The organism is Streptomyces sp. CNX435, assembly GCF_059570575.1.
The window spans coordinates 115,343-160,034 of sequence record NZ_JCANTA010000018.1; the positions used below are offsets into that span (position 1 = coordinate 115,343).

The 44,692-nt window shown below is 73.0% G+C and carries 48 protein-coding genes and 1 pseudogene (1 of these 49 only partly in view); 25 read left to right on the forward strand and 24 right to left on the reverse strand.

The window, feature by feature from the left end; genetic code table 11:
- The 6 genes from trpC to hisI all read right to left on the reverse strand — a co-directional run.
- A protein-coding gene (trpC, locus tag T328_RS25990) for an indole-3-glycerol phosphate synthase TrpC (RefSeq protein ID WP_496498598.1) crosses the window boundary here: on the reverse strand, positions 1–41 show its 5' portion. The gene continues 769 nt to the left of window position 1, outside the view; 41 of the gene's 810 nt are visible here — the first part of the coding sequence; it begins with the start codon at positions 39–41; the stop codon falls past the left edge of the window.
- A 154-nt stretch (positions 42–195) separates the two neighbouring features.
- Positions 196–723, reverse strand: a complete 528-nt coding sequence (locus T328_RS25995) for a DUF2752 domain-containing protein (protein ID WP_496498599.1) — start codon at positions 721–723, stop codon at positions 196–198.
- A gap of 305 nt (positions 724–1,028) precedes the next feature.
- A complete protein-coding gene (locus tag T328_RS26000; RefSeq protein ID WP_496498600.1) occupies positions 1,029–1,253 on the reverse strand; it encodes an HGxxPAAW family protein in 225 nt (74 codons plus the stop codon).
- Between the two features lie 91 nt (positions 1,254–1,344).
- Positions 1,345–1,977 (reverse strand): TIGR02234 family membrane protein, encoded by a 633-nt coding sequence (locus T328_RS26005; protein ID WP_496498601.1) that lies wholly within the window; start codon positions 1,975–1,977, stop codon positions 1,345–1,347.
- A gap of 135 nt (positions 1,978–2,112) precedes the next feature.
- Positions 2,113–3,657, reverse strand: a complete 1,545-nt coding sequence (locus tag T328_RS26010) for an anthranilate synthase component I (protein WP_496498602.1) — start codon at positions 3,655–3,657, stop codon at positions 2,113–2,115.
- Positions 3,654–4,031, reverse strand: coding sequence for a phosphoribosyl-AMP cyclohydrolase (gene hisI / locus T328_RS26015; protein WP_496498603.1), 378 nt, complete (start codon positions 4,029–4,031; stop codon positions 3,654–3,656). The genes T328_RS26010 and hisI overlap by 4 nt, the downstream gene beginning before the upstream one ends.
- A 115-nt stretch (positions 4,032–4,146) precedes the next feature.
- Here hisI and T328_RS26020 point away from each other — a divergent pair, with 115 nt between their 5' ends.
- Together T328_RS26020 and T328_RS26025 are read left to right on the forward strand one after the other, a co-directional pair.
- A complete protein-coding gene (locus tag T328_RS26020; RefSeq protein WP_496498604.1) occupies positions 4,147–4,803 on the forward strand; it encodes a hypothetical protein in 657 nt (218 codons plus the stop codon).
- Positions 4,804–4,893: 90 nt separating this feature from the next.
- The gene (locus tag T328_RS26025; protein WP_496498605.1) at positions 4,894–5,526 is read left to right on the forward strand and encodes a TIGR03085 family metal-binding protein; all 633 of its coding nucleotides are present in this window, start codon (positions 4,894–4,896) and stop codon (positions 5,524–5,526) included.
- A gap of 60 nt (positions 5,527–5,586) precedes the next feature.
- On the opposite strand, the gene T328_RS26030 is transcribed toward T328_RS26025, so the two are convergent.
- The 3 genes from T328_RS26030 to T328_RS26040 all read right to left on the reverse strand — a co-directional run bounded on the left by T328_RS26030 (position 5,587) and on the right by T328_RS26040 (position 8,298).
- Positions 5,587–6,888, reverse strand: a complete 1,302-nt coding sequence (locus T328_RS26030) for an MFS transporter (protein ID WP_496498606.1) — start codon at positions 6,886–6,888, stop codon at positions 5,587–5,589.
- A 17-nt stretch (positions 6,889–6,905) separates the two neighbouring features.
- Positions 6,906–7,511: an ArsR/SmtB family transcription factor gene (locus T328_RS26035; protein WP_496498607.1), complete on the reverse strand. Its 606-nt coding sequence runs from the start codon at positions 7,509–7,511 to the stop codon at positions 6,906–6,908.
- A gap of 82 nt (positions 7,512–7,593) precedes the next feature.
- A complete protein-coding gene (locus T328_RS26040; RefSeq protein WP_496498608.1) occupies positions 7,594–8,298 on the reverse strand; it encodes a response regulator transcription factor in 705 nt (234 codons plus the stop codon).
- Between the two features lie 86 nt (positions 8,299–8,384).
- Here T328_RS26040 and T328_RS26045 point away from each other — a divergent pair, with 86 nt between their 5' ends.
- Together T328_RS26045 and T328_RS26050 are read left to right on the forward strand one after the other, a co-directional pair.
- Positions 8,385–9,074, forward strand: coding sequence for a M15 family metallopeptidase (locus T328_RS26045; protein ID WP_496498609.1), 690 nt, complete (start codon positions 8,385–8,387; stop codon positions 9,072–9,074).
- A 131-nt stretch (positions 9,075–9,205) separates the two neighbouring features.
- Positions 9,206–10,153, forward strand: a complete 948-nt coding sequence (locus T328_RS26050) for an endonuclease/exonuclease/phosphatase family protein (protein ID WP_496498646.1) — start codon at positions 9,206–9,208, stop codon at positions 10,151–10,153.
- A gap of 204 nt (positions 10,154–10,357) precedes the next feature.
- Here T328_RS26050 and T328_RS26055 read toward each other — a convergent pair whose 3' ends face one another.
- A complete protein-coding gene (locus T328_RS26055; protein WP_496498610.1) occupies positions 10,358–11,272 on the reverse strand; it encodes a LysR family transcriptional regulator in 915 nt (304 codons plus the stop codon).
- Between the two features lie 96 nt (positions 11,273–11,368).
- Between T328_RS26055 and T328_RS26060 the strand changes: the two genes are divergently transcribed.
- Genes T328_RS26060 through T328_RS26070 form a run of 3 tightly spaced genes read left to right on the forward strand, consistent with a single transcriptional unit; the run spans position 11,369 to position 14,825 of the window.
- Entirely contained in the window at positions 11,369–12,130 is a 762-nt protein-coding gene (locus T328_RS26060; protein WP_496498611.1) for a succinate dehydrogenase, read from the forward strand.
- Between the two features lie 2 nt (positions 12,131–12,132).
- Positions 12,133–14,085 (forward strand): fumarate reductase/succinate dehydrogenase flavoprotein subunit, encoded by a 1,953-nt coding sequence (locus T328_RS26065; protein ID WP_496498612.1) that lies wholly within the window; start codon positions 12,133–12,135, stop codon positions 14,083–14,085.
- Positions 14,082–14,825: a succinate dehydrogenase/fumarate reductase iron-sulfur subunit gene (locus T328_RS26070; protein ID WP_496498613.1), complete on the forward strand. Its 744-nt coding sequence runs from the start codon at positions 14,082–14,084 to the stop codon at positions 14,823–14,825. Before T328_RS26065 ends, T328_RS26070 begins: the two co-directional genes overlap by 4 nt.
- Before the next feature lie 65 nt (positions 14,826–14,890).
- On the opposite strand, the gene tmk is transcribed toward T328_RS26070, so the two are convergent.
- Both tmk and T328_RS26080 read right to left on the reverse strand, forming a co-directional pair.
- A complete protein-coding gene (gene tmk, locus T328_RS26075; protein ID WP_496498614.1) occupies positions 14,891–15,532 on the reverse strand; it encodes a dTMP kinase in 642 nt (213 codons plus the stop codon).
- On the reverse strand, positions 15,510–16,091 hold the full coding sequence (locus tag T328_RS26080) for a 3'-5' exonuclease (protein ID WP_496498615.1): 582 nt from the start codon (positions 16,089–16,091) through the stop codon (positions 15,510–15,512). Before T328_RS26080 ends, tmk begins: the two co-directional genes overlap by 23 nt.
- 172 nt (positions 16,092–16,263) lie before the next feature.
- Here T328_RS26080 and T328_RS26085 point away from each other — a divergent pair, with 172 nt between their 5' ends.
- The 4 genes from T328_RS26085 to T328_RS26100 all read left to right on the forward strand — a co-directional run bounded on the left by T328_RS26085 (position 16,264) and on the right by T328_RS26100 (position 18,973).
- Complete coding sequence (locus T328_RS26085) at positions 16,264–16,728, forward strand: NUDIX hydrolase (protein ID WP_496498616.1); 465 nt, start codon at positions 16,264–16,266, stop codon at positions 16,726–16,728.
- Positions 16,729–16,805: 77 nt separating this feature from the next.
- Positions 16,806–17,648: a helix-turn-helix domain-containing protein gene (locus tag T328_RS26090; protein ID WP_496498617.1), complete on the forward strand. Its 843-nt coding sequence runs from the start codon at positions 16,806–16,808 to the stop codon at positions 17,646–17,648.
- Positions 17,632–17,850 (forward strand): DUF397 domain-containing protein, encoded by a 219-nt coding sequence (locus T328_RS26095; RefSeq protein WP_496498618.1) that lies wholly within the window; start codon positions 17,632–17,634, stop codon positions 17,848–17,850. The genes T328_RS26090 and T328_RS26095 overlap by 17 nt, the downstream gene beginning before the upstream one ends.
- A 373-nt stretch (positions 17,851–18,223) precedes the next feature.
- Positions 18,224–18,973, forward strand: coding sequence for a hypothetical protein (locus tag T328_RS26100; protein ID WP_496498619.1), 750 nt, complete (start codon positions 18,224–18,226; stop codon positions 18,971–18,973).
- A gap of 11 nt (positions 18,974–18,984) precedes the next feature.
- Here the strand turns inward: T328_RS26100 and T328_RS26105 are convergent, their stop codons facing one another.
- Both T328_RS26105 and T328_RS26110 read right to left on the reverse strand, forming a co-directional pair.
- Positions 18,985–19,143, reverse strand: a complete 159-nt coding sequence (locus T328_RS26105; RefSeq protein ID WP_496498620.1) for a hypothetical protein — start codon at positions 19,141–19,143, stop codon at positions 18,985–18,987.
- A 22-nt stretch (positions 19,144–19,165) separates the two neighbouring features.
- Entirely contained in the window at positions 19,166–20,965 is a 1,800-nt protein-coding gene (locus tag T328_RS26110) for a hypothetical protein (RefSeq protein ID WP_496498649.1), read from the reverse strand.
- Between T328_RS26110 and T328_RS26115 the strand changes: the two are divergent.
- Positions 20,869–21,171 (forward strand): annotated as a pseudogene (locus T328_RS26115) (hypothetical protein); the annotation flags it as partial. The gene T328_RS26110 and the pseudogene T328_RS26115 overlap by 97 nt on opposite strands.
- 16 nt (positions 21,172–21,187) lie before the next feature.
- Here the strand turns inward: T328_RS26115 and T328_RS26120 are convergent.
- Entirely contained in the window at positions 21,188–22,075 is an 888-nt protein-coding gene (locus tag T328_RS26120; protein WP_496498621.1) for a helix-turn-helix transcriptional regulator, read from the reverse strand.
- Between the two features lie 103 nt (positions 22,076–22,178).
- Between T328_RS26120 and T328_RS26125 the strand changes: the two genes are divergently transcribed.
- The 7 genes from T328_RS26125 to T328_RS26155 all read left to right on the forward strand — a co-directional run bounded on the left by T328_RS26125 (position 22,179) and on the right by T328_RS26155 (position 30,465).
- Positions 22,179–22,886 (forward strand): SDR family NAD(P)-dependent oxidoreductase, encoded by a 708-nt coding sequence (locus T328_RS26125; RefSeq protein WP_496498622.1) that lies wholly within the window; start codon positions 22,179–22,181, stop codon positions 22,884–22,886.
- Positions 22,887–23,004: 118 nt separating this feature from the next.
- Positions 23,005–23,895: a ketopantoate reductase family protein gene (locus tag T328_RS26130; protein ID WP_496498647.1), complete on the forward strand. Its 891-nt coding sequence runs from the start codon at positions 23,005–23,007 to the stop codon at positions 23,893–23,895.
- 468 nt (positions 23,896–24,363) lie between these two features.
- Complete coding sequence (locus T328_RS26135; RefSeq protein WP_496498623.1) at positions 24,364–25,734, forward strand: glycoside hydrolase family 6 protein; 1,371 nt, start codon at positions 24,364–24,366, stop codon at positions 25,732–25,734.
- 246 nt (positions 25,735–25,980) lie between these two features.
- Positions 25,981–28,011: a glycoside hydrolase family 48 protein gene (locus T328_RS26140; protein ID WP_496498624.1), complete on the forward strand. Its 2,031-nt coding sequence runs from the start codon at positions 25,981–25,983 to the stop codon at positions 28,009–28,011.
- Between the two features lie 279 nt (positions 28,012–28,290).
- Positions 28,291–29,406, forward strand: a complete 1,116-nt coding sequence (locus tag T328_RS26145; RefSeq protein WP_496498625.1) for an LLM class flavin-dependent oxidoreductase — start codon at positions 28,291–28,293, stop codon at positions 29,404–29,406.
- Positions 29,403–30,053, forward strand: coding sequence for an FMN reductase (locus T328_RS26150; protein ID WP_496498626.1), 651 nt, complete (start codon positions 29,403–29,405; stop codon positions 30,051–30,053). The genes T328_RS26145 and T328_RS26150 overlap by 4 nt, the downstream gene beginning before the upstream one ends.
- Position 30,054: 1 nt before the next feature.
- Positions 30,055–30,465 carry a tetratricopeptide repeat protein gene (locus T328_RS26155; RefSeq protein WP_496498627.1) on the forward strand — a complete coding sequence of 137 codons (411 nt, stop codon included), beginning with the start codon at positions 30,055–30,057 and terminating at the stop codon, positions 30,463–30,465.
- Positions 30,466–30,889: 424 nt separating this feature from the next.
- Here T328_RS26155 and T328_RS26160 read toward each other — a convergent pair whose 3' ends face one another.
- Positions 30,890–32,062 (reverse strand): thiolase family protein, encoded by a 1,173-nt coding sequence (locus T328_RS26160; RefSeq protein ID WP_496498628.1) that lies wholly within the window; start codon positions 32,060–32,062, stop codon positions 30,890–30,892.
- Positions 32,063–32,176: 114 nt separating this feature from the next.
- On the opposite strand from T328_RS26160, the gene T328_RS26165 reads away from it, so the two are divergent.
- Together T328_RS26165 and T328_RS26170 are read left to right on the forward strand one after the other, a co-directional pair.
- Positions 32,177–32,872 carry a TetR/AcrR family transcriptional regulator gene (locus T328_RS26165; protein WP_496498629.1) on the forward strand — a complete coding sequence of 232 codons (696 nt, stop codon included), beginning with the start codon at positions 32,177–32,179 and terminating at the stop codon, positions 32,870–32,872.
- Positions 32,873–32,911: 39 nt separating this feature from the next.
- Positions 32,912–34,024, forward strand: coding sequence for an ABC transporter substrate-binding protein (locus tag T328_RS26170; RefSeq protein ID WP_496498630.1), 1,113 nt, complete (start codon positions 32,912–32,914; stop codon positions 34,022–34,024).
- Between the two features lie 36 nt (positions 34,025–34,060).
- On the opposite strand, the gene hisF is transcribed toward T328_RS26170, so the two are convergent.
- From hisF to hisD, 8 genes are all read right to left on the reverse strand, one after another.
- Entirely contained in the window at positions 34,061–34,849 is a 789-nt protein-coding gene (gene hisF / locus T328_RS26175) for an imidazole glycerol phosphate synthase subunit HisF (protein ID WP_496498631.1), read from the reverse strand.
- Complete coding sequence (locus tag T328_RS26180) at positions 34,846–35,274, reverse strand: RidA family protein (protein WP_496498632.1); 429 nt, start codon at positions 35,272–35,274, stop codon at positions 34,846–34,848. Before T328_RS26180 ends, hisF begins: the two co-directional genes overlap by 4 nt.
- Complete coding sequence (priA, locus tag T328_RS26185; protein ID WP_496498633.1) at positions 35,274–36,014, reverse strand: bifunctional 1-(5-phosphoribosyl)-5-((5-phosphoribosylamino)methylideneamino)imidazole-4-carboxamide isomerase/phosphoribosylanthranilate isomerase PriA; 741 nt, start codon at positions 36,012–36,014, stop codon at positions 35,274–35,276. The genes T328_RS26180 and priA overlap by 1 nt, the downstream gene beginning before the upstream one ends.
- Positions 36,014–36,682 carry an imidazole glycerol phosphate synthase subunit HisH gene (gene hisH, locus T328_RS26190; RefSeq protein WP_496498648.1) on the reverse strand — a complete coding sequence of 223 codons (669 nt, stop codon included), beginning with the start codon at positions 36,680–36,682 and terminating at the stop codon, positions 36,014–36,016. The genes priA and hisH overlap by 1 nt, the downstream gene beginning before the upstream one ends.
- A gap of 74 nt (positions 36,683–36,756) precedes the next feature.
- Positions 36,757–36,921, reverse strand: coding sequence for a CG2302 family histidine operon protein (locus tag T328_RS26195; RefSeq protein WP_496498634.1), 165 nt, complete (start codon positions 36,919–36,921; stop codon positions 36,757–36,759).
- Entirely contained in the window at positions 36,918–37,514 is a 597-nt protein-coding gene (gene hisB, locus T328_RS26200) for an imidazoleglycerol-phosphate dehydratase HisB (RefSeq protein ID WP_496498635.1), read from the reverse strand. Before hisB ends, T328_RS26195 begins: the two co-directional genes overlap by 4 nt.
- Positions 37,511–38,659, reverse strand: a complete 1,149-nt coding sequence (locus T328_RS26205) for a histidinol-phosphate transaminase (RefSeq protein ID WP_496498636.1) — start codon at positions 38,657–38,659, stop codon at positions 37,511–37,513. The genes hisB and T328_RS26205 overlap by 4 nt, the downstream gene beginning before the upstream one ends.
- Entirely contained in the window at positions 38,656–39,999 is a 1,344-nt protein-coding gene (hisD, locus tag T328_RS26210) for a histidinol dehydrogenase (RefSeq protein WP_496498637.1), read from the reverse strand. Before hisD ends, T328_RS26205 begins: the two co-directional genes overlap by 4 nt.
- 160 nt (positions 40,000–40,159) lie before the next feature.
- Here hisD and T328_RS26215 point away from each other — a divergent pair, with 160 nt between their 5' ends.
- From T328_RS26215 to T328_RS26230, 4 genes are all read left to right on the forward strand, one after another.
- The gene (locus tag T328_RS26215) at positions 40,160–41,761 is read left to right on the forward strand and encodes an oxidoreductase (RefSeq protein WP_496498638.1); all 1,602 of its coding nucleotides are present in this window, start codon (positions 40,160–40,162) and stop codon (positions 41,759–41,761) included.
- 30 nt (positions 41,762–41,791) lie between these two features.
- Complete coding sequence (locus T328_RS26220) at positions 41,792–42,529, forward strand: LON peptidase substrate-binding domain-containing protein (RefSeq protein WP_496498639.1); 738 nt, start codon at positions 41,792–41,794, stop codon at positions 42,527–42,529.
- A gap of 17 nt (positions 42,530–42,546) precedes the next feature.
- Positions 42,547–43,044 (forward strand): Cys-tRNA(Pro) deacylase, encoded by a 498-nt coding sequence (ybaK, locus tag T328_RS26225; protein WP_496498640.1) that lies wholly within the window; start codon positions 42,547–42,549, stop codon positions 43,042–43,044.
- Between the two features lie 218 nt (positions 43,045–43,262).
- Positions 43,263–44,495, forward strand: a complete 1,233-nt coding sequence (locus tag T328_RS26230; protein ID WP_496496366.1) for an IS4 family transposase — start codon at positions 43,263–43,265, stop codon at positions 44,493–44,495.
- Positions 44,496–44,692: the final 197 nt, after the last annotated feature.

A 44,692-nucleotide genomic window follows, 5' to 3' on the forward strand; every position in this document is an offset into this window, starting at 1 on the left:
TCCTCGCGCACGCCGTCAATGATCTCGTCGAGCACACTCACGCGAGCGGACCCCTTTCTGCTGGCGCCGGTCCGGCGCCGGCGCCGTGCGCCGGGCGCCGACGGGCGGCTGTTCGGGTATCTGCGATGGTATCCGGCACCCGGCGGAAGCCCCGAATCCGGACCTTCTCCGTCCCACCCGTCGGACGCCGTTCCGCTACGGGATGAGGACCGCGCCGAACGGCAGGTTCCGCAGCAGCGTAAACGCTGCGACCAGGGCGAACAGCGCCGGCCCCGGCGGCACGCGGACCGCGGGCCGGCGGCCGGGCGACCGGCCCGCGGCGCCCGCGGGCCGGGGCTCCGCCCCCGGCGCGGGCGCCGGCCGCGGCGGGCGGGGCGGGCGGGGCCGAGCCCCGGGCGCAGCCCGCTGCGGTCCGGGCCGGAACGCCGCGAGCACCCAGCGCAGCAGCGCCACCGCGAGGACGGCGGCGCCGGCGACCAGGAGGGCGTTGTCGCCCAGCGCGGCGGTCACGTCGCCGTGGGCGAGTGCGTGCGCGGCCCGCAGGCTGCCGCAGCCCGGGCAGGCCAGCCCCGTGTACGCCGGGACGGGGCACGGCGGGTAGCGGCCGGGCTCGTTCGGGTCGACGGCGCCGACCGCCGCGAAGCCGGCGGCGGCGCAGGCCAGCGCGGCGAGCGGGGCCGCGAGGCGCCGTACGGGGACGGCCGCGGCGATACGGGCGGGCACACCCGGATTGTCCCGGCGGCGGCGCGGCGGCGCATCCGGTGGCGGGGTGAGCACCAACGGGAAGCCGGGGCGGGGCAGGAGCAGGTGCAGGGCACGGACGGGGGCACGGCAGGGCGAGCGGCTCCACTCGCCTGCCGGCGCCGCGCCTCGCCGCGCCGCCGGACCCGGGCTTCCGGGCCGGAGGCCCAGGGCACGGCACGGACGGGGGCGCGGCAGGGCGGGCGGCTCCACTCCCCCTGCCGGCGCTGCACCGCGCAGCCGGACCCGGGCTTCCGGGCCGGAGGCCGGACGTGGTCCGTACGGCGTCAGTCGCCGACGACGCGCACCGGCGGCGTCGGCCTCTTGCCCATGCCCATGCCGCGCATGACCGCGCCGACCACGCCGCCGACGGGAATGATGATCAGGCTCAGCCAGAAGGCCAGGGGCTGGTCCATCACCATGAGGGCGCCCGATACGCAGAACCCGATGAAGATTATGGTCACCGCGGTCCATGCGGCCGGCGTGTGTCCGTGGTCGTGGCCTTCCGCCATCACTGCACTCCTCGAAAAAACGTGCTATCGGTCATATCGCCAGACGCCGCCATTCTCCCCGATCGGTCCGGGCCGCCGGCCCGGGGGCCGGTCAGCTCTCGCGGGTGGGGTCCTCGCCGCGGTCGAGGGCCTTCCACAGCTCCTCCGGCCGCTCCGGGTCCGCGGGGGCGGCCCGCCGCGGGCGCGCGGCGGCGGTCCTGCCGGCGCGCTCGTAGCGCCCGGACATCGCGGGCCAGCCGGGACCGTAGCGCACCGCGAGCAGCCCGGCGACCAGCAGCAGCACGCCGCCGGCGAGGCTCACCCAGGGCCAGGCGGTGTGGCTGACCGCGCCCACCGCGGCGTCCGCGAGGCCGGCGGCCTCGGCGGCCCGGTCGTCGAGCGCGTCGGTGTCGGAGGCGCCGGCCGCCGAGGCGGCGACCACGCCGGCGCCGCAGAGCGTGAGCAGCGCGGCGACGACGGTGCGGCCCGCGCGGCGTACGGCGAAGACGGCGACCAGCGCGGCGAGCCCGACGATCGCCAGCGCGGCCGGCAGGCCGGTGACGTCCCGGCCGCCGGCGGTGACGGGCAGCACGGCGTCCGCGACGGGGGTGGCGGCCTCGCCCTCGGCCCAGGTGCGGCCGGCGGAGACGAGGACGACAGCGGCTCCGAGCGCGCCGGAGAGCAGGGCGGCGGCGAGGGGTGCGCGGGAGCCGGGCTGAGCTGTCACCCGGCAAGTGTCTCGCATCCGCTTCGCCCCGGACCGGCAGGGGGGCGCGGGCGCCCGGGAGTACGCGCCGGAGCCCCGGTCCGCGGGCGCGCCCGCCGCCGTACGCCCGGCTGACCAGCCGCGTCCCGCCCCGCGCGCGCCCCCGCGCTCCCCCTACCCGCGCTCCCGCCCCGCGTCCGACAGGTGCTCCGCCGCCGCCACCGCCCGCAGCACCGCCGCCGCCTTGTTGCGGCACTCCGCGTCCTCCGCCGCCGGGTCGGAGTCCGCCACGATGCCCGCGCCCGCCTGCACGTACGCCGTGCCGTCGCGCAGCAGCGCGGTGCGGATCGCGATCGCGGTGTCCGCGTCGCCGGCGAAGTCCAGATACCCGACGCAGCCGCCGTAGAGCCCGCGCCGCGTGGGCTCCAGCTCCTCGATGATCTGCAGCGCGCGGGGCTTGGGCGCCCCCGACAGCGTCCCGGCGGGGAAGCAGGCGGTGAGCACGTCGAACGCGGTACGGCCGGGGGCGAGCCGACCGGTGACGGTGGAGACGATGTGCATCACGTGGCTGTAGCGCTCGACCGACATGAAGTCCACGACCTCCACGCTGCCGGGCTCGCAGACCCGGCCGAGGTCGTTGCGCCCGAGGTCGACGAGCATCAGGTGCTCGGCGCGCTCCTTCTCGTCCGCGAGCAGTTCCTCGGCCAGCGCCGCGTCCTGCTGCGGCGTGGCGCCGCGCGGGCGCGTGCCCGCGATGGGGTGCAGCAGGGCGCGCCCGTCCTCGACCTTGACCAGCGCCTCGGGGCTGGAGCCGACGATGTCGAATTCGCCGGCGCCGGTGTCGGGCAGCCGGATCAGGTACATGTACGGGCTGGGGTTGGTGGCCCGCAGCACCCGGTAGACGTCGAGGGCGCTCGCGGCGCACGGCGTCTCGAACCGCTGCGAGGGCACGACCTGGAACGCCTCCCCCGCCCTGATCCGCTCCTTGATGTCCTCGACGGCCGCCCGGAACTCCGCGCCGCCCCACAGCTCCCCGTACTCCGGCAGCGCGGACGGCGGCAGCGGCGCCGCGCTCGCGGCGGCGGGGCGGGCGAGGTCGGCGGTCATCGCGTCGAGGCGGGCGACGGCGTCCGCGTACGCCTCGTCGACACCCGTGTCGAGGTCGTTGTGGTTGATGGCGTTGGCGATCAGCAGCACGCTGCCGTCCCAGTGGTCGAGGACGGCGAGGTCGGAGGTGAGCAGCATGGTCGTCTCGGGCAGCCGCAGGTCGTCACGAGCGCTGTCGCCGATACGCTCCAGCCGCCGCACGGCGTCGTAGCCGAGGTAGCCGACCATGCCGCCGGTGAAGGGCGGCAGCGCGTCCCGGCCGTCGGTGCTCTCGTGCAGGTCGCGCGGGGTGTGCAGGGCCTCGACGGTGGCGCGCAGCGCGGCCAGCGGATCGCCCCCGGTGGGTAGGCCCACGGGCGGGGTGCCGAGCCAGTGGGCCCGGCCGTCGCGCTCGGTGAGCGTCGCGGCGCTGCGCACGCCCACGAACGAGTACCGCGACCAGGTACGGCCGTTCTCCGCGGACTCCAGCAGGAACGTGCCGGGGCGCTCGCCGGCGAGCTTGCGGTACAGCCCGACCGGGGTGTCGCCGTCGGCGAGCAGCCGGCGCACGACGGGGATGACGCGGCGGTCCTTGGCCAGCGTGCGGAACGTCTCCGGATCGGGGCTGGTCACTCGGCACCGCCCAGGGGCAGCTCACGGCCGTCGAAGCAGGTGCGGCTGCCGGTGTGGCAGGCCGGGCCGACCTGGTCGACCCGGACGAGCACGGTGTCGGCGTCGCAGTCGAGCGCGACGGACTTCACGTGCTGCACGTGCCCGGACGTGTCCCCCTTGACCCAGTACTCCTTTCGGCTGCGGCTGTAGTACGTGCCGCGGCCGGTGGTCAGCGTGCGGTGCAGCGCCTCGTCGTCCATCCACGCCAGCATGAGCACTTCGCCGCTGTCGTGCTGCTGCACGACCGCGGGCAGCAGGCCGTCGGCGGTCCGCTTCAGGCGCGCCGCGACGGCGGGATCGAGGTCGGAGGGGCGCGGGGGCCGGTTGCCGGTCATGGGGGCCATTGTGCCAACCCGGACGGACACACGACGGTGCCGGACGGTGCGACGCGCGCGGCCGGGGATGCCCCTTCCCGTACACCGGAACGTGTCGATAGGGCATGCTTCGCCCATGACCAACGTTCCTCCGGAACCGCCCGCAAGACCCCGCGGGCCGAATACCGCCGTCACCGTCGCGATGGCGACGGCGCTGCTCGTCGCCGTGGCCGTGGCCGCCTTCCTCGCCCTGCGCGGGGCCGACGACGGCGGAGGGCAGGCGGGCGGGCCGCTGCCGCAGGGCAGCGCGGAGCGGCCGGCGGCAGCGGACGGGAAGGACGGCGCGGGGGGCGCCGCGGAGACGACGAGCGCCGGCGCGGGGGTGGCGGGCGCCGCGGCCACGCCGGGGGGCCAGGAGCCGAGCGAGTCGCACATCCCGTACGTGGTGCTGCGGACGGGCGAGTGCTTCGACCACCCGTCGCTGGACACCAGCGTGGAGTCGGTCGAGAAGCGCTCCTGCGGCGACCCGCACGACGGCGAGGTCATCGGCAACCGCACGCTCAGCGGCGACTTCGCCGACGGCGACGCGCTCGACCAGCGGGCGCTGGGGCTCTGCCGGCGGGCCGCGGAGGAGAAGCTGGACACGATGCCCGCCGACGGCCGGCACTACTTCTACTACGCCCTCTACCCGACGCTGACGACGTACGAGTACCAGAGCCAGGACGAGGTCTCCTGCGCGCTGACGCTGAGCACCGAGCCCGACGGCCCGAAGCTGACCGGGCCGCTCCCGTGAACTCCCGCTGACGCACGCGCCGCCAGGCGGACGCGACTCCCGGCGCGGCCTTGCGTGCCCCGGCGCCTTACGCCGCCGTAGGGTGGCCGCATGACGACCCATGCGAAGCGGGAACGGCTGCTTCTCGCCGATCTGCTGGAGAGCGCCGGCCCCGAGGCGCCGACGCTGTGCGCGGGCTGGACGGCGTACGACCTGGCCGCGCACGTGGTAGTGCGTGAGCGCCGGCAGGACGCGTGGAGCGGCACCCTGTTCAAGCCGCTGCAGAACCGGTTGGAGCGCGTGCAGGCGGAGTTCCGGCGGAAGCCGTACGAGGAACTGGTGCAGCTCATCCGCAGCGGGCCGCCGCGGTTCTCGGCGTTCGCGCTGAAGCAGGTCGACGAGGCGGCGAACATCGTGGAGTTCTACGTCCACGCCGAGGACGTCCGCCGCGCGCAGCCCGACTACGCGCCGCGCGAGCTGGACCCGGTCTTCTCCGACGCGCTGTGGCAGCGGCTGGAGCGCGGCGCCCGGGTGCTGGGCCGCAAGTCGCCCGTGGGCCTGGTGCTGCGCCGGCCGGACGGGCAGACGGCGGTGGCCCACCGGGGCGCGCCGGTCGTCACGGTGACCGGGGAGCCGGCGGAGCTGCTGCTGTTCGGCACCGGGCGGCAGGAGGCGGCGAAGGTGGAGCTGGCGGGCGACGAGGACGCCGTGGCGCAGGCGCAGGCGGCGCAGCTCGGCATCTGACGCCGCGCGGCGGCGAGTTGCGCCGGGCGGCGCCAGCCGGTCGGGGCCACGCCTGATCCGCTACGGAGCCGGGGCGGCCGGCGGGTCCGGCAGCGGGCCCGTACCGGCGGACCGGTTCCGGCGCGGCAGGCTGCGGGCGCGGGGCAGTTCGGCGCGGCGTACGGCGGGCGCGGCGAGGCAGACGACGGCGCCGAGGCAGCTGAACGCGCCGCAGGCGAGGAAGACCGGGGCGCTGCCCCAGAACCCGATGGCCGCGCCGACGAGCGGGTAGCACAGCGGCGCCAGCCCCAGGCCGGTCAGGCTCGTGGCGGCGGTGACCCGGCCGAGGTAGGCGGGCGCGGCGGAGGTCTGGATCAGCGCTTGCGCGAGTCCGCCGCAGACGCCGCCGGCGAGGCCGCCGAGCCCGCAGGCGGCGACCGCGAGCCCGAGGGAGGGCGCGAGCGCGACGCAGCCGAGCGCGGCGCCGGCGGCGACGAGCGTGGCGACGTGGACGGGGCCGGGGCGCGGCAGCCGCCCCGCGACGGCGAGGAGCAGCGCCCCGGCGCCGGCACCGAGGCCGAACGCGCCGACCAGCCAGCCGAGTCCGGCGGCGCCCCAGCCGCGCTCCGCGGCGAGGAGGACGACGCCGACGTTGAGCGGGCCGTTCAGGCCGAACTCGCAGAGGGCGCCGGAGAGGACGAGCGGCCCGATGAGCCGGTGCCCGCGCACGTAGCGCAGCCCTTCCCGCAACTCCCGCCCGGCGCCCGCGGGTTGCCCCGCCGCCTCCCCGGCGGGGGCGGCGCGCGCGGCGGGCAGAGGTCGTACGCGCAGCGTCACCAGCAGCGGCACCGACACGGCGAACAGCAGCCCGGCCGCCGCGAACGCCGCCCCCGGCCCGCCCAGCGCCAGGGCGTACCCCCCGACCGGCGCAGCCGCGGCGCCGCCGAGGCGCAGGGCCAGCGCCCGCAGCCCGGCGACACGGGCCAGCTCCTCCGGCGGCGCGATCCGCGCCGGCAGCGCGCCGACCGCGGGCAGGAACAGCGCGTCGACCACGCCGAACGCCAGCGCCACCGCGACCAGCAGCCACAGCCCGGGCGCGGCGATCCCCACGGCCGCGGCGGCGCCCAGGACGAGGACGCAGCGCGCCACGTCGGCGCCGATGACGACCCGGCGCGGCCCGAAGCGGTCGGCGACCACTCCCCCGCCGAGCAGCAGCACCGCGCGCGGCACCGAGCCCGCCGCCATCACCACCCCGGTCTCCGCGGGGCCCGCGACCCGCTGTGCGGCCCAGCCGAGGGCGAGGAAGCAGACCCCGTCGCCGAGCACGGAGACGGCGTACGCGACGAGCCACCGCAGGACGCCGGCGTCGCGGCGGGCGGGCACGGGCGCGGGCCCCCGGCTCAGGGGCGGAAGGGGAAGCCGTAGAGGTGCAGGGCGACGGTCTCGCGCCCGGCGCGGGCGTCACCGCCGTCCTCCGCGGCCGCGGCCTCCGCCTCCTCGGCCCGCTCCCGCCACCTGCGTACGAACGCGCCCATCTCCTCCGCCAGCTCCTGCAGTTCGTCCGCCGTCAGCCGGACGGTGTACTCCGAGCTGAACGCCGCACGCGTCCACTCCTGCCCCCACCCCGCCTGCTGGTCCAGGTAGTTGAGGTAGGTACGGGTCCGGGTCGCCAGCAGCTCACGGGTGACGCCGGTCAGCGCCGCCGTGCCCTCGGGGGTGTCGTCGAAGTCCGCGGACCGGAAGGAGAAGGACCGCTCCGCGGACACCCGCCACCAGCGCTCCCGCCCGTCCCTGCCCTGCTCCGCCGCCTCCTCGATGAAGCCGTGCTCGGCGAGCTTGCGCAGGTGGTAGCTGACCAGCGACACCGCCGCGTCGACCTGCTCCGCGAGGTGCGAGGCGGTGGCGCTGCGGGCCGCGGTGAGCAGCCGGTACAGCTCGATGCGCAGCGGGTGGGTGAACGCCTTCAGCTGCTCCAGCTCGGTGATCCGCTCAGGTTCTCGCCTCATACCGGCACCGTAGGTACAAAAGAATCATTGCGCAATACTTCTTTCGCAATCCCCGGGCTCCAGGGCGCGGGGTCCGGGCGGCCTACGCACGGTCTGCTCCCCCGCTTCCTTCGTCGTCGGCGCCGGACGCCGTGTCGATGCGGTAGCCGACGCCGGGCACCGTGGCGATCAGCCAGGGTCGGCCGAGCCGCTTGCGGAGCGCCGAGACGGTGATGCGTACGGCGTTGGTGAACGGGTCGGCGTTGGCGTCCCACGCGCGTTCCAGCAGCTCTTCGGCGCTGATCACGCCGCCTTCGGCGGCGACGAGGACGTCGAGCACCGCGAACTGCTTCCGGGTCAGCGCGACGTAGCGGCCGTCCCGGTAGACCTCGCGGCGGAACGGGTCGAGCCGAAGCCCTGCGATCTCCCGCACGGGGGGCCTGATGTGGGCGCGCCGGCGGTCGAGGGCGCGGAGCCGGAGCGCGAGTTCGCGGATGTCGAAGGGCTTGGTGAGGTAGTCGTCGGCGCCGAGGCCGAAGCCGGTGGCCTTGTCGTCGAGCCGGTCGGCCGCGGTGAGCATGAGGATCGGCATGCCGCTGCCGGAGTCGACGATGCGCTGGGCGATCTCGTCGCCGGAAGGGCCGGGGATGTCGCGGTCGAGGACGGCGATGTCGTACGTGTTGACGCCCAGCAGTTCCAGGGCGGTGTCCCCGTCGCCCGCGAGGTCGCACGCGATCGCCTCCAGCCGGAGGCCGTCGCGGATGGCCTCCGCCATAAAGGGCTCGTCTTCGACTATCAGCACGCGCATGTGCCGATGTTACGAGCGGACGTATATCGGCGGCGTATGGAAAACCGGATACGTGCCGGCAACGCCCCGTTGCCTTGACTGGCGGAATGACTCGTACCCGACGATCGGTGCGGAGAACAGGCCACCGGATTCGCACGCTCCTGGGCATCGGCGCGATCGCCCTCGTCGTGGCGGTGGTCGCACCTCTCGGCTACCGCTCGATGCAGACCCCGTCCGACTCCGCCGCCTCGGCCACCCCGGCCGGCTCGGCGTCCCCGGCCGCACCGGGGATCTCGGCCCCCGCGCCGTCGAAATCCGCACAGCGTGGGCGCGGCGGTGCGGTCGGCGAAGCCGACGGTGTCGTCCCCGACGGCACGACGGTTTTCGACGACACGATTCCGGCGGTTGCCGAACTCGACACCGGTTTACTTACGGCGCTGCGCGCGGCGGCGAAGGATGCCGCAGCCTACGGAGTCGATTTCCAGGTCAATAGCGGCTGGCGTTCTCCGGCGTACCAGGATCGGCTTCTCCGCGAGGCGGTCGGGAAATACGGGTCGGAAGAAGAGGCCGCCCGGTGGGTGGCAACTCCGGAGACCTCTCCGCACGTGTCGGGCGACGCGGTCGACATCGGGGAATCCGACGCGCAGATGTGGCTCTTCGAGCACGGCGCCGCCTACGGGCTGTGCCCGGTGTACCGGAACGAGCCCTGGCACTACGAGCTGCGCACCGAGGCGATCGGCAGCCGCTGCCCGCCCATGTACGCCGACCCCACCGAGGACCCGAGGATGCAGAGTTGAGCGAGCAGGTGGCGCAGTCGCAGGAGGACACGCTGGAGACCGGGCGGGTCGACGACGACCGCCGGGAAGACGATCGCCGAAAGGACGATCGCCGGAATGCGGACCCCGGCACCCGGCTCACGGGCCTGCACCTGGCTGCCCGCGCCCTGCGCCGCCCCGCGCCCTGGCGGCGCGGCCGGGTGCTCGCGGCGCTGGCGCTGCTGCTCGGTCTGCTCATGGCGCTGCACGCGCAGATCCCGAGCGGGGCGAAGAACCTGGGCAGCCTGGTGGAGACCTTCCTGCCGTGGTTCGGGCTGTTCGTCGTCCCGCTGTTCGCCGGTGCGCTGTGGCGCCGCTCCGCGTCCGCGGTGGTCGCGCTGGTGCTGCCGGTCACGGTGTGGCTGAGCCTCTTCGGCGGGCTGCTCACCGACAAGTCCCGGCCGGGCAGCGACCTCACGGTGGCCGGCCACAACGTCGGCGCCGCCAACCCCCACCCGGCCGGCACCGCCCGCGACCTGGCCGGCTCCGGTGCGGACGTGCTGGCGCTCCAGGAGATCACCCCGGCGGCGAAGCCGCTGTACGAGGCAGCGCTGGCGGACACGTACCCGTACCACGTCACGCGGGGCACGGTGGGGCTGTGGAGCAAGCTGCCGCTGTCGGGCACCCGGTCCGTCGACATCGCGATGTACCCGACCCGCGGGCTGCGCACCACCGTGGCCACCGACCGGGGGCCGCTGGCGGTGTACGTGGCCCACCTGGGGTCCGTACGCGTGAACCCCAGCGCCGGCCTGTCCACGCACCAGCGCGACCAGGGCGCGCGGGCGCTCGCCGCGGCGGTCGCCGCCGAGCCGAACGAGCGGGTCGTGGTCCTCGGCGACCTCAACGGCACCGTGGACGACCGCGCGTTCGACGATCTCACCGAGCAGGTGCGCTCGGTGCAGGAGGAGGCGGGGAACGGCTTCGGCTTCAGCTGGCCGGCGAGCTTCCCGGTGGCGCGGATCGACCAGATCCTCGTACGGGGTGTGGAGCCGCGGAGTTCGTGGGTGCTGCCGGCGACGGACAGCGACCATCTGCCGGTGGCGGCCGGTATCTCCTGGTGACCACCGCGGCGCGGGCCCGCACGCGGTCTACGGCGGCCTGCGCCCGACGGGGCGGCTGCCGGTGGCGATCCAGGAGCCGGGGGCGACGGGCTCGGACCTGTACCCACTGGGGCACGGCCTGACGTGCTGATGCGGCACGGCGCCGCGGGCGTACGGGAGAGCCGTCCCCGTACGCCCGCGGCACTCCCCGCAGGCCCGCGGCCCTCAGCCGCCCGCCGCGCTGATCAGCAGCCGGCGCAGCTCCCGCGCCGCCCGGGGCGGCGACACGTCGCCCCGGTGCGCCACGGAGATCGTCCGGTGCAGCCCCGGCGCCGCGAACGCCGTCGTCACGAGCCCCGAGCGCTCCGCGACCATGCTCGGCACCACCGCCACCCCCAGCCCCGCGCGCACGAACCCCAGCACCGCGTCCATCTCCCCGCCCTCCACCCCGAATTCCGGCTCGAACCCCGCCTCCCGGCACGCCGCGACCGTCAGCTCCCGCAGGTCGTACCCGTGCCGGAACATCGCCAGCGGACGCCCGCGCAGATCCCCGATCCGGATCCCCCGGCCGCCGGCTCCGGCTCCGGCCCCGGCCCCAGCTCCCGTGACCGGCGGCGCGTCCGGCGACGAGACCACGACCAGCTCCTCCCGCAGCAGCTCCGTCGTCGTCAGCGCCGGCGCCTGCCCCGCCAGCGGCGTGATCACCAGCGCGAGGTCCAGCTCGCCGGCCGCCAGCGTCCGTACCAGGTCCTGCGAGCCGTCCTCGTGTACGTGCAACTCGATGCCCGGGTAGCGGGCGTGGAACGCGCGCAGCGCGTCCGGCACCAGGCTCGCGCACAGGCTCGGCGTGGCCCCCAGCCGCACCCGCCCCCGGCGCAGCTGCGCGACCTCCTGGACCTCCCGCCGCGCCGTCTCGGTGTCGGCCAGGATGCGCCGCGCCAGCGGCAGCAGCGCTTCGCCGGCGTCGGTGAGGGTGATGTGCCCGCGGGCCCGGTGGAACAGCTCGGCGCCCAGCTCCCGCTCCAGCGCCCTTACGGACTGCGACAGCGACGGCTGGGCCACGTGCTCGCGCTCCGCGGCCCGGGTGAAGTGGCGGTTCTCGGCGACGGCGGCGAAGTAGCGGAGCTGCTGCAGGTGCATGGAGTCAGCGTAGGGCCCGACGATAGCCATCACCTATCGAAAGCAGCGAATTCATGTCTTGGACGGATGCCTACTGACCTCCCTACCGTCACAGTCATGGCCCTGACCACGAAGTCGGCGTCGAAGCCACCCGCCGGAAAGCGACCCGCCGGAAAGCCATCCGCCGGAAAGCCGCCCTACCCGCCGTCGCTCCTCGCACTGCTCTGGCGCTCCACCGTCGGCAAGAAGACGGTGCTGGCCGTCACCGGCCTGATCATGCTCGGCTACCTCGTGGCCCACCTGGTCGGCAACCTCAAGGTCTTCTACGGCGCGGAGGAGTTCAACGACTACGGCCACTGGCTGCGCACCCTCGGCGGCCCGGTGCTCCACTACGAGTGGGCCCTGTGGATGATCCGCGTCGTGCTGGTGGCCGCCGTCGTGCTGCACGGCGTGGCCGCGTACCAGCTCAGCCGCCGCGACATCGCCGCCCGCCCGGTCGCGTACGTGCACAAGCGCCGCCGCGCCAGCTACGCCACCCGCACCATGCGCTGGGGCGGGGTGATCCTCGGCCTCTTCGTCGTCTGGCACATCCTCGACCTCACGACGCTCACCGTGAACGAGAACGCCCAGACCGGCCGCCCGTACGAGAACACCGTCGCCACCTTCTCCACCTGGTACGGCAACGTCATCTACATCACCGCGATGCTCGCCCTGGGCCTGCACCTGCGGCACGGCCTCTGGAGCGCCGTGCAGACCCTCGGCGCCGCGAGCCCGGCCCGCGAGCGGGCCCTCAAGGCCGTCACCAACACCCTTGCGCTGGTGCTGACCTGCGGCTTCATCTCCGTCCCCGTGGCCGTCATGACGGGAGTCGTGAACTGACGATGCCTCCGACGACATACCCGCACTACACCGAGGGCGAGCCCGTCGCCGACGCCGCCGCCCCGCCCGGCGACATCGCCGAACGCTGGGACCGCCGCCGCTTCACCGCCCGGCTGGTGAACCCCGCCAACCGCCGCCGCTACACCGTCATCGTCGTGGGCACCGGCCTCGCCGGCGGCGCGGCCGGCGCCACGCTCGCCGAACAGGGCTACCACGTCGCCCAGTTCTGCTACCAGGACTCCCCGCGCCGCGCCCACTCCATCGCCGCCCAGGGCGGCATCAACGCCGCCAAGAACTACCGCAACGACGGCGACTCCGTGCACCGGCTCTTCTACGACACCGTCAAGGGCGGCGACTTCCGCGCCCGCGAGTCCAACGTGCGCCGCCTCGCGCAGGTCTCGGTCGAGATCATCGACCAGTGCGTCGCGCAGGGCGTGCCGTTCGCCCGTGAGTACGGCGGCCTGCTCGACACCCGCTCCTTCGGCGGCGTTCAGGTCTCGCGCACCTTCTACGCCCGCGGGCAGACCGGCCAGCAGCTCCTCCTCGGCGCGTACCAGGCGCTGTCCCGGCAGATCGAAGCCGGCAACGTCGAGATGCACGCCCGCACCGAGATGCTCGACCTGATCGTGATCGACGGCCGGGCCCGCGGCATCGTCGCCCGCGACCTGGTCACCGGCCGGATCGAGACCCACCTCGCCGACGCCGTCGTGCTCGCCACCGGCGGCTACGGCAACGTCTTCTACCTCTCCACCAACGCCAAGAACTCCAACGCCACCGCCATCTGGCGGGCCCACCGCCGCGGCGCGTACTTCGCCAACCCCTGCTTCACCCAGATCCACCCCACCTGCATCCCGCGCTCCGGCGACCACCAGTCGAAGCTGACGCTGATGAGCGAGTCGCTGCGCAACGACGGCCGCATCTGGGTGCCCAAGGCGCACGGCGACACCCGCCCGCCGAACGCGATCCCGGAGGACGAGCGGGACTACTACCTGGAGCGCCTCTACCCCTCCTTCGGCAACCTCGTCCCCCGCGACATCGCCTCGCGGGCCGCGAAGAACGTCTGCGACGAGGGCCGCGGCGTCGGCCCCGGCGGGCAGGGCGTGTACCTCGACTTCGCCGACGCCGTCCGGCGGCTGGGGCGCGCCGCGGTCGAGGAGCGCTACGGCAACCTCTTCGAGATGTACGAGCGGATCACGGCGGAGGATCCGTACGAGGTGCCCATGCGCATCTACCCGGCGATCCACTACACGATGGGCGGACTGTGGGTCGACTACGACCTGCAGACCACCGTCCCCGGCCTCTTCGCGATCGGCGAGGCCAACTTCTCCGACCACGGCGCCAACCGCCTCGGCGCCTCCGCGCTCATGCAGGGCCTGGCCGACGGCTACTTCATCCTCCCCGCCACCCTCGGCGACTTCCTCGCCCGCCACCGCCCGGAGCAGGTCTCCCCCGACCACCCGGCCGTCGCCGAGGCCGTCGCGGACACCGAGGACCGGCTGAACCTGCTCCTCGCCGTCGACGGCGACCGCACCCCCGACTCCTTCCACCGCGAGCTGGGCCGGCTGCTGTGGGACGAGTGCGGCATGGCCCGTACGGAGGCAGGGCTGCGCAAGGCGCTGGAGCGGATTCCGGCGCTGCGCGAGGAGTTCTGGCGCCGCATCAAGGTGCCGGGCAGCGGGGCGGAGCTGAACCAGTCGCTGGAGAAGGCCAACCGCATCGCGGACTACCTGGAGCTGGCCGAGCTGATGTGCCTCGACGCGCTGCACCGCGCCGAGTCGTGCGGCGGCCACTTCCGGGAGGAGAGCCAGACCCCGGACGGCGAGGCGGCGCGCGACGACGAGCACTTCTCGTACGCGGCGGCCTGGGAGTTCGCCGGCACCGGGGCCGCACCGGTCCTCCACCGCGAGGACCTGGAGTTCGAGTACGTCATTCCCACCCAACGGAGCTACCAATGAACCTGACCCTGCGGGTCTGGCGGCAGCCGGGCCCCGACGCGGCCGGCGAGATGGTCTCGTACGAGGTAGCGGACGTCATGCCGCAGATGTCGTTCCTGGAGGTGCTGGACACCCTCAACGAGCGGCTGATCCTCGCCGGCGACGAGCCCGTCGCCTTCGACCACGACTGCCGCGAGGGCATCTGCGGCGCGTGCGGCGTGGTCATCAACGGCCGGGCGCACGGGCCGGAGCGTACGACGGCCTGCCAGCTGCACATGCGGTCGTTCGCGGACGGCGACGTCATCGACGTGGAGCCGTGGCGGGCGGCGGCGTTCCCGGTGGTGAAGGACCTGGTCGTGGACCGCTCGGCCTTCGACCGCATCATCGGCGCCGGCGGCTACATCACCGCCCCCACCGGCAGCGCCCCCGACGCCCACGCCACCCCGGTCCCCAAGCCGGCGGCGGAGACCGCCTTCGAGCACGCGGAGTGCATCGGCTGCGGCGCCTGCGTGGCGGCCTGCCCGAACGGCTCGGCGATGCTGTTCACGGCGGCGAAGGTCGTCCACCTGAACACCCTGCCGCAGGGCGCGCCGGAGCGGGAGTCGCGGGTGCTGGACATGGTCGGCCGGATGGACGACGAGGGCTTCGGCGGCTGCACGAACACCGGCGAGTGCGCGGTGGCCTGCCCGAAGGGCATCCCGCTGCAGGCGATCTCGTCCCTGAACCGCGAGTTCCTGCGCGCGGCCCGGAAGTCGGCGTAGGGCCGATTTGACCAGTTCGGAAGTACGCTTGAAGCGCGAGGTCGTGCTCAGCTCGACCGTGCCGTTCACTCCTGGCAGGGGGAGAAGAAGCTCATAAGCCGGTCGCGGATGAAGGCTGCGGACTTCTCGGGTAGTCCCTGGTTGCAGTCCACGCGCAGGACGTCGAAACCTCTTTGTATCAAGCGGTCGGTGGCCTGCCGGTAGAAATGAACTTCGGCGTGACTGCTGCCTGGCGAGAGCTGGAAGCGGTTATGCGCTCCGCGCTCGTGCAGTCGTTCCGAGATGACCTCGGGGTCAGCTTCGAGAATCACCGCGAGATCCGGCCGTTCAACCTCGGCGTTGAGCTGCCAGAGGAACGACGGATAAATGCCGTCGAATCGCTGCATGACCAGCCCCGACGGGATGTAGCGGTCGGTGATGACCGTCTGCCCGGCTCCGGTGGCTTGGCGGATCTCGGTCTCGACGTGGTGGTAGCGGTCGGCCGCGTACAAGCAGGCCAGCGCGTGACCGGTGACCGTCTCAGTCAACTCGCGGCAGAGCTTCCCGATAGAACCGCTGGACGGCTCGGCCGTAACGTGCACCTCTTCACCGGCTGCTACGAGCAACTGCGCGAGGTGGTGAACGATGGTGGATTTCCCTGCGCCGCTCGGGCCATCCACACTGATGAACACTCCACGCTTGCGGCTAGAAAAGGGCCGGAGCTTCATCCTCGCCCCCTCCCGGTGGTGTGCCGCGCAGTTCTTCCAGCGACCCCGCCTTGGTGGCAAGTCGCACGAACAAGCGGGCCGTCACCAACGCGTCATAAGTGGCGCGGTGCGGCACGAGACCATCGGGCACCCCCTCAGCCAGCTTGAACGCCTCGACCAACGCGCTCAGGCGGTGGGTCGTCTGGTCCGGGCAGAGACGGCGCGAGAGCTTGAGGGTGTCGAACACCTCGGGGACAGACCAGTCGCCCAACTCACGCCGAAGAACGTCGATGTCCACGTGCGCGTTGTGGGCGACGATGGCGGCACCCTGCAAGGTTGCCGTCACCGTGTCCTTGATGTACGCCATCTTCGGCGCGGCGACCACGTCATTGTTGGTCAGGCCGTGAATCCGGGTGGCGAAGGGCTTGATGGGCCGTGCCGGGTGGACGAGCCAGCTTGACGGCTCCCCGACGACCCCGCCCACGATCGGGACGGCCGCCAGCTCCACCAGGTCGGGCGGGTGCTGCCCGTTGCCTTCAACGTCTACGACCGCGTAAGTGAGGTCCGTCCAGTCAGCCATCTTGCGTGCCGTCCTTCCATTCGATCTCGGCCCGGCCGTGCCGCCGCTCCCGATGAGGGTGACGTACCGGTACGCTCAAGCTGCCGGTCTGGCACGTCCCCGAACACTCCGCCCTCGCCGACGCCTACGCCGCGGCCCTGGCCAAGGTCACCCGCCACCACGAGGATCTGCTGTGAACGCACCAGCCGCACCCGTCGACCACGCCCTGCTCCAGGCGCTCACCATCGCCGCCGACGCCGACGGCATCACCAAGCACGTCGTCGGCGCCGTCATTACTGACGACACCGGCCGGATCCTGCTCCTGCACCGGCCCGCCGCCGACTTCCTGGGCGACCTGTGGGAGCTACCCTCGGGCGGCGTCGAACCCGGTGAAACCCTCATCGGCGCGGTGCACCGGGAAGTGACCGAGGAGACCGGCCTGACCATCACCGACATCCGCTGCTACCTGGGGCATTTCGACTACACCTCCGGCTCCGGTCGACCCACCCGCCAGTTCAACTTCGCCGCCGCAACCACGGGCTCCGAGGTACGGCTCACCGAGCATGATGACTACAAATGGGCCGACGCCACGGGACAGCACAAGACCTCTGAAGCCGTCCAGGAAGTGCTGGGTACGTGGAACCAGCAGAGGACGTAGTCACTTTTTGTGACCACTCGATGACGGTCTGACGCTACACTCGGGATCACGTTGGCGTCCCATGGGGGTGTGCGCACATGGTCGCAAAAGAGCGCGAGTTGAAGCCGGACCGTTCCGCCCGCGATCTGTACGAAGCAGAGGTCCGCCGGTACCGGAAGAACGCCGGGATGTCGCTGGAAGCCCTCTCCGACATCGTGAATTACAGCAGGGCCCACCTGGCGCGGATCGAGACGGCGGAGGCGATCCCGCCGCCGGACCTGAGCGAGAAGCTGGACGCCTGCTTCGGCACGGACGGGCACTTCGGGCGCCTGTACGCCCTCGCCAAGCGGGAGATCCATCCGGACCAGTACCGGCGCCGGATGGAGCTGGAGGCGCAGGCGATCGGCATCATCCAGTACGCACCGTTCGTGATCCCCGGCCTCCTGCAGACCAAGCGCTACGCCCGGGCGATCTTCAGTGTGGGTAACCCGCTGGCGCCCACCGAGTCGGTCGACGACCTCGTGACTGCCCGCCTCAGCCGTCAGGCCATCCTCAAGAGGGAGAGGCCTGCTTGGCTCTCCGTGATCCTCGAAGAGTCCGCGATCACGCGAACCATCGGCGGTCCAGAGGTGATGCACGAGCAACTTCGGTCGCTGCTCCAGTGGGTCGAGAGCCCGACGAGTCTCCTCCAGGTTCTTCCGCACTCGCACGGTGCACACCCGCTGATGGGCGGCACACTGGCGCTGTGGAACCTGGACAACGGCACCGCGGTGGCGTACGAAGAGAGCATCACGACCGGCCGCTTGATCGAAGATCCCGAAACCATTCGCAGGTGCACCCAAGCATGCGATGTACTACGGGCCTACGCACGATCGCCTGCCGAGACTGCGGAGTTCATTCGGTCCGTTATGGAGGAACTTCCCGATGAGCATCACCCCTGACCTGTCCCACGCCCACTGGGCCAAGTCCAGCTACAGCAACAGCAACGGCGGGGACTGCGTCGAGTGGGCACCCGGCTTCGCCGCGTCCGGCGTCGTGCCCGTCCGGGACTCCAAGAACCCGGACGGGCCCGCCCTCACCTTCTCGACCGACGCCTGGGCCGCATTCATCGCCGACGTGAAGACCGGCGCCTACCGTTCCTGAGGACTGAGCAGGAGTGGGTCCCGTTCAGCCGCGCGCCCCGAACGGTCTTGGGCGAGCTGGTCCCCGGCGTGCTCGACCCCGGGGCGGCGACACGCATCCTGTGCGTGGTCCGTGCCCGGGAGTCCGGTTCCCTGCGCGACCTGGCCATGTGGGTACGGCCAGAGGCGACGGGGAGGCCCCGGACCATCTCTCCGGTGGAGCGGGGGCCCCGCACACTGGCGCCGTACCCGGCGTCCCAGATCGCACGATCACGCTAACCCGGTCGGCCCACAGCGCCGCAAGCCCACGGGCCGACCATCACACGATCGAGCTAACTCGACCTCGTGTACACACACCCGCGAGCAGCTACCAACCCCAACGCTTAGGGACTCTGGTGCGCCACCCGCTGAATCCGGTCACTGCGACACGCCTCCTCCAGGCATGCGGGCCGGCGGATCCGGGTCCCGGCGCGCTCGGGGATCCCACCCGCGAACTCATCACCGCGCTGGAGGCGAGCCTGGCCGACGGGTGCGGCGAGTCGGCGCGCGTTCCGTCCGACCGCGGGCTGCGCCTGCTCACCCGCGCACGGGACGCCGGGGAGTTGCTCGGCGACCTCGCGATGGTGACCAACAACGACCCGACGCAGATCAACGTCTACGTCGAGACCCACGGCCTGGACCTCTCCGCGGAGTCGGACGCGGTCGACGCCGCGGTCCGCCGGTGGTGGGAGTCCTTCGTCCACAGCGACGAGCTTGAGGACGAAGAATGGTGGAACACGGAGGACCCCGCGCCGCATCGTCTCGACGCCGCGGCCTTCGCCGGGTTCCTTGCCGACTTCGAGAACGACACCGTGCGCATGGCCAGGTCCACGGCATGGGTCTACGGCGACATTGACGACGACGAAGTCTCCGACGACGACCCGCAGTGCGAGCACGACTGGGAACGCCTGGCGAGGCTGCTCGGGCGCGACCTGTTCGCCACCGTCGCGGCGGCGGTGACGGCCGGCAACGCGGCCGCCGCCCCGCACGCGTACGGCGTCGGCATCCCGTTCGAGGTGTCAGACGACGACTACGGCCCCCGCGGCGTACTCCTCCTGATCGGGCCGGAGTCCGCGGGCGTCGTCACCATCGACGCAGCGGCCTAGATAGTGCGCCTTCACCGCTCGTACGCGGTGTAGGAGTGGACGGCGGAGGCCGTGTCGATCAACCAGCAGCCCTGGCTTATCCGATGCTCGTCCATCATGGTCTGCAGCAACAGCCCGGCGCCGTCTCCGAAGGTCCCGAGCTGATGGGTGAGCCGCGGTGTGGACGGCACCGGCCACGGCGCCTTCCGCCGGCTACGCTCCCTGCTCGCTGATCTTCAGCATCAGGGCCCGTGCCCGCTGTTCGTCTCCCGTGGCCGCCAGCCACTGCGCGTACAGGGACGCGGCACGGGAGTCCCCGTCGGGCCGGGGGCCGTGCAGCCGCACCAGCTCGCCTTCGAGGACGTCGAGTTCGGCAGACGTCCCTTCCTCGTCGCGGATCCGCGAGAGGGCGGAGGTCACGCGGGCGTCGGTGCGGCCGGCCGCTCCCCCGCCCGCCTCGTGCGCCGCCCCGACGTGGTCGGCCACCGCTTCGTACGCCTCGGCGGCCTCCTCGTCCGCACCGGTCTCGTCGAGCAGCCGGGCCAGCCCCACGGTGGCCCGGCTCTCCGCCCCGGCACGACCCAGCTCGCGGACGCACACGTACGCCGCGCGCGCCGCCCCGGTGTCGCCGATCTCGTGGAGCAGGCGGCCGAGCCTGAGGACGGCCGCGTCCGCCGCCTCGGTGCCGCCCAGCTCGCCGACGCATATCCAGTACGCCTCGTGGCACCGGGTGTACGGCCGGGTGCCGTACACCTCGTAGTCGGATGGGGGAAGCGCCGCGGTCAGCCTCCGCCCGATGGCGACGACGGCCTCAAGGGGGTGCGCAGAGCCGTTGCCCAGGGCATAGTGCCATGCCCAGGCGGCGAACTCGTTCCGGGTCAGCAGCTCCATCACGGCTTCCGTCGCCGCGTCGTCTCCCTCGCGGGCGTGTACGAAGGCCAGGTCGACGGCCACCTCGCCGAGCCACGTTTCTTCGAGGTCGCCGCCGATCCGCCGCAGGGCCGATTCCGCGGCGCCGAAGTCCCCGGTGAACAGTGCCAGGCCGAATTCGACCACGAGGGAAGAGGGTTCGTAGACCCGCCGCAACTCCGCCGCCGCAGCAGCACGGTTGCCTTCCCGCACGAGGCGGTAACCGCGTTCGGCGGGCGTCTCCATGCCGGCTCGCTGCCGGGCCTCCGCGAGAAGGGCGGGGTCTCTGGCCTCAAGGGCGATCAGGTACGCCGCCCGCGCTTCGTCCTGCCGCCCGTCCGACCGCAGCCGGACGCAGAGTTCCAGAGCGGCCCGTGCATGCCGCCTCACCTCATTGGCGAACCCGGCCACCTCGCGGCCAGCGTGCAGTTCGTCAAGGTACAGCAGTGCCTCCACCGTCGTGTGTACGTCGCCCAGGTCGGCCGCCCGCCGGTAACAAGCCGCCGCGCCGTCGAGGTCACCCCGCTCTGCGCGGAGCCAGCCCAGGCGTGCGTAGGCACTCCCCGTCGCCGCCGCCGACAGCCCGGCGGGGTCGGGCCGGCTCTGGTACGCCGAGGTGACGAAGCCCTGCCCGTGGCGGAGGGGTGCCAGCCAGCGGGGGTCGGTGACCCACACGTCGTAGTCGGCCTGGACGAGGTCGTCTTCGTGTGTCCAGCGGCTGTCCCACTCGTGGTAGTGGGCGTCGAGGCTGTCGAAGTGGTCCGTGTAGAAGACGGCGAGACGGTCCGCATGCGCGTCGTCGACGGGGGTGTTGCGGGTGGCCAGCCGCTCCGCCGCCCGTACGAAACGGTGACTGTGGGCATCAACCCACTCCGGGTCGATGCACTCCTCGATGCCCACGAGGTCGTGGAGTGGGCCGTGACGCCTGTTCGCCATACCGTCGGCGGCGTCCCAGAGCACGCGGAGGAAGAAACCCGCGTCGTCCGGCACCAAGTCCTCACGGCCCCATGACCGGTCGTACCGGGCGAGGAAGACCCGGAACCTCACGCGTCGCTCGGCGGTGTCCAGCTGAAGGACGCGAGCGCTGTAGAGAGAGATGGACATGCGTACAGATCCCGTTCACCAGGGGAATTCACGTCACCACGGCCGCGGTTCCGGCAACGCTACAAGCCACCTGTGACATCTCCGCGGCCCGGCCGCACCTCCGTCGATCCCCCCCCCGGGGGGCTACTTTTTGTAACCGTACGAGCCCGACGAGTCTCCGTCCGGGCTCCAAGGACCCGGACGGGCCCGCCCTCACCTTCACGGCCGACGTATGGGCGGCGTTCATCGCCGACGTGAAGACCGGGGCAGATCCTGAGCCTGTGCGTCCGCGGGATCGGCGAGTGTCTGGGTGCCGAGCACGGTCAGCAGGGCGAGGCGTTCGGCGTCCTCGGTGCCGGGTTCGGCCGTGTAGACCATGATCCGGAGGTCGCTGCCCGCCACGGTGAGTACGTCGCAGTCCAATGTCAGCGGTCCCGCATGCGGGTGGTCGATGGTCTTGCGTGCGGCCTCGTGGTGGCCGACGGTGCCGGCGTCCCACAGGGCGGCGAACCGGTCGCTGTTCGCGCGCAGTTCCGCAATCAGCCGCCGCAGTCGCCGGTCGGCCGGGTAGCGGCCGGCCGCCTCGCGCAGGTCGGCGACCAGCGCGGTCTCGAAGTCGCGCAGGGATTGTGGCGTGTGGCGGGCCCGGGTGCCCGGTCCGAGGAAGTGGCGCCAGACAGCGTTGCGCTCGTTGCCACGCCAGCCGGACGGATCCCCCATCAGGGCCGCGTACGGCGCATTGGCGATGAGGAGGGTCCAGGACGCGTCATAGACCGCCACGGGTGTCCCGGTCATTCTGTCGAGCAGCCGCTGGACACTCGGGGTGATGTACGACGGAACGGTCTGCGGACCCGGCGGCGCGAGCCCGGCCAGCCGGAACAGGTGGGCGCGCTCGTCCCCCGACAGCCGCAGGGCCCTGGCCAGTGCCTCGACGATCTGAGACGAGGGACGGGTCGCGCGGCCCTGTTCGAGCCGGGTGACGTAGTCGACGGAGATCCCGGCGAGCATGGCCAGTTCCTCGCGGCGCAGCCCGGCCGTGCGCCGAACCGCGCCGGCGGACAGCCCGGCCGCCTCGGGCGGGGTCCGGTCGCGCCAGCGACGTACCGCCTGCCCGAATTCCGTCGTCGCCATATCTGCCAGTGTGCACCGCCCACCGTCTGGTCCGCCTGGTACGGCCGGTCCCAGGAAGACCGGACGCCTGGCTGACCGAACGGTCCCGGCGCACCGTGGAGACATGACGACCACACTGATCACCGGAGCGAACAAGGGTCTCGGCTTCGAGACCGCCCGCCGCCTCGTCGCCGCAGGCCACACCGTTTACATCGGCAGCCGGGACCCCGAGCGAGGCCGCCGGGCCGCCCGGCAGCTGGGTGCGCGGACCGTACAGCTCGATGTCACCGACGACGCCTCCGTCGTGGCCGCGGCCAAGACCGTCGAGGCCGACGGCGGACTGGACGTGCTGGTCAACAACGCCGGCATCGAAGGAAGAGCCGAGGACAACAGCGTGATCGGCGCCGCGGACGTCACCGCCGGGATGATGCGGCAGGTGTTCGAGACCAACGTCTTCGGCACGGTGCGGGTCACCCACGCGTTCCTGCCGCTGCTCCAGCGGTCGGCTTCCCCGGTCGTGGTCAACCTCAGCAGCGGCCTGGCCTCCCTCACCCGGGTCACCACCGCCGGCACCCCGATCCACGCCTACCCCGGCATCGCGTATCCGGCGTCGAAGACCGCGATCAACATGATCACCGTGCAGTACGCGAAGGCGTTCCCGAACATGCGGATCAACGCGGTGGAGCCCGGTTACACCAAGACGGATCTCAACGGGAACACCGGCGTCCAGACCGTCGAACAGGGCGCCGAGATCATCGTCCGCATGGCCCAGGCGGCCCCCGACGGCCCCACCGGGGGCTACTTCGACGCCGAGGGACCCCTGCCCTGGTAAGCCCCGGCCCCGGAGTACTGGCCCCGGTCCCCTCCCCCTTCGCGGAGGCGCCGCGGTCGTAGCCGCGAGCGGGTGGACGACATCGCTCACGTGGCCTTTACTGCTCGACATGGACACGTTGAACGCTGCTGTACTCGGCCCCGGCGGGGTCGGCGGGCTGGTCGCCGGGCTGCTGGCCCGGGCCGGGCACCGGGTGACCGCGCTGGCCGGCGCCGAGACCGCGAGCGCCCTGCAGGCGGGCGGGATCACCGTCAACAGCAGGCAGTTCGGGGACTTCGCCACGAACGTGGCCGGCGACACCGAGCTGCGCGAGCCCGTGGACCTGTGCGTCGTCGCCGTCAAGGCCACCGCCTTCGCCGCCGCGCTGGAGCGGGTGCCGCCCGCGGCGCTCGGCGGCGGGCTCGTGGTGCCGCTGCTCAACGGCGTCGACCACATGGCCGCGCTGCGCGCCCGCTACCGGCCGGAGCAGGTCGCCGCCGGCACGATCACCGTGGAGTCCACCCGGGTCGCGCCCGGGCTCATCGAGCACGGCAGCCCGTTCACCAAGCTCTCGCTCGCCTCCGCCACGGCGCCGCGCGAGCGGCTGGAGTGGGCGGCACGGGCGCTGGCAGACGCCGGCGTGGAGGCGCAGGTGCTCGGCGACGAGGCGAGTGTCCTGTGGACGAAGATGGCCTTCCTCGCACCCATGGCGCTGCTCACCACCCGCCACGGCCTGCCCGTCGGCGGCGTGCGCGGCGAGCACCGGGACGAGATGCTGGCGCTGCTGGCGGAGACCGCCGCGGTCGCGGGCGCATGCGGGGCGCGGGTGGACGCGGCGGCGGTCGCGTCGATGTACGACACGTTCCCGGCCCGTACGAAGTCGTCCATGCTCCGCGACGCCGAGGCGGGCCGCCCCCTCGAACTCGACGCCATCGGCGGCGCCCTGCTGCGCGGCGCGCGGGCGCACGGCATCGCGGTGCCGGTGGCGGAGCGGCTGGTCGCGGAGATCGGGGCGCGGGCGGACGCGTAGCCCCGGTGAACCCCGGGCACACACCGAGCTGGTACGCCCGACGAACCACCGGCACCCGGCGGGCGCGTACGCCCGGTGAATCCCCCGGCACCCGGCGGGCACGTGGCGCACGGCGAGGCCGCCGCGCCGAAGTACCCTTTCCCACCTGCCCGTTCCACGCCTACGAACAGTGAAGAAGACTGTCCTCGTGGGCGGACCCTTCACAACACTTCTTTGAGCTGTTAGCCTCGCAGCGCGATGTGGGAGCGCTCCCACGATCGCGACCTTCAACGCACAGCCGCCGCCGGACGGGACGCCGGCGGGGGCCGGTGACATTCACGCACCATCGCTCGGGACGCGCGGAAGGAAGGTCAAGTATTGACATGTACTCGTCAGTAACCTCCCGTGCGCTCCGGCATCCGCCCCCACGCACACCCCCCGCACCCCCCCACATCCAGCGCCCCGCTGACGGGCGTGGAAGGAGAGCCGATGAGAAAGTCACGTCTACGTGTCGTCGGCGTCAGCGCGGCGGCGCTGGCCGCGACCGGCACCCTGCTGACCTACTCGCTGTCCGCACCCCCAGCCTCGGCAGAGGTCGCGGCCCCCGGCGATAATCCGTACGAGGGCAGCCAGCTGTACGTGAACCCCGACTGGAAGGCCGCGGCCACCGAGGGCGGCGGCGCGGCCATCGCCGACACCCCCACCGCCGTGTGGCTCGACAGCATCGAGGCGATCACGGGCGGCTCCGCGGGTTCCAACACCATGGGCCTGAAGGAGCACATGGACGAGGCGCTGGCGCAGGGCGCCGACGCCATCCAGATCGTCACGTACAACCTGCCCGGCCGCGACTGCGCCGCGCTCGCCTCCCGAGGCGAGCTGGGCCCGGAGGAGATCGACCGGTACAAGACCGAGTTCATCGACCCGATCGACGCGATCATCGACGACCCGGCGTACGAGAGCCTCAAGATCATCAACATCGTCGAGATCGACTCGCTGCCCAACCTCATCACCAACGTGGGCAGCCGGGAGACCGCCACGCCCGAGTGCGACGTGATGCTGGCGAACGGCAACTACGTCAAGGGCGTGGGCTACAACCTGGCCACGACCGGCGACAACGGCAACGTCTACAACTACATCGACATCGGCCACCACGGCTGGATCGGCTGGGACGACAACTTCCAGCCGACCGCCGACCTGCTCTACGAGGCCGCCAACGCCGAGGGCGCCTCGCCCGATGACGTCACCGGCTTCGCCGCCAACACCGCGAACTACGGCGCCACCGAGGAGCCGTACTTCTCCATCGACGACGTGGCCGGCGACGGGCCCATCCGCGAGGGGCACAGCTCGTGGGTGGACTGGAACCGCTACGTCGACGAGCAGTCCTTCGCGCAGGCCTTCGTGACCGAGGCGGTCCCGGCCGCCGGGTTCCCGTCCGGCATGGGCGCGATCATCGACACCTCGCGCAACGGCTGGGGCGGCGCGGACCGGCCGTCCGGTCCCGGCGACATCTCCGGCCCCAGTGAGGACTACGTCAACGCCAGCCGCACCGACCGCCGGATCCACCTCGGCAACTGGTGCAACCAGTCCGGTGCCGGCATCGGTGAGCGGCCGACCGCCTCGCCCGCGCCCAACATCCACGCCTACACCTGGGTCAAGCCCCCGGGTGAGTCGGACGGCGCCAGCGAGGAGATCCCGGACGACGACAAGGGCTTCGACCGGATGTGCGACCCGACCTATGAGGGCAACGCGCGCAACCAGTACAACATGTCGGGCGCCCTCGACGGCGCGCCGATCTCCGGTCACTGGTTCCAGGCCCAGTTCGAGGAGCTGCTGGCCAACGCCAACCCGCCGGTGAGCTAGCGCACGGCGAGTTCCCCCCACCCTCCGCCGCCGGCCGCCGGATCCCGGCGGCGGAGCGGCCCGGTGGCGGCCCCCGGGACGGCCGCCACCGGGCATCCACCGGACCCGCACGGTTCATTGCGGTCCGCCGGGGTTCCCGGATCCACCGGCCCGCGCCCCGCAGTCACCCCCCGCAGCCGCGCACCCCCACCCTCCACCCTCTCCCGCCGGGCCGCGCGCCCGCGGGCTCCCCGAGGAGACCCCACCATGTCCAAGTCACTGTCCCGTCGGCGGTTCGCCGCCGCGGCCGGCGGCGCCGCCGTCGCGACGGCCGTCGGAGCGCACGCAGCCGCCCGGGCCGGCACGGCCCCCGAGGCAGCGGCGCCGGCGGCCCCGCAGGGTCCGTACGACGACCTCTTTCTCGCCCAGTACGAGAAGATCAAGGACCCGGCCAACGGGTACTTCAGCCCCGACGGCATTCCGTACCACAGCGTCGAGACACTGATCGTCGAGGCGCCCGACCACGGGCACGAGACGACGTCCGAGGCGTTCAGCTACTGGATGTGGCTGGAGGCCGCGTACGGCAGGGTCACCGGCGAGTGGGGCCCGTTCAACACCGCCTGGGAGGCGGCCGAGCAGTACATCATCCCGACCCAGGCCGACCAGCCCGCCAACGACTCGTACAACCCCAGCTCGCCCGCCACCTATGCGCCCGAGCATCCGGACCCGTCGGACTACCCCTCCCAGCTCGACCCGTCCGTCTCCGTCGGCCAGGACCCGCTCGCCGCCGAACTGGCCTCCGCCCACGGGACGATGGACATCTACGGCATGCACTGGCTGATGGATGTCGACAACACGTACGGCTACGGCAACACCCCCGGCACCGGCGGCCAGAACGGCCCCGGCGCCGGCCCTTCGTACATCAACAGCTACCAGCGCGGCTCCCAGGAGTCGGTCTGGGAGACCATTCCCCAGCCGACGACCGACCTCTTCGAGTTCGGTGGCCCGAACGGCTACCTCGACCTCTTCGTCGGCGACGCCTCCTACGCCCAGCAGTGGAAGTACACCAACGCCCCCGACGCCGACGCGCGCGCCGTGCAGGCCGCGTACTGGGCGCTGACGTGGGCCACGGAGCAGGGCAACGAGGGCCAGATCTCCGCGTCGGTGGAGCGGGCCGCGAAGATGGGCGACTACCTTCGCTACGCCATGTTCGACAAGTACTTCAAGAAGATCGGCGACTGCACCAGCCCCACGGGCTGCGCCGCGGGCAGCGGCCGCGACTCCCAGCACTACCTGCTGTCCTGGTACTACGCCTGGGGCGGGGCCGCGGGCAGCGGCGGCTGGGCGTGGCGTATCGGCGACGGCGCCTCCCACCAGGGCTACCAGAACCCCTTCGCCGCCTGGGCGCTGTCCACCGTCCCCGAGCTGACCCCCAAGTCCCCCACCGCGAAGGACGACTGGTCGACGAGCCTGAGCATGCAGATGGAGTTCCTGCGCTGGCTGCAGTCCGCCGAGGGCGGGATCGCCGGCGGCTGCACCAACAGCTGGGAGGGCCAGTACGGCGCCCCGCCCGCGGGCACACCCACCTTCTACGGCATGGCCTACGACTGGCAGCCCGTCTACCACGACCCGCCCAGCAACAACTGGTTCGGCATGCAGTGCTGGGGCATGGAGCGGGTCGCGGAGCTGTACTACGCCTCGGACAACGCGACGGCGCAGGAACTGCTGGAGAAGTGGGTCGCCTGGGTCACGCCGGAGATCACCGCGGAGGCCGACGGCACGTTCCAGATCCCGGCGACGCTGTCCTGGGACGGCGCCCCGGACACCTGGGACCCGGACAGCCCCGGGGACAACGCCGGGCTGCACGTGTCGGTCGCGGAGTACGGCTCGGACGTGGGCGTCGCCTCGGCGCTCGCCAAGACGCTCACGTACTACGCGGCCAAGTCCGGCGACACCGCGACGGCCGAGCTGGCCAAGCAGCTGCTGGACTCGCTGGCCGCGAACACCGACGACCTGGGCATCGCGGTGCCCGAGACGCGCGCCGACTACTCGCGCTTCACCGACGAGGTGTACGTCCCGGACGGCTGGTCCGGCACGATGCCGGGCGGCGAGACCGTCGAGCCTGGCGTGACGTTCATCGAGCTGCGCTCGTGGTACCGCGACGACCCGCAGTGGGAGAAGGTGCAGGCCCACCTGGACGGCGGGCCGGCGCCGGAGTTCACGTACCACCGCTTCTGGGCCCAGGCGGGGCTGGCGATCGCCTTCGCGGTGTACGCCGAGCTCTTCCCCTCCGCCTGACCCGGAGCCGGCCGGAGCCCGTCCCGCGGGCCCCGGCCCGGCTCCCCCGGGCCGCTCGCCCGCGTCCGGCGGGCGAGCGGCCCCGACGCCGGCCGGGCCCGGTGCGGGAGGCCGGGTCCGGCCGGCGTTCGACTCCCCGGTGCGGGTCCGCCTGTCTCTGGCCCCTGTGCGGACCCGTACCGGGGCTCCGACCTGCGGGGACACGGCCTGGGAATAGGGTTGCACGGACACACGTTCTCCGGTGTGATTGAGCTTTCAACAACGGAGAGGGTGAGACCGGTGCAGTTCGGGATCTTCAGTGTCGGCGACGTCACCCAGGACCCCACCACGGGCCGGGTGCCGAGCGAGCACGAGCGGATCAAGTCGATGACCGCGGTCGCGCTCAAGGCCGAGGAGGTCGGTCTCGACGTCTTCGCCACCGGCGAACACCACAACCCGCCGTTCGTCCCCTCGTCCCCCACCACCATGCTGGGCTGGATCGCGGCGCGTACGGAGCGGCTGATCCTGTCCACCGCCACCACGCTCATCACCACCAACGACCCGGTGAAGATCGCCGAGGACTTCGCGATGCTGCAGCACCTGGCCGACGGCCGGGTGGACGTGATGCTGGGCCGGGGCAACACGGGGCCGGTCTACCCCTGGTTCGGCCAGGACATCCGGCAGGGCATCCCGCTGGCCGTCGAGAACTACGCGCTGCTGCACCGGCTGTGGCGCGAGGACGTCGTCGACTGGGAAGGCCGCTTCCGCACCCCGCTGCAGGGCTTCACCTCCACCCCGCGCCCGCTGGACGGCGTGCCGCCGTTCGTCTGGCACGGCTCCATCCGCTCGCCGGAGATCGCCGAGCAGGCCGCGTACTACGGTGACGGCTTCTTCGCCAACAACATCTTCTGGCCGAAGGAGCACTTCCAGCGGCTGATCGAGCTGTACCGCACGCGCTACGGCCACTACGGGCACGGCACCCCCGAGCAGGCGGTCGTCGGCCTCGGCGGTCAGGTCTTCATGCGGAAGAACTCGCAGGACGCGGTGGCCGAGTTCCGGCCGTACTTCGACAACGCGCCGGTGTACGGGCACGGGCCGTCGATGGAGGAGTTCACCGAGCGGACGCCGCTGACCGTGGGCAGCCCGCAGGAGGTCGTGGAGAAGACGCTGACGTTCCGCGAGTCCTTCGGGGACTACCAGCGGCAGCTGTTCGTCCTCGACCACGCGGGCCTGCCGCTGAAGACCGTGCTGGAGCAGCTGGACCTGCTCGGCGAGGAGGTCGTGCCGGTGCTGCGCGAGGAGTTCGCGAAGGGCCGCCCGGCCGAGGTGCCGGAGGCCCCGACGCACGCGGCCCGCGTGGCGGTGGCCGCCGCCGAGGAGAGCGAGCAGGCGGCGCTGGAAGGGGTGGCGAAGTGAACGCGCTGAAGCTGACCGTGGTCTCGGCCGGGCTGAGCGTGCCCTCGTCCACCCGGCTGCTCGCCGACCGACTGGCAGAGGCGGTACGGCGGCAGCCGGCCGACGACGGCCGGCAGGTCGAGGTCGAGGTGGTCGAGCTGCGTGACCTGGCGGCCGACATCGCCCACAACCTGGTCACCGGCTTCCCGTCCGCGACCCTCGCCAAGGCGATCGACGCGGTGGCGGGCGCCGACGGGCTGATCGCCGTGACGCCGGTCTTCTCCGGTTCGTACAGCGGACTGTTCAAGTCATTCTTCGACGTGATCGGCGCGGCGGACGACGGGGCGCTGACCGGGAAGCCGGTGCTGGTCGCGGCGACCGGCGGTACCGCGCGGCACTCGCTCGTGCTGGACCACGCGCTGCGCCCGCTCTTCGCCTACCTGCGGTCCGTCGTCGCGCCGACGGCGGTGTACGCGGCGGCCGAGGACTGGGGCGGCAGCGGCGACCCGCTGACCGACACCCTGCCCACCCGCATCGCCCGGGCGGCGGGCGAACTGGCCGAGCTGATGCACGGCCGGCAGCCGCGCCCGGCGGGCGGCGGGCCGGAGCAGGTCGTCCCGTTCGAGCAGCAACTGGCCGCGCTGCGGCCGGAGAACCGGAAGGAGTGACATGACCGGGGAGTTCCGGGGCTTCAACGCCTACGGTCCGCACGGCGAGCCGGCCGCGAGCCGCTGGAGCGACGCGCTGACCATCTTCTCGGCGCCGGAGGGGACGGACGCGACGTCCCGCTGGGAGCGGGCGGGCGTGCTCTTCGCCGCGAAGGACTACGCCGGGGCGGCAAAGGTGCTGGCCACGGTGGTCGAGGAGTACCCCGAGCAGGTCGCGCCGCGGCTGCTGCTGGCCCGCGCGTACTACCACTCCGCGCAGCTGCGCCGCGCCGAGACGGAGCTGCGCGCGGTGCTCGACCGCGACCCGGTCGAGCACTACGCCCACCTGATGCTGGGCCGAACGCTCCAGCGCCAGGGCCGCGACGAGGAGGCCGCGGGGGCGCTGCGCACGGCGGCGGCACTGGGCGCCTAGCGGCGGGCACCGGACGGCATTGCGCCGGGCCGGTACCGTGACCGGGCACGCGTGGCGTGGGATTCGCCGCACGGTGAAACCCGCCCGGCGGCCGGGCGGCCCGGCCGCCGGGCGGCGACGCACCGAGAACGCCGGCGCGCGGCCTTCGGGCGCCTGCCTGTCGGACAGGCCGGCGCCCGACGGCACGGCGGGACCGCGACGCGGCCGGCCCGCCGCCGCAGCCGGACGTTTTGCGTACCGGCCGGTCGCGGGTCCGCCTGCGAGGGCTCCGCCGGGCGTCGCAGGCGCCCCACGCGGCCGGGCGTCTGCGGCGTGACGGTCCGCGCGGCCACTCACCGCCGCACCCGGCAGCACCGCGTCGCATCCGGCCCGCTACTCCACCGCCCCACCGCGCCCCGCGGCACCGCCGCGCCCCGCGCAGCGGCTACCGCAGGCGCTCCACTATCGTCGCGTTCGCCAGGCCGCCCGCCTCGCACATCACCTGCAACCCGAAGCGCCCGTCCACCGCGTCCAGCGCGCCGAGCAGCGTCCCCAGCAGCCGCGTCCCCGACGCGCCCAGCGCGTGGCCCAGCGCGATCGCACCGCCGTGGACGTTGACCCGCTCGGGGTCGGCGCCCACGTCGCGCTGCCACGCCAACGGCACCGGCGCGAACGCCTCGTTCACCTCGAAGGCGTCGATGTCGGCCACCGTGAGCCCCGCCTTCGCCAGCACCTTCCGCGTCGCCGGTACGACGCCCATCAGCATCAGCACCGGGTCGTCGCCCGTCACGGCGAAGGAGTGGAACCGGGCCCGCGGCGCGAGGCCCAGCTCCGCCGCCCGCTCCTCGCTCATGATCAGCACGGCGGAGGCGCCGTCCGTGAGCGGCGAGGAGTTGCCGGGCGTGATGTGCCAGCCGATCTCGGGGAAGCGCTCGGCCATGGCCGGGTCGTAGAAGGACGGCTTGAGCGCGGCCAGCCCGTCGAGGGAGGTCGACGGCCGTACGGTCTCGTCCCTGCGGTGCTCCCCCACGGGCACGACGTCCGCGTCGAAGACGCCCTGCTCCCAGGCCCGTACCGCCAGCCGGTGCGAGCGCTCCGAGAACGCGTCCAGCTCCGTACGCCCCAGCCCCCACCGCGCCGCGATCAGCTCCGCGGAGTGGCCCTGGGCGATCAGCCCGCCGGGGTAGCGGGCGGCGAGGCGGTCGCCGAACGGGTCCCGGCCCACGGCGGCCGTCCCCATCGGCACCCGGCTCATCGACTCGACGCCGGCGGCCACGGCGATGTCGTACGCCCCCGCCATGACCCCCTGAGCCGCGAAGTGGGCGGCCTGCTGCGAGGAGCCGCACTGCCGGTCGACGGTGGTGGCGGGCACGGACTCGGGGAGGCCGGCGGCGAGCACGGCGTTGCGGGCGACGTTGAACGACTGGTCGGCGGCCTGGGTGACGCAGCCGGCGATCACGTCGTCGATCAGCTCGGGGTCGAGGCCACTGCGGTCGACGAGCGCGCGCAGCACCTCGGCCAGCAGGTCGACGGAGTGGACGCCGGACAGCGCGCCGCCGGGCTTGCCCTTGCCGGAGGCCGCGCGGACGGCGTCGACGACGACTGCGGTGGTGGTCATGGGCGGTACGCCCCTCTCTCGCTGAGCTCGTCACGGTTCTCGTCATGGCCGGCTACTGGCAGAGTTACATACCGGGAGTACGTACGTACAGGGTAACCCGCCTACAATGCGCGCATGAAGACCCGCAGAACGCAGCAGGAGCGCACGGCGACGACGACGAAGGGCCTGGTCGGCGCCGCCCGCGTGCACTTCGCCCGGGACGGCTACGCCACCGCTTCGCTCGACGCGATCTGCGCTCAGGCGGGCATCACGAAGGGCGCGCTGTACCACCACTTCCGCAACAAGCAGACCCTCTTCCGCGCCGTCTACGAGGCCGAACAGCACCGGCTGCGCGACGCCATCGCCGACGCCTTCCGCGCCTGCGCGGACCCGTGGGACGGCCTGCGCGCGGGCCAGCGCGCGTTCCTCACCGGCTCCATCGAGCCGGGCACCCAGCGGATCACGCTCCTCGACGCTCCGGGGGCGCTGGGCTGGGCGGTGATGCGCGAGGTGCAGGCGGACTGCCGGGCGATGACGCGGCGCGGGCTGGCGCAGGCCGTCGGCGCGGGCGGGGCTGACGGCGCGGGCGGGGCTGTCGGCGCGGGCGGGGCTGTCGGCGCGGGCGGGGCCGACGGCGAAAGCGCCGTATCCGCGGTGGAGTTGGACGCGATGGCGTCGGTGGTCTTCGGGGCGCTGTGCGAGTGCGCCATGGCGGTCGTCCACGCGCGGGACCCGGACGCGGTGCTGGCGGCGTCGCTGCGGCAGGTGGACGGGCTGGTGGGGGCGCTGGCCCAGGCGCACGCCGCACGGGCCGGCGCTCCGGGTGCGTAGGCCGATATCCGGTTGCCGCGGGCCGCGCCGGCCGATGCAATGACCGGCATGGTCACCCAGGCGCGCCCGCACGGGCGAGACGAGCCCGTACGCATCGGCGCCCTCGCCCCGCTCACCCCGCCCGGCTGGACCGGGGCGGGCCGGCACCTGGTCGCCGGGCTCGACCTGGCGGTAGCCGAGGTCAACGACGCCGGCGGGATCGCCGGAGTCCCTCTTGAGCTGGTCGTACGCGACACCGCCGCCGATCCGCGGCGGGCCGCGGCGGCGGTGGACGAGCTGGCCGGTCTGGGCGTCGCCGCGCTGGCCGGCGAATACCACAGCGTCGTCGCCCGCACCGCCGCGACCCGGGCCGACGCCCTGGGCGTGCCGTACCTGTGCTCGTCGGCGGTCCTCGACGCGCTCACCGAGCGGCCGGCGGACGGCGTCGCGCGGCTCGCCCCGGCGCAGTCCCACGGCTGGCGGCTCTACGCGGACTTCCTCCTCGGCGCCGGCCACAGCCGCATCGCCGTGGCGACCCAACCCAGCGTGTACTGGTCGTCCGGGACCGGCATCCTGCGCGACCGCCTCGCCCCGCGCGGCGGCACGGTCACCGAACTCGACGCGGGCGCCCTCACCCCCGAGACGCTGTGCGACGCGCTCGCCGAAAGCGGGGCGACCGCCCTGCTGCTGCTGGTCGGCCACCCGGAGCCGGCGGTCCAACTCGTCACGTCCGTACGCCGCGACCCGCGCCTCGCCGGGATCCTCGTCGGCGCCCCGGCCGGACAGCCGGAGTTCGCCGAGTGGGCAACGCTGCTGGGCGACGAGGGCGCGGCGATACCGTTCCTGCGCTACCTGCCCGAGCGCCTCACGCCCCTCGGCGTACGCGTCGGGACCGCCCTGCGCGCCCGGCTGGGCGCAGCGCCCTCCTTCGTCGCCTTCGAGGGCTACGACACGGTGGCCGTCCTCGCCGACGTGCTGCGGCGCGGGGATGGCGACCCTGTCGTAGCCCGTACCGCCGCGTGGGCGGACGTCGCGGTCGACGGAACGCGCGGGCGGATCCGGTTCTCGCGGGTGCCGGGGATCGGCGTGTGGCAGTGGGCCTGGCCGCCGGTCCAGGTCGTCGACCGGCATCCGGCGGACCCCGGCCGCTTCCGGGTCCTGCACACCGGCTGAGCCCGCTGCGGGCCGGCCCCGCTCAGCCGGGCCCGCTCAGCCCTTCGCGGGCGTCGCCCGTACGGCACAACCCGCCGCGCGCAGCGTCTCCTTCACCTCGCCGATCCGCAGATCTCCGAAGTGGAACACCGACGCCGCCAGCACCGCGTCCGCGCCCGCGTCGACCGCCGGCGGGAAGTGGTCCAGCCGGCCCGCGCCGCCGCTGGCGATGACGGGGACCGTCACGTGCTTGCGCACGGCGGCGATCATCTCCGTGTCGTAGCCGTCCCTGGTGCCGTCGGCGTCCATCGAGTTGAGCAGGATTTCGCCCGCGCCCAGCTCCGCGGCCTGCTGTGCCCACTCGACGGCGTCGATGCCCGTGCCGCGCCGCCCGCCGTGCGTGGTGACCTCGAAGCCCGAGGGCGTCGCCGCGCCGTCGCCGCGGCGCCGCGCGTCCACGGAGAGCACCAGCACCTGGCGGCCGAAGCGCTCGGCGATCTCGCGGACCAGCTCCGGCCGGGCGATCGCCGCGGTGTTCACGCCGACCTTGTCGGCGCCCGCGCGCAGCAGCCGGTCCACGTCCGCCACCGTGCGCACGCCGCCGCCGACCGTGAGCGGGATGAAGACCTGCTCCGCCGTGCGGCGCACCATCTCGTACGTCGTCTCGCGGTCGCCGGAGGACGCGGTGATGTCGAGGAACGTCAGCTCGTCGGCGCCCTCCGCGTCGTACACCCCGGCCATCTCGACCGGGTCGCCGGCGTCGCGCAGACTGCGGAAGTTGACGCCCTTGACGACCCGGCCGCCGTCCACGTCCAGACAGGGGATGACCCGTACCGCCAGGGTCATGCGCCGACCGCTTCCCGCGGGCCGCCGGGGCGGTACGCCTCGACCTCGACCTCGACGACCAGCCGGGGGTCGACGAAGCCGGAGACGATGATCATCGACGCGGCGGGGCGGATGGCGTCGAACAGCTCCTTGTGCGCCGCGCCGACCGCTTCCACGTCGCGGGCGTGGGTGAGGAACATCCGGGTGCGCACCACGTCCTCGCGCTCCAGGCCGACCTGCTTCAGCGCCTCGAAGGCGACCGCGAAGGAGTTCATGGCCTGGGAATGCGGATCACCCTCGGAGATCACTCCGTTGACGACGGAGGTGCAGCCGGCCACCAGCACGAGGCCGTTCGGCAGCTCCACCGCGCGCGAGTAGCCGAACTCCTCCTCCCAGGGGGCACCAGACGAGATACGACGTACGCCACCGCCGCCGCCACCGGCCATCAGGACACCGCCTCCAACGCCTCTTCCATGGTGAACGCCTTCGCGTAGAGGGCCTTGCCCACGATCGCGCCCTCGACACCCTCGGGGACCAGCGTGGCGATCGCCCGCAGGTCGTCAAGGGAGGAGACGCCGCCGGAGGCGACGACCGGCCGGTCGGTGGCGGCGCAGACGTCGCGCAGCAGCTGCAGGTTGGGGCCCTTCAGGGTGCCGTCCTTGTTGATGTCGGTGACCACGTAGCGCGCGCAGCCCTCGGCGTCGAGGCGCGCCAGCGTCTCGAAGAGGTCGCCGCCGTCGCGGGTCCAGCCCCGGCCGCGCAGCGTGGTGCCGCGGACGTCGAGGCCGACGGCGACGCGGTCGCCGTGCTCGGCGATGATCTTGGCGACCCACTCCGGGGACTCCAGGGCGGCGGTGCCGAGGTTGACGCGGGTGCAGCCGGTGGCGAGGGCGGCGGCGAGGGAGTCGTCGTCGCGGATGCCGCCGGACAGCTCGACCTTGATGTCCATGGACCGGACGACCTCGCCGATCCGGGCGCGGTTGTCGCCGGTGCCGAAGGCGGCGTCGAGGTCGACGAGGTGCAGCCACTCGGCGCCGGCGCGCTGCCAGGTGAGCGCGGCGTCCAGCGGGTCGCCGTAGCCGGTCTCGGTGCCGGACTCGCCGTGCACCAGGCGTACGGCCTGGCCGTCGCGGACGTCGACGGCGGGCAGCAGCTCCAGGGCGGCGGGGGTCTCGCGGGGCGTCATCAGAGGGTCTCGATCCAGTTCTTCAGCAGCTGGGCGCCGGCGTCACCGGACTTCTCGGGGTGGAACTGGGCGGCCCACAGCGGACCGTTCTCGACGGCGGCGACGAACGGCTCACCGTGGGTGCTCCAGGTGACGGCGGGCGGGGCGATACGCGGGTTGTGCACCTCAAGCTCCCAGCGCCGGGCGGCGTAGGAGTGGACGAAGTAGAAGCGCTCACCGGCGTCGATGCCCGCGAACATCCGGGAGCCGGCCGCGATCTCGACGGTGTTCCAGCCCATGTGCGGCACGACGTCGGCCTTGAGCGCCTCGACCGTGCCGGGCCACTCGCCCATGCCGTCGGTCCGTACGCCGTGCTCGACGCCGCGCTCGAAGAGGATCTGCATGCCGACGCAGATGCCCAGCACGGGCCGGCCGCCGGCGAGCCGGCGCTCGACGACCCAGTCGCCCCGGGCCTCCTTCAGCCCGCCCATGCAGGCGGCGAAGGCGCCGACGCCGGGCACCAGCAGGCCGTCGGCGGCCATGGCCCGGTCGTAGTCGCCGGTGATCTCCACCTCGGCGCCGGCGCGGGCGACGGCGCGCTCGGCGGAGCGGACGTTGCCGAAGCCGTAGTCGAAGACGACGACGCTCTTGCGCCCGCCCCGCTCCTCGCCGCGGCGGGCGGCGGGCACGGCGGCCGTCGCCGCGGCGGCTCCGGACGGTGCGGCCCCGGACGCTGCGGAGGCGGTGGACGCGGCGCGGTCGCTCAACCCCACACCCCCAGCCGCAGGATGCCGGCGCCGAGCGCCATCGCGGAGCCGATGGCGAGCACGGCGATCACGTTCTTCGACTGGCCCTGCTTGACGAAGGAGATGACCCCGCCCAGCAGGAAGAGCCCCACGAAGATCAGCAGTATCGACAGGCCGTTCATGACAGGGCGCCCTTGGTCGACGGGATACCGGTCTGCCGCGGGTCGATCTCCGAGGCGTAGCGCAGGGCGCGGGCGAGGGCCTTGAACTGGCACTCCACGATGTGGTGCGCGTTGCGCCCGTACGGGACGTGGACGTGCAGGGCGATCTGCGCCTGGGCGACGAACGACTCCAGGATGTGCCGGGTCATCGTCGTGTCGTAGTCCGCGCCGATCATCGGGGCCATGCCCGCGGGCTCGGTGTGCACCAGGTACGGGCGGCCGGAGAGGTCCACGGTGACCTGGGCCAGCGACTCGTCCAGCGGCACGGAGGCGTCGGCGAACCGTACGATGCCGCGCTTGTCGCCGAGGGCCTGCCGGAAGGCGGCGCCCAGGGCCAGCGCGGTGTCCTCCATGGTGTGGTGGCTGTCGATGTGCAGGTCGCCGTCGGTCTTGACGGTGAGGTCGAAGAGGCCGTGGCGGCCCAGTTGGTCGAGCATGTGGTCGAAGAAGCCGACACCGGTCGACACGGAGACGTCGCCCCGGCCGTCGAGGTCCAGCTCGACGACGACCGAGGTCTCCTTCGTGGTGCGCTCGACGCGGCCCACGCGGGTCATGAGTTGCTCTCCTTCTTCAGCGCGCGCACCGCATCCAGGAACGCGTCGTTCTCCGCCGGGATGCCTGCGCTGACGCGCAGGAAACCGGGCACGCCGAGGTCCCGGACCAGCACGCCCGCCGCCAGCAGCCGCTCCCACGCGGCGTGCGCGTCCGGGAAGCGGCCGAACTGGACGAAGTTGGCGTCGGACTCGGTGACCTCGCAGCCGAGCGCGGTCAGCTCCGACACCAGCCGGTCCCGCTCCTGCTTGAGCTGTTCGACGTACTGGAGCAGCGTATCGGTGTGCTCCAGGGCGGCGAGCGCGGTGGCCTGGGTGACGGCGGACAGGTGGTACGGCAGCCGGACGAGCTGGACCGCGTCGACCACGGCGGGGTCGGCGGCGAGATAGCCCAGCCGCAGGCCGGCGGCGCCGAACGCCTTGGACATCGTGCGGGTGAGGACGAGCCGCGGGCGGCCCTCGATCAGCGGCAGCAGCGACGGGCGGTGGCTGAACTCGCCGTACGCCTCGTCCACGACGAGCATGGACGGCTTCGCCGCCTGCGCGGCCTCGTACAGCCTGAGGACGGTCGCGCGCTCGACGGCGGTGCCGGTGGGGTTGTTCGGTGAGCAGACGAACACCACGTCGGGGCGGTGCTCGGCGATGGCGCGCTCGGCGGCGTCGACGTCGATGGTGAAGTCCTCGCGCCGCGGGCCGGAGAGCCAACCAGTGCCCGTGCCGCGGGAGATGAGGCCGTGCATCGAGTACGACGGTTCGAAGCCGATGGCCGTGCGGCCGGGGCCGCCGAAGGTCTGCAGCAGTTGCTGGATGACCTCGTTGGAGCCGTTGGCCGCCCACACGTTCGCGGTGCCCACCGCGTGTCCGGCGGTGCGCGACAGGTACCGCGCCAACTCGGCGCGCAGCTCGGTCGCGTCCCGGTCGGGGTAGCGGTTGAGGTGGCGGGCGGCCTCGGTGACGCGCTCGGCGATGCGCCGGACCAGGGGCTCGGGCAGCGGGTAGGGGTTTTCGTTGGTGTTCAGCCGGACGGGCACGTCGAGCTGCGGTGCACCGTACGGGGACTTGCCGCGCAGCTCGGCGCGGACCGGCAGTTCGTCGATCGCGGCCGGCGCGGTGGCCGGGGGCGGATCCGTGGTCGGCCGGCGGGTCACGGCTGCGGCACCTTCCACTCGAACCTTGCCTTCAGCGCGGCCCCGTGGGCGGGCAGGTCCTCGGCCTCCGCGAGGTTGACGACGTGCGCCGTGACCTCGGCGAGGGCGTCGCGCGTGTAGTCCACGACGTGGATGCCCTTGAGGAAGGACTGCACGGACAGGCCCGAGGAGTGGCAGGCGCAGCCGCCGGTGGGCAGCACGTGGTTGGAGCCGGCGCAGTAGTCCCCAAGGGAGACGGGGGTGTACGGGCCGACGAAGACCGCGCCGGCGTTGCGCACCCGGGCGGCGAGCGCGGCGGCGTCGGCGGTCTGGATCTCCACGTGCTCGGCGGCGTAGGCGTCGAGCACGCGCAGGCCGGCCTCCAGGTCGTCCACGAGCACGATGCCGGACTGCCGGCCGCCGAGCGCGGCCGTGATCCGCTCCACATGGCGGGTGGCGGCCACCTGCGTCTTCAGCTCCGCCTCGACGGCCTCGGCGAGCCGCTCGGAGGGCGTGACGAGGACGGCGGCGGCCAGCTCGTCGTGCTCGGCCTGGCTGATGAGGTCGGCGGCGACGTGCACGGCGTCGGCGGTGTCGTCGGCGAGGACGGCGATCTCGGTGGGGCCGGCCTCGGCGTCGGTGCCGATGCGGCCCTTCAGAAGGCGCTTGGCGGCGGCCACGTACACGTTCCCAGGGCCGGTGACGAGGTCGACGGGGGCGCATTCCTCCGTGCCGTACGCGAACATGGCGACGGCCTGCGCACCGCCCACGGCATACACCTCGTCCACGCCGAGCAGCGCGCAGGCGGCGAGGATCGTCGGGTGCGGCAGGCCGGCGCCCCACGAGTTCGGCACGTCCTTCTGCGGCGGCGAGGAGACGGCCAGCGACGGCACGCCCGCCTCCTGCGCCGGCACCACGTTCATCACCACGGACGACGGATACACCGCCTGGCCACCGGGCACATACAGCCCGACGCGGGCGACCGGCAGCCAGCGCTCCGTGACCGTCCCGCCCGGGACGACCCGCACGGCGGTGTCGCTCCTGCGCTGCTCGCGGTGGACGAGGCGGGCGCGGCGGATCGACTCCTCCAGCGCGGCGCGCACCTTCGGGTCCAGCTCGGCCAGCGCGCGCTCCAGCGCCTCCGCGGGCACCCGCAGCCGCTCCAGGGTCACGCCGTCGAAACGCTCTGTGATCTCGATCACCGCCGCCGTGCCCCTATGCCGGACGTCCTCGCAGAGGGGCCGCACCTTCTCCAGGGCGGTCGCGACATCGAACTCGGCACGGGGCAGCAGGTCGCGGTCGATGCCGCCGCCTGCGTCGACGGTGGCGGCGGAGCCGCGCAGATCGATTCGGGAGATCACGGCTCAAGTCTCTCAGACGGCCGGGGCCTCCGGCCCGGTTGTCCACAGGCTGGACCGCGAATTCGTCACTGTCAGTACGTGGTACTAGCGTTCAGTATGCCGTCCCGAGGGGAATCAGAGCCGTACGGGACGGACGCGGGCTGACCAGGGGAGCGTGTAGTTGACCGCTGTACAGCAGGACCGGGCGGAGCTGCCCGAGGACCTTTCAGCGACGGAGCGGGGGCTGTGGGAAGCCTTCCAGGAAGGAGCGACATACGATCTGCGCTCACGCGACCCCGGGCAGAACGACCCGGCGGGGCTGCACGTCTGGGGACCGGAGCGCAGCGTGCGCGCCTCCCTTCTCGCCCGTCTCCTGCTGCACGGCCCGCCGGCCCGTCCCGGCCGGGTGTCGTCGCTGAAGCTGGCCGGCGCGTACGTCACCGGCACGCTCGACCTCGCCGGCGGCCGGGTCGATCCGTACGTGGAGCTGCGCAACTGCCGCTTCGAGAACGAGGTGCTGCTGCCCGAGTGCGGCTTCACCACGCTGCGCCTGGTGGAGTGCTCCATCCCGCGGCTGGAGGCGGCGCGCCTGACCACCAGCGGCGATATGCACATGCCGCGCTGCACCGTGGACGGCGGCATCCGCCTGACCGACGCGCACATAGGCACGGACCTGCTGCTCAGCCAGCTCACCGTCGGCCGTGACCGGCGCGGCGTGGCCATCGCCGCCGACGGCCTCGGCGTCGGCCAGGACCTGCAGGCCGACCTGCTGCAGGCGCACGGCGAGGTGCGGCTGCGCGGCGCCACCGTCGGCGTCTCGCTGAACATGAGCGGCAGCGTCCTGCGCAATCCGTACGGCAAGCGGGCGCTCAACGCGCCGCAGCTCACCGTCGAACGCTCGCTGCACATGGGCCCGGCAGCGGTGCCCGAGGCCGCAACGGGCGGGGGCACGCCCCCGTACGGCATCAGCGGCCACACCCCGCCGCGCGGCACGCGGATGCAGCGGTTCGAGTGCCACGGCGGCCTGCGGCTGGACGACGGCCGGTTCGGCGACTCCGTCGACCTCGACGGCGCGCGCTTCGTCATGGACCCGGAGCAGGAGATGTCCATGCGCCGGATCCAGACGCCGGAGCTGCGGTTCATGGGGCGCGAGCCGGAGGGCGGCAAGGTCGTGCTCTCCGGCGCCCGGGTCGTCAACCTCCGCGACAAGTACACGAGCTGGCCCGGCCCCGGCCGGCTGGCGATGGCCGGCTTCTCCTACGAACACCTCATACCGGTCGGCGCCTTCCCGTTGGTGCACCGCCTGGAGTGGGTGGAGGCCGCCACCCCGGAGTTCTCCCCGGAGCCGTACGAGCTGCTGGCCGCCGTCCTGCGCAACACCGGCGAGGACCACGACGCCCGCGAGGTCATGCTCGCCAAGCACCGCCGGCAGCGCGAGACGCTGTCGCTGACCGGCAAGGCGTGGGGCCTCGTGCAGGACTGGACGGTGGCGTACGGCTACCGCCCCACCCGCGCCGTGGTGTGGATGGCGGTGCTGTGGGCGGTGGGCTCGCTGTATTTCGCGCGGCAGGAGCCGCGCGCGCTGCGCCCCGGCGAGGGGCCCGAGTGGAACCCCCCGATCTACGTACTCGATCTGCTGCTGCCCGTCATCGACCTGGGCCAGGACAACGCCTGGCATCAGTCGGGGCATTACCAGTGGACGGCCACGGTGCTCGTGCTCGCCGGCTGGGTGCTCGCCACCACGGTGGCGGCCGGCGTCTCCCGTGCGCTGCGCCGCCAGTGAGGTACCGGCCGGGACCGTTAGGATCCGCCTGTGACCACCGCACGCCTGCCTCTCTTCCCGCTGAACGCGGTGCTGTTCCCGGGCCTCGTCATGCCCTTGAACGTGTTCGAGGAGCGGTACCGGGCGATGATGCGCGACCTGCGCAAGCTGCCCGAGTCGGAGCGGCGGTTCGGTGTGGTGGCGATCCGGGACGGCCGCGAGGTCGCGCCCACCGGCCCCGGCCTGCCGGACCAGACCGCGCGGCCCGAGCGGGGCCCGGCGGCCGGCTTCGGCGCCGACCCGATGCAGGCGTTCCACGGCGTCGGCTGCGTCGCGGACGCGGCGACGATCCGGGAGAAGGACAACGGCGGGTACGAGGTGCTGGTCACCGGCACCCGCCGGTTCCGGCTGCTGTCGGTGGACGCCTCCGGCGAGTACCTGACCGGTGAGGTCGAGGCGCTGCCGGAGCGTTCGGGCGAGGGCGCGGGCGTACTGTCCGCGGCGGTCGTACGGGCCTTCAGGACGTACCAGAAGAGGCTGGCCGGCGCCCGCGAGCGGTCGCTGGGCGCCGCCACGGAGCTGCCGGACGAGCCGTCGGTGCTGTCGTATCTCGTCGCCGCCGCCGCGGTGCTGGACACCCCGTCGAAGCAGCAGCTCCTGCAGGCGCGGGACACGGCGGCGCGGCTGTCGGCGGAGCTGAAAATCCTGCGGCGCGAGATCGCGGTGCTCGGTAAGCTCCCGTCGCTGCCCGCGGTCGACCTGACCCGGACCCCGACGAGTCCCAACTGAGCCCCGCCCCTGTCGACATGGCCAAGAAGAAGCAGACCGGGTCCACCCCGGCCACCGTGGCGCTGACGAAGGCCGGCGCCGAGTTCACCGTGCACGCCTACGCCCACGACCCGGCCGCCGCGTCGTACGGCGAGGAGGCGGCCGAGGCCCTCGGCGTCGATCCGGGCCAGGTCTTCAAGACCCTTCTCGCCGAGGTCGACGGCGCGCTGACGGTCGCCATCGTGCCGGTCTCCGGCTCCCTGGACCTCAAGGCGCTGGCCGCGGCGGCCGGCGGCAAGAAGGCCGTGATGGCGGACCCGGCGCACGCCGAGCGCACCACGGGCTACGTCCGCGGCGGCATCTCCCCGCTGGGCCAGCGCAGGCGGCTGCCGACGGTGCTGGACTCCTCGGCCGCGGGGCGGCCGACGGTCTGCGTCTCCGCGGGCCGGCGCGGGCTGGAGGTGGAGCTGTCGCCGGCGGTGCTGGCGGAGCTGACGGGTGCGGTGGTGGCGCCCATCGCGCGCGACGGCCGCTGAGCCGAGGCCGTACGGTCGAGCCGAGGCCGCACGGTCGAGCCGTCCCGTACTGCCCGCACTCCCCAGTACTCCCCGTACTGCCCCGCACACCCACCCCAGGGTAGGCCGCCCCTCCGACAAGCCCGGCCCTCGCCGGAGACGCCCCTCGCCCCGGGCGGGTACTCCGGCCCTAGGCCCAATACCGGTAACTTTGGGGGGGTTCAGTCGTTGTTGGTGGTGTGCCGAGAGCTGGTCAACTGAAGTCATCTGGTGAGCGGTTGTCCGACCGAGTCGCGGTCGGGGTGCTGACCCAGGCGTTTCCTCAGTCTCTTGTGGACGAGGTGTTGGCGGAGACGGGTCGGGTGCAGCAGCGGAACCGGCTGTTGCCGGCCCGGTTGGTGGTCTACTTCGTGTTGGCGATGTGCCTGTTTTCCGGGCAGAGCTATGAGGAGGTCGCCCGGCTGCTGACCGCGGGTTTGCAGGGTGCGCGGCGTTGGCGTACATCGTGGGTGGTGCCGAGTACGGCGGCGATCTGGAAGGCCAGGTCCCGGCTGGGGGTAGCGCCGTTGCGGCAGTTGTTCGCGCGGGTGTGTCGTCCGGTTGCCACACCGGACACTCAGGGCGCCTTCTACCGCGACTGGCGGCTGACCGCGATCGACGGCACCACTTTCGACCTGCCCGACACGAAAGCGAACGTGGAGGCGTTCGGCCGTCCGCCCCGCTCCGGGCGCGGTGAAAAGGACGTCGGTTACCCGCAGTTGCGCATGGTCGGTCTGGTGGAGTGCGGCACTCACGCCGTCTTCGACGCCGCGCTCGCAGCTCTTCGCACCGGAGAGCAGACTCTGGCCCGGGCGGTCCTGGGGTCCCTGCGGCCGGGGATGCTGCTGCTGGCCGACCGCGGCTTCTACAGCGTGGACCTGTGGCGCAAGGCCGCGGCCAGGGGGGCGGACCTGCTGTGGCGAGTCCGCAAAGACCTCGTACTGCCGGTGGTCGAGCAACTGCCGGACGGCTCGTATCTCACTGAGATCTTCGACCGCACCGACATCCACCACACCCGTCGCGGGGTACCGGTACGCGCGGTGGAATACACCATCGCCGGCCGTGAGGGCACCTACCGGCTCATCACCACGATCCTCGACCCGGACAAAGCCCCTGCCGCGGAACTGGCCGCCCTCTACGCCCAGCGGTGGGAGTTCGAATCCACCCTCGACGAGATCAAAACCCACCTGGGCGGATCGCACCTGGTACTGCGTTCGCAGCACCCTGACGGGGCCGAGCAGGAACTCTACGGCTTCCTGCTCGTCCACCACGCCATCCGGCACCTGATGCACCAGGCCGCACGACAAGCCGACCGGGACCCCGACCGGATCTCCTTCACCCGCTCACTGCGCGTCGTGCGCCGCCAGGTCACAGACCAGGCGGCGTTTTCCCCCCGGCCGCCTCGCCCACGCGGTCAAAGCCACCCACGCTGAACTCCTCGAACGCCTCCTGCCACCACGACGCCGCCGGAGCAACCCCCGCGTCATCAAACGCAAAGTCGCCAACTGGCCCCTCAAACGCGCTGCCCACCGCGTCGCAGACCGCCCACGTGTGCCGGCCGTCACCATCATCGACGCCACCAAACCCAAACGGGTCAGACGCACACCAAAGCCGTAAGTTACCGGTATTG

What these genes read in the sequence shown, in the direction of transcription:
- T328_RS26000 (WP_496498600.1), bottom strand. Translation starts at nt 1,253, where the DNA reads ATGGCGGAAGGCCACGACCACGGACACACGCCGGCCGCATGGACCGCG.
- T328_RS26005 (WP_496498601.1), bottom strand. Translation starts at nt 1,977, where the DNA reads ATGCGAGACACTTGCCGGGTGACAGCTCAGCCCGGCTCCCGCGCACCC.
- hisI (WP_496498603.1), bottom strand. Translation starts at nt 4,031, where the DNA reads ATGACCGGCAACCGGCCCCCGCGCCCCTCCGACCTCGATCCCGCCGTC.
- T328_RS26020 (WP_496498604.1), top strand. Translation starts at nt 4,147, where the DNA reads ATGACCAACGTTCCTCCGGAACCGCCCGCAAGACCCCGCGGGCCGAAT.
- T328_RS26025 (WP_496498605.1), top strand. Translation starts at nt 4,894, where the DNA reads ATGACGACCCATGCGAAGCGGGAACGGCTGCTTCTCGCCGATCTGCTG.
- T328_RS26035 (WP_496498607.1), bottom strand. Translation starts at nt 7,511, where the DNA reads ATGAGGCGAGAACCTGAGCGGATCACCGAGCTGGAGCAGCTGAAGGCG.
- T328_RS26040 (WP_496498608.1), bottom strand. Translation starts at nt 8,298, where the DNA reads ATGCGCGTGCTGATAGTCGAAGACGAGCCCTTTATGGCGGAGGCCATC.
- T328_RS26045 (WP_496498609.1), top strand. Translation starts at nt 8,385, where the DNA reads ATGACTCGTACCCGACGATCGGTGCGGAGAACAGGCCACCGGATTCGC.
- T328_RS26055 (WP_496498610.1), bottom strand. Translation starts at nt 11,272, where the DNA reads ATGCACCTGCAGCAGCTCCGCTACTTCGCCGCCGTCGCCGAGAACCGC.
- T328_RS26060 (WP_496498611.1), top strand. Translation starts at nt 11,369, where the DNA reads ATGGCCCTGACCACGAAGTCGGCGTCGAAGCCACCCGCCGGAAAGCGA.
- T328_RS26065 (WP_496498612.1), top strand. Translation starts at nt 12,133, where the DNA reads ATGCCTCCGACGACATACCCGCACTACACCGAGGGCGAGCCCGTCGCC.
- T328_RS26070 (WP_496498613.1), top strand. Translation starts at nt 14,082, where the DNA reads ATGAACCTGACCCTGCGGGTCTGGCGGCAGCCGGGCCCCGACGCGGCC.
- tmk (WP_496498614.1), bottom strand. Translation starts at nt 15,532, where the DNA reads ATGAAGCTCCGGCCCTTTTCTAGCCGCAAGCGTGGAGTGTTCATCAGT.
- T328_RS26080 (WP_496498615.1), bottom strand. Translation starts at nt 16,091, where the DNA reads ATGGCTGACTGGACGGACCTCACTTACGCGGTCGTAGACGTTGAAGGC.
- T328_RS26090 (WP_496498617.1), top strand. Translation starts at nt 16,806, where the DNA reads ATGGTCGCAAAAGAGCGCGAGTTGAAGCCGGACCGTTCCGCCCGCGAT.
- T328_RS26095 (WP_496498618.1), top strand. Translation starts at nt 17,632, where the DNA reads ATGAGCATCACCCCTGACCTGTCCCACGCCCACTGGGCCAAGTCCAGC.
- T328_RS26110 (WP_496498649.1), bottom strand. Translation starts at nt 20,965, where the DNA reads ATGTCCATCTCTCTCTACAGCGCTCGCGTCCTTCAGCTGGACACCGCC.
- T328_RS26120 (WP_496498621.1), bottom strand. Translation starts at nt 22,075, where the DNA reads ATGGCGACGACGGAATTCGGGCAGGCGGTACGTCGCTGGCGCGACCGG.
- T328_RS26125 (WP_496498622.1), top strand. Translation starts at nt 22,179, where the DNA reads ATGACGACCACACTGATCACCGGAGCGAACAAGGGTCTCGGCTTCGAG.
- T328_RS26135 (WP_496498623.1), top strand. Translation starts at nt 24,364, where the DNA reads ATGAGAAAGTCACGTCTACGTGTCGTCGGCGTCAGCGCGGCGGCGCTG.
- T328_RS26140 (WP_496498624.1), top strand. Translation starts at nt 25,981, where the DNA reads ATGTCCAAGTCACTGTCCCGTCGGCGGTTCGCCGCCGCGGCCGGCGGC.
- T328_RS26155 (WP_496498627.1), top strand. Translation starts at nt 30,055, where the DNA reads ATGACCGGGGAGTTCCGGGGCTTCAACGCCTACGGTCCGCACGGCGAG.
- T328_RS26160 (WP_496498628.1), bottom strand. Translation starts at nt 32,062, where the DNA reads ATGACCACCACCGCAGTCGTCGTCGACGCCGTCCGCGCGGCCTCCGGC.
- T328_RS26165 (WP_496498629.1), top strand. Translation starts at nt 32,177, where the DNA reads ATGAAGACCCGCAGAACGCAGCAGGAGCGCACGGCGACGACGACGAAG.
- T328_RS26170 (WP_496498630.1), top strand. Translation starts at nt 32,912, where the DNA reads ATGACCGGCATGGTCACCCAGGCGCGCCCGCACGGGCGAGACGAGCCC.
- hisF (WP_496498631.1), bottom strand. Translation starts at nt 34,849, where the DNA reads ATGACCCTGGCGGTACGGGTCATCCCCTGTCTGGACGTGGACGGCGGC.
- T328_RS26180 (WP_496498632.1), bottom strand. Translation starts at nt 35,274, where the DNA reads ATGGCCGGTGGCGGCGGCGGTGGCGTACGTCGTATCTCGTCTGGTGCC.
- priA (WP_496498633.1), bottom strand. Translation starts at nt 36,014, where the DNA reads ATGACGCCCCGCGAGACCCCCGCCGCCCTGGAGCTGCTGCCCGCCGTC.
- T328_RS26195 (WP_496498634.1), bottom strand. Translation starts at nt 36,921, where the DNA reads ATGAACGGCCTGTCGATACTGCTGATCTTCGTGGGGCTCTTCCTGCTG.
- hisB (WP_496498635.1), bottom strand. Translation starts at nt 37,514, where the DNA reads ATGACCCGCGTGGGCCGCGTCGAGCGCACCACGAAGGAGACCTCGGTC.
- ybaK (WP_496498640.1), top strand. Translation starts at nt 42,547, where the DNA reads ATGGCCAAGAAGAAGCAGACCGGGTCCACCCCGGCCACCGTGGCGCTG.